At 64.6% G+C, this 57,671-nt stretch carries 47 protein-coding genes, 2 tRNA genes and 4 pseudogenes (1 of these 53 running past the window's edge); 29 read left to right on the forward strand and 24 right to left on the reverse strand.

Annotated features, from left to right (window positions below; all coding sequences use genetic code 11):
* Positions 1-2,050: 2,050 nt before the first annotated feature.
* The 6 genes and pseudogenes from IPK20_20115 to IPK20_20140 form a co-directional block, all read right to left on the reverse strand.
* A pseudogene (locus IPK20_20115) lies at positions 2,051-2,714 on the reverse strand (2-dehydro-3-deoxy-6-phosphogalactonate aldolase).
* 12 nt (positions 2,715-2,726) lie between these two features.
* Positions 2,727-3,611, reverse strand: coding sequence for a 2-dehydro-3-deoxygalactonokinase (locus IPK20_20120; GenBank protein ID MBK8018772.1), 885 nt, complete (start codon positions 3,609-3,611; stop codon positions 2,727-2,729).
* A 6-nt stretch (positions 3,612-3,617) separates the two neighbouring features.
* Positions 3,618-4,288, reverse strand: a pseudogene (locus tag IPK20_20125) (RraA family protein).
* Positions 4,289-4,350: 62 nt separating this feature from the next.
* Positions 4,351-5,226 (reverse strand): alpha/beta hydrolase, encoded by an 876-nt coding sequence (locus IPK20_20130; GenBank protein MBK8018773.1) that lies wholly within the window; start codon positions 5,224-5,226, stop codon positions 4,351-4,353.
* Positions 5,226-5,846, reverse strand: a complete 621-nt coding sequence (locus IPK20_20135) for a cytochrome c4 (protein MBK8018774.1) — start codon at positions 5,844-5,846, stop codon at positions 5,226-5,228. Before IPK20_20135 ends, IPK20_20130 begins: the two co-directional genes overlap by 1 nt.
* A 72-nt stretch (positions 5,847-5,918) precedes the next feature.
* Positions 5,919-7,638 (reverse strand): annotated as a pseudogene (locus tag IPK20_20140) (PQQ-binding-like beta-propeller repeat protein).
* 200 nt (positions 7,639-7,838) lie between these two features.
* On the opposite strand from IPK20_20140, the gene IPK20_20145 reads away from it, so the two are divergent.
* Positions 7,839-8,519, forward strand: coding sequence for an ankyrin repeat domain-containing protein (locus IPK20_20145; GenBank protein MBK8018775.1), 681 nt, complete (start codon positions 7,839-7,841; stop codon positions 8,517-8,519).
* Between the two features lie 111 nt (positions 8,520-8,630).
* Here IPK20_20145 and IPK20_20150 read toward each other — a convergent pair whose 3' ends face one another.
* Positions 8,631-9,527, reverse strand: a complete 897-nt coding sequence (locus IPK20_20150; protein MBK8018776.1) for a hypothetical protein — start codon at positions 9,525-9,527, stop codon at positions 8,631-8,633.
* A gap of 19 nt (positions 9,528-9,546) precedes the next feature.
* On the reverse strand, positions 9,547-10,119 hold the full coding sequence (locus IPK20_20155) for a LemA family protein (GenBank protein ID MBK8018777.1): 573 nt from the start codon (positions 10,117-10,119) through the stop codon (positions 9,547-9,549).
* 234 nt (positions 10,120-10,353) lie between these two features.
* Here IPK20_20155 and IPK20_20160 point away from each other — a divergent pair, with 234 nt between their 5' ends.
* From IPK20_20160 to IPK20_20195, 8 genes are all read left to right on the forward strand, one after another.
* Positions 10,354-11,607 carry an aspartate kinase gene (locus IPK20_20160; protein MBK8018778.1) on the forward strand — a complete coding sequence of 418 codons (1,254 nt, stop codon included), beginning with the start codon at positions 10,354-10,356 and terminating at the stop codon, positions 11,605-11,607.
* A 54-nt stretch (positions 11,608-11,661) separates the two neighbouring features.
* Positions 11,662-11,754: transfer RNA gene (locus IPK20_20165), tRNA-Ser, on the forward strand.
* A gap of 27 nt (positions 11,755-11,781) precedes the next feature.
* Positions 11,782-11,858: transfer RNA gene (locus IPK20_20170), tRNA-Arg, on the forward strand.
* Positions 11,859-12,547: 689 nt separating this feature from the next.
* Positions 12,548-13,504: a 4Fe-4S dicluster domain-containing protein gene (locus IPK20_20175; protein ID MBK8018779.1), complete on the forward strand. Its 957-nt coding sequence runs from the start codon at positions 12,548-12,550 to the stop codon at positions 13,502-13,504.
* 10 nt (positions 13,505-13,514) lie between these two features.
* Positions 13,515-14,738: a polysulfide reductase NrfD gene (gene nrfD, locus IPK20_20180; GenBank protein MBK8018780.1), complete on the forward strand. Its 1,224-nt coding sequence runs from the start codon at positions 13,515-13,517 to the stop codon at positions 14,736-14,738.
* Positions 14,739-14,748: 10 nt separating this feature from the next.
* A complete protein-coding gene (locus tag IPK20_20185; GenBank protein MBK8018781.1) occupies positions 14,749-15,576 on the forward strand; it encodes a hypothetical protein in 828 nt (275 codons plus the stop codon).
* Positions 15,576-16,004 (forward strand): hypothetical protein, encoded by a 429-nt coding sequence (locus tag IPK20_20190; GenBank protein MBK8018782.1) that lies wholly within the window; start codon positions 15,576-15,578, stop codon positions 16,002-16,004. The genes IPK20_20185 and IPK20_20190 overlap by 1 nt, the downstream gene beginning before the upstream one ends.
* Before the next feature lie 22 nt (positions 16,005-16,026).
* Complete coding sequence (locus tag IPK20_20195) at positions 16,027-16,398, forward strand: hypothetical protein (protein ID MBK8018783.1); 372 nt, start codon at positions 16,027-16,029, stop codon at positions 16,396-16,398.
* 233 nt (positions 16,399-16,631) lie between these two features.
* On the opposite strand, the gene IPK20_20200 is transcribed toward IPK20_20195, so the two are convergent.
* The 3 genes from IPK20_20200 to IPK20_20210 form a co-directional block, all read right to left on the reverse strand.
* Positions 16,632-17,207: a PEP-CTERM sorting domain-containing protein gene (locus tag IPK20_20200; GenBank protein ID MBK8018784.1), complete on the reverse strand. Its 576-nt coding sequence runs from the start codon at positions 17,205-17,207 to the stop codon at positions 16,632-16,634.
* Between the two features lie 9 nt (positions 17,208-17,216).
* The gene (locus IPK20_20205; protein ID MBK8018785.1) at positions 17,217-19,655 is read right to left on the reverse strand and encodes a DUF3466 family protein; all 2,439 of its coding nucleotides are present in this window, start codon (positions 19,653-19,655) and stop codon (positions 17,217-17,219) included.
* A gap of 305 nt (positions 19,656-19,960) precedes the next feature.
* Positions 19,961-21,493 carry an amidohydrolase family protein gene (locus IPK20_20210; GenBank protein MBK8018786.1) on the reverse strand — a complete coding sequence of 511 codons (1,533 nt, stop codon included), beginning with the start codon at positions 21,491-21,493 and terminating at the stop codon, positions 19,961-19,963.
* A gap of 67 nt (positions 21,494-21,560) precedes the next feature.
* Here IPK20_20210 and IPK20_20215 point away from each other — a divergent pair, with 67 nt between their 5' ends.
* A complete protein-coding gene (locus tag IPK20_20215) occupies positions 21,561-21,959 on the forward strand; it encodes a hypothetical protein (protein MBK8018787.1) in 399 nt (132 codons plus the stop codon).
* Positions 21,960-22,053: 94 nt separating this feature from the next.
* On the opposite strand, the gene IPK20_20220 is transcribed toward IPK20_20215, so the two are convergent.
* On the reverse strand, positions 22,054-22,533 hold the full coding sequence (locus IPK20_20220) for a c-type cytochrome (GenBank protein MBK8018788.1): 480 nt from the start codon (positions 22,531-22,533) through the stop codon (positions 22,054-22,056).
* Positions 22,530-23,468: a hypothetical protein gene (locus IPK20_20225; GenBank protein ID MBK8018789.1), complete on the reverse strand. Its 939-nt coding sequence runs from the start codon at positions 23,466-23,468 to the stop codon at positions 22,530-22,532. The genes IPK20_20220 and IPK20_20225 overlap by 4 nt, the downstream gene beginning before the upstream one ends.
* Positions 23,469-23,699: 231 nt before the next feature.
* Here IPK20_20225 and IPK20_20230 point away from each other — a divergent pair, with 231 nt between their 5' ends.
* Positions 23,700-24,179: a hypothetical protein gene (locus tag IPK20_20230; GenBank protein ID MBK8018790.1), complete on the forward strand. Its 480-nt coding sequence runs from the start codon at positions 23,700-23,702 to the stop codon at positions 24,177-24,179.
* A 96-nt stretch (positions 24,180-24,275) separates the two neighbouring features.
* Here IPK20_20230 and IPK20_20235 read toward each other — a convergent pair whose 3' ends face one another.
* Positions 24,276-25,853 (reverse strand): acyl-CoA synthetase, encoded by a 1,578-nt coding sequence (locus tag IPK20_20235; GenBank protein MBK8018791.1) that lies wholly within the window; start codon positions 25,851-25,853, stop codon positions 24,276-24,278.
* Positions 25,854-26,041: 188 nt separating this feature from the next.
* On the opposite strand from IPK20_20235, the gene IPK20_20240 reads away from it, so the two are divergent.
* The 5 genes from IPK20_20240 to IPK20_20260 all read left to right on the forward strand — a co-directional run bounded on the left by IPK20_20240 (position 26,042) and on the right by IPK20_20260 (position 32,466).
* The gene (locus IPK20_20240) at positions 26,042-26,956 is read left to right on the forward strand and encodes an amidohydrolase family protein (GenBank protein MBK8018792.1); all 915 of its coding nucleotides are present in this window, start codon (positions 26,042-26,044) and stop codon (positions 26,954-26,956) included.
* A 60-nt stretch (positions 26,957-27,016) separates the two neighbouring features.
* Positions 27,017-27,817: an SDR family oxidoreductase gene (locus tag IPK20_20245; GenBank protein MBK8018793.1), complete on the forward strand. Its 801-nt coding sequence runs from the start codon at positions 27,017-27,019 to the stop codon at positions 27,815-27,817.
* A 493-nt stretch (positions 27,818-28,310) separates the two neighbouring features.
* Positions 28,311-29,888: a TonB-dependent receptor gene (locus tag IPK20_20250; protein ID MBK8018794.1), complete on the forward strand. Its 1,578-nt coding sequence runs from the start codon at positions 28,311-28,313 to the stop codon at positions 29,886-29,888.
* Entirely contained in the window at positions 29,885-30,562 is a 678-nt protein-coding gene (locus IPK20_20255) for a YfiR family protein (GenBank protein MBK8018795.1), read from the forward strand. The genes IPK20_20250 and IPK20_20255 overlap by 4 nt, the downstream gene beginning before the upstream one ends.
* The gene (locus IPK20_20260; GenBank protein MBK8018796.1) at positions 30,553-32,466 is read left to right on the forward strand and encodes a response regulator; all 1,914 of its coding nucleotides are present in this window, start codon (positions 30,553-30,555) and stop codon (positions 32,464-32,466) included. The genes IPK20_20255 and IPK20_20260 overlap by 10 nt, the downstream gene beginning before the upstream one ends.
* A gap of 183 nt (positions 32,467-32,649) precedes the next feature.
* Here the strand turns inward: IPK20_20260 and IPK20_20265 are convergent, their stop codons facing one another.
* Positions 32,650-33,222: a DUF4142 domain-containing protein gene (locus tag IPK20_20265; GenBank protein MBK8018797.1), complete on the reverse strand. Its 573-nt coding sequence runs from the start codon at positions 33,220-33,222 to the stop codon at positions 32,650-32,652.
* Between the two features lie 138 nt (positions 33,223-33,360).
* On the opposite strand from IPK20_20265, the gene IPK20_20270 reads away from it, so the two are divergent.
* The 13 genes from IPK20_20270 to IPK20_20330 all read left to right on the forward strand — a co-directional run bounded on the left by IPK20_20270 (position 33,361) and on the right by IPK20_20330 (position 48,263).
* Complete coding sequence (locus IPK20_20270) at positions 33,361-34,776, forward strand: cytochrome B6 (protein MBK8018798.1); 1,416 nt, start codon at positions 33,361-33,363, stop codon at positions 34,774-34,776.
* A 106-nt stretch (positions 34,777-34,882) separates the two neighbouring features.
* Positions 34,883-35,614: an enoyl-CoA hydratase/isomerase family protein gene (locus IPK20_20275; protein MBK8018799.1), complete on the forward strand. Its 732-nt coding sequence runs from the start codon at positions 34,883-34,885 to the stop codon at positions 35,612-35,614.
* Positions 35,615-35,772: 158 nt separating this feature from the next.
* Entirely contained in the window at positions 35,773-36,645 is an 873-nt protein-coding gene (gene purU, locus IPK20_20280; protein MBK8018800.1) for a formyltetrahydrofolate deformylase, read from the forward strand.
* Between the two features lie 9 nt (positions 36,646-36,654).
* Positions 36,655-37,896, forward strand: coding sequence for an FAD-dependent oxidoreductase (locus IPK20_20285; GenBank protein MBK8018801.1), 1,242 nt, complete (start codon positions 36,655-36,657; stop codon positions 37,894-37,896).
* A gap of 21 nt (positions 37,897-37,917) precedes the next feature.
* A complete protein-coding gene (locus tag IPK20_20290) occupies positions 37,918-38,190 on the forward strand; it encodes a sarcosine oxidase subunit delta (GenBank protein MBK8018802.1) in 273 nt (90 codons plus the stop codon).
* Entirely contained in the window at positions 38,187-41,087 is a 2,901-nt protein-coding gene (locus IPK20_20295; protein MBK8018803.1) for a (2Fe-2S)-binding protein, read from the forward strand. The genes IPK20_20290 and IPK20_20295 overlap by 4 nt, the downstream gene beginning before the upstream one ends.
* Positions 41,088-41,094: 7 nt before the next feature.
* A complete protein-coding gene (locus tag IPK20_20300; protein MBK8018804.1) occupies positions 41,095-41,763 on the forward strand; it encodes a hypothetical protein in 669 nt (222 codons plus the stop codon).
* A gap of 39 nt (positions 41,764-41,802) precedes the next feature.
* The gene (glnT, locus tag IPK20_20305) at positions 41,803-43,137 is read left to right on the forward strand and encodes a type III glutamate--ammonia ligase (GenBank protein ID MBK8018805.1); all 1,335 of its coding nucleotides are present in this window, start codon (positions 41,803-41,805) and stop codon (positions 43,135-43,137) included.
* Positions 43,138-43,311: 174 nt separating this feature from the next.
* Positions 43,312-44,208: an amidophosphoribosyltransferase gene (locus tag IPK20_20310; protein MBK8018806.1), complete on the forward strand. Its 897-nt coding sequence runs from the start codon at positions 43,312-43,314 to the stop codon at positions 44,206-44,208.
* Entirely contained in the window at positions 44,208-44,918 is a 711-nt protein-coding gene (locus IPK20_20315; protein ID MBK8018807.1) for a protein glxC, read from the forward strand. The genes IPK20_20310 and IPK20_20315 overlap by 1 nt, the downstream gene beginning before the upstream one ends.
* Positions 44,919-45,188: 270 nt before the next feature.
* The gene (locus IPK20_20320; GenBank protein MBK8018808.1) at positions 45,189-46,577 is read left to right on the forward strand and encodes an FMN-binding glutamate synthase family protein; all 1,389 of its coding nucleotides are present in this window, start codon (positions 45,189-45,191) and stop codon (positions 46,575-46,577) included.
* Positions 46,578-46,595: 18 nt separating this feature from the next.
* Positions 46,596-47,531: a bifunctional methylenetetrahydrofolate dehydrogenase/methenyltetrahydrofolate cyclohydrolase FolD gene (gene folD / locus IPK20_20325; protein ID MBK8018809.1), complete on the forward strand. Its 936-nt coding sequence runs from the start codon at positions 46,596-46,598 to the stop codon at positions 47,529-47,531.
* 117 nt (positions 47,532-47,648) lie between these two features.
* Positions 47,649-48,263 carry a helix-turn-helix transcriptional regulator gene (locus IPK20_20330; protein MBK8018810.1) on the forward strand — a complete coding sequence of 205 codons (615 nt, stop codon included), beginning with the start codon at positions 47,649-47,651 and terminating at the stop codon, positions 48,261-48,263.
* Between the two features lie 30 nt (positions 48,264-48,293).
* On the opposite strand, the gene IPK20_20335 is transcribed toward IPK20_20330, so the two are convergent.
* The 9 genes and pseudogenes from IPK20_20335 to IPK20_20375 all read right to left on the reverse strand — a co-directional run.
* Positions 48,294-48,944, reverse strand: coding sequence for a sel1 repeat family protein (locus IPK20_20335; GenBank protein ID MBK8018811.1), 651 nt, complete (start codon positions 48,942-48,944; stop codon positions 48,294-48,296).
* A 27-nt stretch (positions 48,945-48,971) separates the two neighbouring features.
* Positions 48,972-50,063, reverse strand: coding sequence for a hypothetical protein (locus IPK20_20340; GenBank protein MBK8018812.1), 1,092 nt, complete (start codon positions 50,061-50,063; stop codon positions 48,972-48,974).
* Positions 50,064-50,169: 106 nt separating this feature from the next.
* Positions 50,170-52,581, reverse strand: coding sequence for a LamG domain-containing protein (locus IPK20_20345; GenBank protein ID MBK8018813.1), 2,412 nt, complete (start codon positions 52,579-52,581; stop codon positions 50,170-50,172).
* A gap of 49 nt (positions 52,582-52,630) precedes the next feature.
* Complete coding sequence (locus IPK20_20350) at positions 52,631-53,071, reverse strand: N,N-dimethylformamidase, small subunit (GenBank protein MBK8018814.1); 441 nt, start codon at positions 53,069-53,071, stop codon at positions 52,631-52,633.
* A 99-nt stretch (positions 53,072-53,170) separates the two neighbouring features.
* Positions 53,171-53,866, reverse strand: coding sequence for an urea ABC transporter ATP-binding subunit UrtE (gene urtE / locus IPK20_20355; protein MBK8018815.1), 696 nt, complete (start codon positions 53,864-53,866; stop codon positions 53,171-53,173).
* Complete coding sequence (locus IPK20_20360) at positions 53,859-54,608, reverse strand: ATP-binding cassette domain-containing protein (GenBank protein MBK8018816.1); 750 nt, start codon at positions 54,606-54,608, stop codon at positions 53,859-53,861. Before IPK20_20360 ends, urtE begins: the two co-directional genes overlap by 8 nt.
* Positions 54,608-55,681: pseudogene (urtC, locus tag IPK20_20365) on the reverse strand (urea ABC transporter permease subunit UrtC). The gene IPK20_20360 and the pseudogene urtC overlap by 1 nt, the downstream one beginning before the upstream one ends.
* A 60-nt stretch (positions 55,682-55,741) precedes the next feature.
* Positions 55,742-56,647 carry an urea ABC transporter permease subunit UrtB gene (gene urtB / locus IPK20_20370; GenBank protein MBK8018817.1) on the reverse strand — a complete coding sequence of 302 codons (906 nt, stop codon included), beginning with the start codon at positions 56,645-56,647 and terminating at the stop codon, positions 55,742-55,744.
* Between the two features lie 130 nt (positions 56,648-56,777).
* Positions 56,778-57,671 carry the 3' portion of a transporter substrate-binding domain-containing protein gene (locus tag IPK20_20375; GenBank protein MBK8018818.1) on the reverse strand. Its footprint extends 432 nt past the window's final position, so the window shows 894 of its 1,326 coding nt (coding positions 433-1,326); its start codon lies beyond the right edge, outside the window — the gene reads right to left on this strand; it ends in the stop codon at positions 56,778-56,780.

A 57,671-nucleotide genomic window follows, 5' to 3' on the forward strand; every position in this document is an offset into this window, starting at 1 on the left:
CCTGTCCGGGAAGTGGAAGGGACGCCATCGCGGCGGCCTCCTGGCGTCCAAGGGGCTGTGATCACGGCAAGGTCGGCAAGCGGGCGTGATGACATTCGCTTTCATCTCTATCAGGCCGGAGGACGTGGAGTGTTCGGCTCGCGGCCTCCCTCCGCGCGAAGGAAGAAGGGCGGACGATCGGGCGGCGGCGACGGTGGCGCGGAAATCGCTCGCGACTCCAGATCAACGCGCCGTGGATCGAGTTGATGCGGCAGACCGCCTTCCTTCATCGCCTTCACCTATCGCGCGGCAACGGATCCCGGGGACGGCGGCGAAGAGGCCGTGGAAAGCTGGCCAAGATGGCAGAAAATGGTGCTCCGTTCCTCAACGCTTCGGGCATGCGCTCAGCGGGGGCGATGAAGACGACTGAGCGGAAGCTGCTCCTGAGGAAAAGCCGGAAGATCTTCAGGTTCGTTGCTCGGAAGCTGATCCGGATGCCATGGAACGACGGCACGGGTCCCCGGTTCCTGGATGTCCGGCGCTGGATTCCGGTCGGCGATCTCCGACATAAGCTAGACCCAGCCGCAGTTCCGATCCCGCCAGTGGCGGTACCGGCGGGGCCGCTGGCGGAAGTCTTCGCGGAGATCGCCCTTCAACCGGTCGCAGTTCACCGGCAAGGAGATCACTTAAGTCCACGGACACCGGTGCTGCGCACCTCGCCGAAATGGGATGTCGTCCGCTTCGGGCGCGAGCAGAAGGGCAGGTCCTCGACCATCTTCATGAAAGACCCTTGCGCCCAACATCGGGTTGATCCCGGGCACCTACGCTCTACCGCGGTCAAGAACGCGGCGACCGAGGCACCGATGCCTTCGGGCGGAGCAGTCCGTGGCCCAGCCGTGGCGTCCGGCGTCGCGTGAAGGTCGGCAGCTATCCCAGGACGTCCTGCCGCCGAACGAAACCCGCCAAAGCGAGACAACAAGTCCTGACATCCAGGAAAAATAATCCTGCACGGCGCTGAAGGGGAACCACATCCCGGCGCGGCATCACGCGGATGAATACGCGGGAGAAGGTCGTGTAAAGCAACAGGAGAAGCTGAAGCGGATCAACGAAGCGTTCAAAGAGAAGGTGGCGCATTGGGTGCCCTGCTGCTGATCCCTGAAGAAGCACCGTTCGAAGAGGCCACGTGGCCGGGGTGCTGATCCTGCTGGCCTCTGCTGGCGTGCCTCTGGGTGCAGGCCGCCGAGAGCGGAGGCGAGGGCGGAGACGGCGGCCGCCTTTATGCGGCGCAGTGGCAGGCCGCCCACGACACGCTGCGGGCGGCCACTGACGACAACGGCGGCGACGGTGCGGCGCCTGGTGGTGGCGTCACCCTTGGAGCGCACTGACCGGGCGAAAAGGCTGGTGATCCAGGTGGCGGCGGAGATCTCCGGCAAGCTGGCGGATCAGCGGCCGCCCATCCGGCGTCGAAACCGCCGCCGGGGTCGATCCGCATGTTTGCAGCTCGAGCGGGCGTTCGCGGCGACTTGGGCTGGCGGGGAGAGGCGATGAACTGTAAAGCGATCCACCTGTTCGCTGGTCCGCCGGCCGGGTGCACGGCTACCCGCGAGGTCCCGCCGCTGAAGACAATCGCGTGGAGGTCCCGGTGTCCGGTGCCGCAAGCCGACATGGCCGGGGAAACCGACGTGGCCGACCGATAGCCTGGCGCTCGACGCGCCGCTGTGGGATCAGATGGTGGCGCTGCGGGCGGAGCGGAAACTGATGCGGGGGTACGTCGGGGAACTGGAGGCGGCGCTCAGGGTGCGAATGACGCCAGCGCAGCCTCTGCGCCAGGTTTCCTCTGAAACGGGCAACGCCTGAAGGCGATGCTCTCTGCATGGGCGGGATTCGATCTCCCGCTCCGGAAGGCGGGACACCCTCCTGCCTTCCCTTGAACCGGCACGAAGAGATGGTCCTGACGCCAGTGGCGGACCGGGTTTCCGTCTCGACGCGTCGGGACGATGGCGGACGGTTCTTCCACCCCGCAGGTTCCAGCGTCCCCGAGGGCCCGGTCCTGACCCTTGTCTTCCGTGCTTCAGGCGGCTGCGTGGTGACCGCGAGCCCCGTTGGGCCCGCGTCTGCTAAGCAGCCTGATCGTCGACACGAAGGTCGCAGCATTGGCCGCCACACGGTCGGCCGACATGCCCGCCTTGTAGAGGGCAGAGCCGAGACCGAATCCGTCGGCCCCCGACGACCAGTACTCCGCCATGTTCACGGGCGTGATGGAACCCACGGGGAGCACCGCAACCTCCTTGGGCAGCACCGCACGCATGGCCCTCAACACTGCCGGCGGACTGGCCTCCGCCGGAAAGAGTTTCAACCCCGACGCGCCTGCCCGCAAAGCTGAAAATGCCTCCGTGGGCGTGGAAAAGCCAGGGACAACACACAGTCCCGCCTTGGCGGCGGTTGCGATGATCTCCGTGTCGGTATGGGGCATGACGATCAGCCGTCCTCCGGCGTCTGCGACCTGCTCCACCTGCGCCGCTTGAAGAACCGTCCCCGCCCCGACCAGCATGCTGTCCCCGAAGCGTCCGGATAGCAGTGCGATGCTCGTCAGGGATCCGGCGAGTTGAGCGGCACCTCCACGATCCGGAATCCGAGTCGAATGGGACAGACGCGTTATCCACGACTTCCGCAGGCTGCACTCCGCGGAGGATAGCCACCAGGGACAGCGGTCCAGCCACGACTTCAGAGGAGATGTCATCGGAACCTCAGACGAGCCGACGCGATCGGGCGATTTGCCATTGGCCCGCCACGACGGCGTCGGGATCCAGAATCCGGGTCGACCGGCCGAGCACCTCGCAGGCGTAGGCATAACGATCCACCAGCACGCCTGCGCCAAGGAGGTTCACGACGGCGTTCCCCCGAGCCTGCCGCAGTTCGTGTCCCAGCAGAAGTCCCGACAGGAAATCGCGGAGCGCTCGGCGTCGAGATCGCCGCAAAGGCACTCTGCGCGCACGCCGAACAGGTGGTGCAGCAGTCCGCTTGCGTCGGCCGAACGGGTGCAATCCGTCCGCGAATGCCTGCCGGTCGTAAGGTGCCGAGGAATTCATGATGCGTCCCAGGATGCTGTGATCCTTCAATACGGCGAAGACCTCGCCTGTCATGAATGTCCGGAATCCGGTGATAGTGCCATGCTGAACTTCCACCCACTTGCTGTGGGTTCCGGGCAGACACAGCGTATGGCTTCCTGGTCCCAGGTCATGAAGGATGCCCAGAATCTGCGTTTCTTCGCCTCGCATGACGTCATGGATGCCATCGGCGTTCACCGTCACGACTCCCGGCACGATCCAGCCGTCGATGCCGGGCCGCACGTTCACCGGGACAAGTGCGCGGGCGATCTCCTCCGCACCGGCCGGGGCTGACGCGTAGGGGGCCTCCTTCCAGCCCTGGCGGCTGCCGATCATTCCGCTCAAGAGCAGGACACGTTCGCCCGAATCGAGCCAGTCGCGGACATGGTTCTCCAGGGTCTCGGCGAACCCGCCATCGGTCACCGTGAGGATTCCTGCGGATGCCGACCTGCGATCGACGATCTGCCCCGAGTCGTCCAGCCGGTATGCCCGGAATGAACTGGTTCCCCAGTCGACGGCGATCACGATGCTTCAGATGCGGCCGAATTCTTCGAGAAGCTGCTCGAACGTGCGGCCCTGCTTGATTCGCTGGCGGGTGGCTTCCTCGCGGTCGGCCTGATCCTTGGCTGCGGCAAGCACCGATTCGAGATCCGCCTTCGGCACCACCGTGATCCCGATCTCGTCGGCGATCACCATGTCGCCTGGGCAGACCACGATCCCGCCGCACTGGACGGGAACGTTCAGTTCGACGTCGTCCTTGCGGCCGGAAAACATGGTGTGAGTTCCACGGGCCGTGACGGCACGGGAGAACACCACGAAACCGAGATCGCGCAGTTCGTCGATGTCCCGGCACGCGCCGTCGATCACCGCTCCCTGCACGCCGCAAGTTCTGGAAAAGACTGCCCATGAGTCCGCCGAAGACCGAAGTCTCCGGTTTCACCGCCCGCATCCACAATCACCACATCGCCGGGTTTCGCGACATGCAGCGCCGCCAGAGGATCCTGCAGGTCGCCGGGAGACAGCCGGACAGTCAGTGCCGGCCCCACGGCCTTGCGAGAGAAGATGGGCTTGATACCGCTGTGCATGACGCCGCCGCGGCGCTGTACGTCGGCGAAGACGCAGGAGGCGCTGTAGCACTTGGCCACTTCGCGGTAGCTTTCCACGAGCTTGCCGTCGGGCCGATCGAAGTCGCGCAGGTTCATTCCGCAATCTCCCTGGGTGTTGGTTGAGAGACGCGGAATGTAGCCGGAACGGCACGGACCCGCTATACCGCGAGGAGGAAGGACTCCACGACCGACATCTGATCTTCCGACATGAACATGGGAGCGTGGCCCACGCCGGCAAACTCCGCCAGGCGTCCCCGGGCCGGGCCCTGCTTGATCATCGTCTGGGCCGTCTCGGCGCTGAGAAGGTCGGACTTCGCGCCGCGCGTGATGAGGACGTCGCACTGCACCTGTTTCCAGACCGGCCAGAGATCCACATCGCGGATTCCCGAACGGAAGGCTTCGGCGATCCCGGGATCGTAAGCGAGGGCAATGCGCCCACCCTCCGCGGACCGCGTTCCGAATCGGGCCAGATGACGCCACTGATCGTCTGTCAGCGGGCCGAAGGGTTCGTGGACACGCCGAAGGTAGGCCTCTGCTTCGGCAGCGTCGACAAAGTGCGGGTCGCGGCCCACATAGGCGGCGATCCGTTCGAGCGCTGCCTTGGGTATGAAGGGGCCCACGTCGTTGATCACCAGCCGGCGGATGGGAGCCTGAGGCATTGCAGCCAGGAGCATCCCGACAAGACCGCCCATGGACGTTCCTATCCAATCGACCCGTTCCGCGCCGCTGCGGGCGATGAGGGCCGCCATATCGCCCAGATAGAGCGGGTAGCCGTAATCCGCCTTGTGAGGCAGCCAGTCACTCTTGCCCCGACCGACGACATCGGGACAGATCACTCGGCACTTTCCCGAAAGGCGAGAGGCGAGGGCGTCGAAGTCCCGTCCATTGCGCGAGAGTCCGTGGACGCAGATGACCACGTGCGGATTGCCGGGGTCTCCCCATTCGGTATAGGCAGTGCGATGAAATCCGTGCGGACCGAGGCAGGCCAGATGCCCCTCCCGCACGGCAGGGTCGGTCACGGCGGAAGGCTGCATCAGTTCAGGTTGGCGATGTAGTGGGACAGCGCCTCGATGTCTGCTTCCGGAATGTTCTTGATGTAGGCGTTCATGTCTGCGTAGTTGTTGCGTTCCTTCGTCTTGAACGCCATGAGCTGCTTGTAGATGTAGGCCTGATGCTGGCCGGCCACGCGCGGAACCTCATTCTGCCCGGAAAATCCGCCCAGGTGGCACATGGGACAAAGCGCATCGTCGGCCACCTTCTTGCCTCGCGTCACCTTGTCGGCATCCGCCTTGAAGCCGTTCGGCTTCTGCTTCTTGGAGCTGAAATAGTTGGCGAGATCCCACATATCCTGCTTGCCCATCCCCGACGCGATGGCGGACATGATGGGGTTGAGGCGGCGCCCTTCCTTGTAGTCCTTGAGCTGCAGGTAGATGTACCGGGCGCTCTGTCCTGCAAGGATCGGGTTGTCGGGAATGGTCGAATTGCCGTCTTCGCCGTGGCAGGCGATGCAAGCGGCGACCTTGGTCGTCACGTCCTCCGCGACTGCGCTACCGGAAACGAATGCGGCCGAAGCCAGCACACTGCCGGCAGCCCAGCAGGCGATGCGCCGGGTGGCGCGGAATGTTCCAGTTCCTGCTTTCTGGATCGTCTTCATTCATCCTTCCTGTCATGAAAAAGGCCGCCCGAGGGCGGCCTTTCGTCAGACCCTGACGCCCGAGAGACGTTCTCAGGGCAGGGCGAACACGAACACGCTATTGCCGCGCTTGAAGTCGAGCTGGGTGTTTCCGCCCGCCGCCACGGCAATGTACTGCTTGCCTCCGACACGTGTAGGACACGGGCGGGGCATTCACACCGGCGCCGCAGTTGAACGACCACAGCTTCTTGCCGCTGCGGGCGTCATAGGCATTGAACATGCCATTGCCTTCACCCGTGAATACCAGGTTGCCGGCCGTGGCCAGCACGCCACCCATCAGGGGCTGGTCGGTGTCGGCTTTCCAGGCCACCTTGCCGGTGTCGAGGTTGACCGCGGACAGACGGCCCCACTGCTTCTCGCTCGGGATGACCTTGAAGGCACCGCCCAGCCAGAGCTTGCCGCCAGGTAGGGGATTCTTCCACGTGATAGGTCATCGGCTGATGCAGGTTGGCCGCATAGCACAGGCGCAGTTTGGGGTTGACGGCCAGGGGTTCCATTCCCACGCCGCCGTTGGCACCGGAAGCATCCGGCGCCCTCCGGGGTGGGCAGGACCCACATGTTTTCCTGCGGGATCATCGCCTCCGAGAACCGGATCAGCTCCAGTGTCGCGGCATCGTGGACATAGACGTGACCGGTCTTGCCGCCGTGAATGACGACCTTCTGGTTCTTGCCGTCCTTGCCCTTGGCTTCCGTGATGATCACGGGCGAAACCGCGTCCAGATCCCACACGTCGTGAGCGATGTACTGGAAGTGGGCCTTGTAGGCGCCGGAATCCAGATCCACGGCCACGATGGAATCCGTGTACAGGTTGTCGCCGGGCCGGATGTCGCCGTACAGGTCGGGCGAGGGGTTGCCCACCACGAAGTACACCGTGCGCGTGGAGGTATCGACCGCAGGGGTCATCCACACGCCGCCACCGAGGGTCTGGTAGAAGTCGCCGCCGTTCTTGGCCAGCAGTTCCTTTCCCCGGCGATGTTGCGGAGCATGTCGCGATTGGTGGCGTCGTGGGTGGCCCACTTGCCCTCGTGACCCTTCTCCGGAATGGTGTGGAACGTCCAGACGAGGTTGCCGGTCTTGGCGTCGTACGCCTTCACGAAACCGCGAATGCCGTATTCACCGCCATTGGTGCCGATCAGGACCTTTCCGTCGACGACGGTAGGCGCCATGGTCTCGCTGCAGCCGAGTTCAGGATCGGCGATTTCCGTTTCCACACGACCTTGCCCGTCTTGGCATCCAGCGCCACGAGCTTGGCGTCCAGGGTGCCCATGTAGAGCATGTCGCCGTACGCCGCCACGCCTTTGTTGTTCGGGCCGCAGCAGTAGGTCGTGATGGGACCCATCTTGTGCTTGTAGTGCCAGAACTCCTCGCCCGTGACGGCATCCACGGCATAGACGTGGTTGTAGGAGGTCGTGAGGAACATCACACCGTTGACCACGAGGGGCGCGGTTTCCATCGATTCCAGCACCGCCGTCTGGAAGACGAAGGCGGGCTTCAGCTTGGAGACGTTGCCGCTGTTGATCTGATCGGCGGGGTAGTAACGGGTCTGGGCGTAGCTCCCGTTCGGATGAAGCCAGTTCTGCTTGTCACCGGGGGAACCTGCGAGCATCTGCTGCGTGACCGACACCAGATTCTTGGACATCGGCTTGCCCGCCGTCGTGCTCTGTCCCTGGATTTCATCTGCCAGCGCTCCGGTCGTGATACCGGCGAGCAGCAGCGAGAGCGCGACCTGCTTCAGTGGGTTCGTCAACCTCATGCTTCCTCCTAACGTGGTTGCTTGAATGCAACATTCGTTGTCGAATTCGCCAGGACCAATTCAGAACATATGCAAGAAAGTTCCAGAAGTTTTCCTAGCGAAACCGAGGAATGTTAGAACAGTGCCTCGGGCATGTACAACAACTTGCGAACTCTCGTTCATCCACCATGGCCATTCCTATTTCCATCGTTCGCCGCTTCGTGAATTTCTTGCTGTTGTTTGGCATTTCCGCGATGTCATGTCTTGGGGCGCACGCCCAGAACATGGGGGATGCGGACTTCGACGCCAGTGCGTACAACCTCAACGCGCAGCTGCTCGCCGTTTCCAAGAAAGGCGATGCGGAGCGCGCGTCTGCGCTGCTGAGTCGCGGCGCGGCACCGAATGCGCGCAACCGCAACGGCGAGACGCCCCTCATGCTCTTCGCGCGGAAGGGCAACGGTCCCATGGTCCGGACCCTTCTGGAGAAGGGCGGAGACGTGAACCTCCCGGCACTGGACAAGACCACGCCATTGATGGCCGCGGCGTACGGGGGCTATGTGGAGGTCATGACGCTGTTGCTGGATGCGGGTGCCGATCCGCAGGCGCAGGACCAATTGCGCAAGTCCGCCATGATTTACGCGGCAGGGGCGGGGCGGGCTGCCGCCGTGGCTCTGCTCCTGGATCGGGGCGTCGAGCTGAATCGCCGGTACGAACACGACCTTACCGCGCTGATGTGGGCGGCCGGCTCGGGAGATGAGAAAACTGTCAGGGTTCTGCTGGATCGCGGCGCCGAACTCGACAGCCGGGACGATCGTGGCATGACCGCCGCACAGATCGCGCGCAAGCTGGGACACGAAAAGATCGCAGCGCTGATCGAGGGCAAGGCAGTGGAGGGCAGGTGACGGAGGCCGGTCGGCGCAGCACTTCTTGCCGTGCTGAGGCGATGGGCCGGCTCCGCCGGGCGGAGCGAGCCCGGCGCCGTACGGAGGTGTGGCATCCGGGCCGGGTCCGCGTCACATGAGCGAAAGGCCGGACAGTGTTGCGGCTGCCAACGTCATGACCGCGAAGTGACCGCAGGTCCAGAGCATGAGGTGGCGTGACAGAGCCTCTGGCGGTTTGCCGCTCAGCAGATAGGGACGCCCGTCCTGGGGCGTCTGCATGAGATGCAGCCCGGGCCGGGTGGCCCGCACCATCTGGGATCGCAGTACTTCCGAACGCGCTGCGGCGCGGGCAGTCTCCCACTCCTTCAGATCGATCTCGCCGTTTCGATCCTGGTCGAACCGGCGCAGAAGATCCGGCCTGTCCTTCTTCCACTGCGCGAGCAACTCGCTCACTTCCTCGCTCGTCGAAGCCTCGTGATCGCCGCCATGCAGCGTGCGGAACCCGCCCAGCGCATAGAGCAGGTCTCCCGGAGCGATCCACCATTCGGTCTTCCGGTAGGGCGAACTCGTCCATTGACGGCGATGCACAGCCACCACCGTCGCGCCGTCGGGATCGATCACGCAGTCGCCCGTGGCATCGCGCAACAGAAACGTGTCTTCACTCGATCCGCTGTCGATCGGCGTGTACTTGTTGTTGCGCGTACGTTCCTCCACCAGATAGCGGTACCACACGCAGCGCATGTTCCCGAGCTTGGAGTGGAGGTAACGGTCTTCGTGCGTCTGGGCGGTTCCGAGAAGTTCCACAAAGCCCTGGGGCGCCGATGCGATCCGTGAGGTGGGGATGTCGTTGACGTGCCGCAGCCGCTGATAGCTCTTGATCCATCCATAGGCAGCTGCCGCCGCTATGAATGCCGCGCTGGAGAGCCATACGACGTGCAACCTTGCATGCACGGCGACGATGACGGCGCCGACGTACAACGCCGCCAGCGTTTCGTCGAGCGTCGAGGCGCGCAACCCGCGCAACCACATGCCCGGGGTGCGCCGCCGTTCAGGCGAAGAGTGCCTTCACGTCCACATCGGCCTTTTCCTCGGTGGTGAAGCGCAGGAGAGACTTGGGTGGAAACGAGAAGAGGCTGACGAGCAGGTTGTCCGGGAACTGCTCGCGCCGGACGTTGTAGACGTTCACCGATTCGTTGTAGAACTCCCGCCGGTCCGCTATCTGGCTTTCCAGGCCGGAGATGCGAGCGAGCAGGTGCTGGAAGGTCTCGTTCGCCTTGAGGTCGGGGTACGCCTCCGCAACGGCGAAAATGGTGCCGAGCCCCGCGCGCAGCATGGATTCGGCCTGACCCAGGGCAGGGATGTCCTGTTTCTGCCTGGCGTCGTGTACTCTCGAACGCGCCGCGATCACCTTCTCGAGCGTGCTCTCTTCGAACTGCTTGTACTGCTTGCAGGTTTCCACGAGCTTGGGCAGCTCGTCGTGGCGCTGCTTCAGCACCACGTCGATGTTCGACCATGCCTTGCCGACGTTGTGCTTCAACTGCACCAGGGCGTTGTAGAGGAGAACGCCATACACCGCAGCCAGGGCAATGAGGGCGATCAGCACCAGCAGAAACACGCTCATGGGCAGAAGCCTCCGGAGGTGGGGCAAAATGGTGGTGCGACGTGCCACGACTACCGGCCCTAGGACCCGCCCGATCAGACCCGAAAAGTCGGTTGGCCGCGTGCACGTCGCATCCGCCGCGGGAAGCACATCCTATGCCGTCATTTTGTGAGGTTTTGGCCGCCGGAATCTCGCCTGGGTTCATGGGCTTCGGTAGAATGCGCGGCTTTTCTCGGTGAGGCCCCGGTTCCAGTCATGGCGTTGATTGTTCAAAAGTACCGCGGGACGTCCGTCGGATCCGTCGAGCGTATCCAGGCGGTGGCCCGGCGGGTTGCCAAATGGCGGCGCCATGGTCACGACGTGGTCTTGGTCGTGTCCGCCATGAGCGGCGAAACCAATCGTCTCATCGGCCTTGCGAAAGCGATCCAGGCCACCCCGGACCCGCGCGAACTCGATGTCGTGGCGGCCACGGGCGAACAGGTGACGATCGGCCTGGCGGCCATGGCGCTCATGGATCAGGGAATCAAGGCAAAGTCGTACACGGGCGCACAGGTTCGGGTGCTCACGGACAGTGCGTTCACCAAGGCCCGCATCCTGTCTATAGACGAAGAACGTCTTCGCGCCGATCTGGCCGCGGGCTACGTGCCGGTCGTGGCGGGATTTCAGGGTGTCGACGAACTGGGCAACATCACGACGCTGGGCCGGGGCGGTTCGGACACGACGGGTGTCGCGCTGGCCGCCGCGCTACGTGCCGACGAATGTCAGATCTACACCGACGTGGACGGTGTCTACACGACCGACCCCCGCATCGAACCCGGTGCGCGCCGCTTGAAGACGGTGACGTTCGAGGAAATGCTCGAGATGGCAAGTCTCGGGTCGAAGGTGCTGCAGATCCGCTCTGTCGAGTTCGCGGGCAAGTACAAGGTCAGATTGCGCGTGCTGTCGAGTCTTACCGATCCCGACATGCCGATCGGGGAAGAGGCACAGTCCGGCACGCTCATCACGTTCGAGGAAGACGAGAAGATGGAACAGGCAGTCATCTCCGGCATCGCGTTCGCGCGCGATGAAGCCAAGCTCACGGTCATGGGCGTTCCCGACAAGCCCGGCATCGCCTACGCGATCCTCGGTCCGGTGGGCGACGCGAACATCGATGTGGACATGATCATCCAGAATGCCAGCGTCGACGGGAACACCGATTTCTCATTCACCGTTCCCCGCGGCGACTATGTGCGCGCCATGAGCATTCTCGAGGGAGTGAAGCAGCACATCGGCGCGCGAGCGATCGTCGGCGACAACAAGATCTGCAAGGTGTCCATGGTGGGTGTCGGCATGCGTTCGCATGTGGCGATCGCCAGCAAGATGTTCCGGACGCTGGCCGAGGAGGGCATCAACATCCAGATGATTTCCACGTCCGAGATCAAGATCTCCGTGATCGTGGACGAGAAGTACATGGAACTTGCCGTGCGGGTGCTGCACAAGGCATTCGAACTGGATCAGGCAGTCGCCTGAGGCCGCGATAGCGTTTGACCCGAAGAGGCCGAGCGGTTATTCTCTCGCCCCTTCGGAGACGTGACCGAGAGGCCGAAGGTGCTCCCCTGCTAAGGGAGTATGCGGGCAAAACCTGCATCGTGGGTTCGAATCCCACCGTCTCCGCCAGTTGGTCATGCCGACAATAAGAACAATGCGCCCGTAGCTCAGTTGGATAGAGTACCTGGCTACGAACCAGGGGGTCGTGGGTTCGAATCCTGCCGGGCGCGCCAGAAATCAAGGGCTTGGATCGAAAGATCCAGGCCCTTCTTGTTTTTCGTTCAGTCCTTTGATCTTTCTCGTCCGTTCCGATTCCAGCCTGGCTTGAGTTAGCCGTCCCTACCCGAAGGGGGGCCTTCGATCGGCCGTACTGTCGAGTCCATCGGCGCTCGTCCTCTCCGAGAAGATTCGTTCAGCGATGCGCCTGCGTCCGCGGCAGTCGCGCGGTACGGACCGGGGGCGGGCGTCGGGCGGTCTCACCATTGTTCCGAGTAGAGCGGGGCGTTTCGCCCAGTGCCGCGAAGGCACTGCACTGAACCGGAGCTGCACCGGTGAATGTCTGTGTGAAGCGGGAAGATCACGCTCCCATCGTGCGGCTTGCCTGCGATGGGCGTCGCATGCGCGAGAGATCGTAGTGTGCAGGCACGCAATCGCATCGTGAACGTGGCTGCCTTGTTTCGCCTTCGTTGTGCCACCTCTCGATCAGGGCAATTGATTTGCGTCAACGGAGTCCGAGGCCCTTCGCAACAAACTTCTTCAACGACATTCGACCTCCTGGAGAATCGTTGTGGACTCCGAAGTGAAACTCACCATGCCGCCGGCAACCGAGGCGCAGACACCCTTCGACGTACCCCCAGCCTCCGCGGATCCCGCCAAGGCGGTGACCAAGACTTCGCGTCGCGACTTCCTGCGCGGCAGCGGCATGCTGGGCTTGTCGTCGCTCATGGGCACGGGCGCCCTGATGGCGCCCGAGGGGGATGCCAAGGCGGCCGTGGAATGGGCGGAGCATTTCCAGAAGAACTATCGTCTGATGACGGACGAGGAGAAAAGCGAGGCGCGCCTGCGCCTGGAGAAGCGCTACTCCGAGGAATACAGCAAGAAGGTGGCGGTGGACATCACGGGCCCGCAGCCGGGCATGCTAATGGGCTACGCACTGAACGTCCGCAAGTGCATCGGCTGCCGGCGGTGCGTGAAAGCCTGTGTCGCGGAGAACAACCAGTCGCGCGGCGAACGTCCCGGCGAACGGATCGAGTGGATCCAGGTGCTGCGCATGGAGAGGGGCGAGTTCTCCCAGGAGAAGATGGACCAGGGCTATCCGGAGGGCCTGGGCATCCAGGTGGGCGGCAACGCCTACAGCCCCGCGGGCCAGGTGCTCGAAGGCCAGTACCACTACAAGCCGGAGGCGGTGCCGGAGAAGGACGCCACGTACATGCCCATCGCCTGCATGCAGTGCGAGAAGCCCCCGTGCGTGAAGGTGTGTCCGGTGCGAACCACCTATCGGGAAGGCGATGGCCCGGTCGTCATCGACTACAACTGGTGCATCGGCTGCAAGATGTGCATGAACGCCTGTCCTTACTGGGCGCGCCGATTCAATCTCACCACCCCCGTTCTGCCCAAGGACGCGATGAATCCGGTCACGCACTACCTGGGCAACCGCCCCCGGATGCGCGGGGTGGTGGAGAAGTGCCACTGGTGTCTGCAGCGAACGCGGCACAACCGCTATCCGGCTTGCGTGGAGGTGTGCCCGGTCGGGGCGCGCAAGTTCGGAAACTTGCTGGATCCGGAGAGCGAAGTCAGCAAGGTGCTCGCACGCAAGAACGTGTTCCGGCTCAAGGCGGAACTGAACACGTATCCCAAGTTCTTCTACTTCTACGACTAGGAGGCGGACCGTGCTGACCCGTTTCGTTTCCGACTACGTGCGCTACGTGCTCAAGGGTGGCCCGAAGTTCTATGCCTGGATGGGCGTTCTTGCCCTGCTCATCGTCGGCATGCTGTACGTCTACTATCTCCAGAACACGGAGGGCCTGATCGTCACGGGGATGACCAGCCAGATCCACGACGGCCTGTACCTGGCGAACCTGGTGTTCCTGGTGGGGGTGGCGGCCGGGGCCGTGACCATCGTCTTCCCGGCCTACGTGTATCACCACGAGGGCATGCACAAGGTCACCGTCCTGGGGGAGATGCTCGCGATCTCCGCGGTGATCATGGTCATGATGTTCGTGTTCGCCCACATGGGCCGGCCGGATCGTCTCTGGCACATGATCCCCCCTCGGGGTATCTACAGCTTCTCATCGATGCTGGGATGGGACGTGATGGTGCTCAACGGGTACCTGTTCCTGAACGCCGTCGTGGGCTTCTGGTACCTGTACTCCAAGTACTCCGGCAAGCCGGTGAACAAGTCGATCTTCATGGCCCTGGTCTACGTCTCCATCGTCTGGGCGCTGTCGATCCACACGGTCACGGCTTTCCTTGTCGCCGTGAATCCGGCGCGCCCCATGTGGTTCCACAGCGTCATGCCGATCCGGTTCATCGCCACGGCTTTCGCCGCAGGCCCGGCACTGATCATCATCGCGTTCCTGATCATCCGGAAGAACACGAAGCTGTGGATCGAGGACAGCGCGATCAGGCTGCTCGCCACCATCGTCACCTTCTGCCTGGGCATTGCAATCTTCCTCACGCTCTCGGAGGTGGTGGTGGAGCTGTACGCGCGTACCGAGCACGCCAACGGTCTGTACTACCTCATGTTCGGTCTCCATGGCCTGACACGGCTCGTGCCCTGGTTCTGGACTGCCGTGGTGCTGATGGTCGCGTCCTTCGTGATGTTCCTGATGCCCTCGTTCCGCAACGACGTGAAGAGGCTTCCCATTCCCTGCGCGATGGCGTTCGCCGGCATCTGGATCGAGAAGGGGATGGGCCTGATCGTTCCCGGCTTCATTCCTTCGCCCATCGGTGAGGTGACGGAGTACTACCCCACGTTCGTCGAGTGGCTCATGACCGCCGGCATCTGGGCCTTCGGCTTCTTCATCCTGACCATCCTCCTCAAGGGAGCCATCGGGGTGCTGCTGGGAGACATCAAGTTCGGTGGCGGGGCCCGATCCGCCACGGTGCAATGAGGTGCCGATCATGAAACGCATAGCCGTTTCCGCCGCAGTGCTGACGTTGCTGGGAGCCCTGCTCATTTCCGTTGTCGCTCAGGACAAGCCGGCGGGCGAGGCATCCGCGCCGGCCGCTGCCGATGCGCCAGCAAACCCCCCGGCCGAGGTTGTCTGCTTCGAGAGCCGAAAGGGTGCCAGCGAGGTCACGCAAAAGGAGATTCGACCCGGCTGGCCCAACGTGAAATGCTCTCCGACCACCGGCGCCGCGCTTTGGTATGGCGACCCGTTCGATGGCACGGTACCCATGGGCAAGATGCCCGGGCTGGAAAAGGTGGCCGAAGGTCAGGCCGTGGTGAAGCCGCGCTCCGAGAAACTCATGTTCTATTCGCAGTGCGGCACGGCCTGTCACAACGGCGTGATGCCCAAGGGCTTTCCCAAGGACAACCGCCCGGTGCCCATTCCGACCATGGAAGCCATGGTGCCGGACGTGAAGAACCTTCAGCACGGGCGCGGCCGGATCTGGTGTCTGGACTGTCACCACAAGACCCAGCGAAACAAGCTGGTGGATCATTTCGGCGAACCGATCAGCATCGACCAGCCTCAGTTGCTCTGCGGCAAGTGCCACGGCGACAAGCTGCGCGACTGGCGCGATGGCATCCACGGCAAGCGGATCGGCGAGTTCACGAGCGAAGGCAAGAAGCGCTGGTTCGTGTGCACGGAGTGTCACAACCCTCACAACGTGCAGGATGGCGAACGCAATCGCGGCTTCATTCAGCTTCAGCCGGAAACGCCGCCACAGTTGCCTCGTGGCATGACCGATGCCGAGTTCGAGAAGTTGCACCCGATCGATCACTGATGGCGGACGAACTCGAAGCCTCCAAGCCCGGGCGTGGAGAGACCGCCTGGGTTCCTCCCGCGTTGACGCGGGAGGAACAGACTCGCCGCGTCGGCAAGACGCCGGTGTTTTTCGGACCGCCCCTGGCGATCCTGACCGACGGCCAGGCCAACACGATGGAGATCAGCGGCAAGTTGAACCGGACAGCGGAACGCTACCTCGAGATGTTGCGTTACCACGGCCTGGAGCTGAGCGAACCCGAGCGGCGATGCCTCGCGGACATCTGCGGCATCGGATTCATGTCACCGCTGGAAATCCGGGAGCTGCCTTTGGAGGTGGAGCTCACCCGCTTCGAGTGCGAAGGTCTGGACAAGGGAGCGCTGGCGGCCCGGCTGAGGGAGGCCAGCTTTGCCGATCTGGTGGCGGTGGTCGAGTCGCTGGGTTTCTGACAACGCCTCGAAAGGAGCCCACTTGCCTCAGTACATCGAATGGGATCCTGCATTCCGCAGCGGATACGAGATCCTCGATATCCAGCATGAAACATTGCTCAGGCAGTGCAACCGTCTGGCCGATCTTTGCTCGAGTCAGAAGGGTGGGACGGATGAAGCAGCCTTCGATGACGCGATGTCGCGGTTGAGGGCAATGGCCCGAGAGCACTTCGTTGCCGAAGCCTCCCTGCTCGGGGAAGAGCGCGATGGACACCGTGGGGACCATTGTCCCGAAGCGGAGGAGTTCGAGTACCTCATGGGAGAGGTTGCCACCGCCTCGAACTTCGATCGCCCGGAACTGCAGCGCTTTCTGGCAGTCTGGTGGCTGGGACACATTCGTGGGATGGCTGGCTGACGTTTCGCCGAGTCATTCTGGTCAGCTTGCGCCATGACGAACGGGTCCTGCAAGTCATCATGAGTCGCCGGACATGCGTGACGCGGACCGTTGCAGAAGAGGGAGGTGGTTCTTTCCCTGACGCCGGATCGCAGACCGACAGCCGATGTCCGAGGGGTCATCGCCCGATTCCGCGGCCTCGACGACGCAGCGCTGACGAGACTTGTCCGACGCCAGCGGGCATTCCGGGCTCCTCAGCGTTTCCGGGGTTCGCACATCATGAACAGCAGGCCCAGCCCCATCAGAAGCAGGAGACCGGATGCGGGTTCGGGTACCGCACTGATCGAGACATTCGTTCCCAGCGCGGTGGCGGGCAGATCCAGGCCCGCGGCATCCGCCAGCGCGTTGATGGTGATTGTCAGTGGGCTCGATCCAGGCGCCAGGGCGACGAACATCAATGTGGCCAGCCGGAATGCGTTGGTCTGGTGAGCGATCAGGTCCGAGGGAGAGTCGAGCGACAGTTCGAAGAGATTCACTACGCCCGGGCCCGGTGTGACGGACTGGACATCGCCGAGGCCGAAGGCGTCGAGTCCTGTGCTGAAGCCAGCGGACTGAAAGGAAAGGATGCCCGGATCGAAACCAATGTCGATATCGAATGATCCGAGTCCCGGAGGTTCGGCGGCGGTCAGGCCGGAAAGCTCCACGCTCACGGCCACTTGTGCGCCCACCGTGTTCGACGCCGCGGGACCGGCGAGCGTCAGCTGGACAGCATTGGCGTCTGTCGCAAGCAGAACCATTGCGAAAAGGAAGATGTGCAGGACGATTCTCATGACGATATCTCAGCGTGAGCAACGAGGCTTGGTGCAAAGTGTTGTCAGAAGGCGGGCATCAAGGGCATCTATCCTGCCATCGTGGTTCAGGTCGCGAGGGTCCGTTCCTGCGGCGGGCCGGTTGAGCGCCCTTTGCAACACCGCGACGTCATCGAGATCGACCTTGCCGTTGTGGTCCAGATCGGCCTGACGTTGCGCCATCCGGAAAAGTTGCTTCTTGAGCTGCGCGCTCGACTGTTCGCTGGGAAGGCCCGAAACATCCACCTGCATCGTCGGTACCCCTGACGCACTGCCGATGTTTCCCCCGCGGAAGTGAAGGTTCGTCCACTCCCCGTAGTTCGTGAGAGGCGACATTCGAGGCCGTGCGCGCGCGCAGTCTTCGTAATCATGATTGACGTTCGCCCGCACGGGAACGAGATCGATGCCATCGGAGGTGAGGGGCAGGGCGCTGCAGTTCCAGTCGATCGGGTTGTTCGCTCCCGATCGAACCAGCACAGCCTCGTCCGATCCCTCGCAGAAGTACATCACCAGAAGCGGATCGACGTCGGCGGCTCCACGAATTCCATGGCGTTCCTCGAGTGCCGCCTCGTCCAGTGTGGGATTCGCATGGCGGGAGTAGTCGATGAAAGGGGCGAAGGTATCGGGTGACACCTTTCGCCAAAGCGCGATCTGCCAGGAATAGTTCATCACGCTGAAGTGGTTCGGCTTGCCAGTGAATAGGAGAGTCCTGTCGGATGCGCTGGCGAGCAGCGGGCCGCCGTGATGCAGACCGAGGTTGTGGCCAAGTTCGTGCATGAAGGTGCCGGCCAGCGCGAAATCGTACAAGCCGCTGGCATCCTCGGGCTTCAGCCCAAGCGTCACCACGAAGTTCGATCCCGGAACGGGGCTCAGGCCGGATGAGGTGTCCTCATTCCCGCAGTCGGATCGCTTCTTCATGCCGTGACCGAGAAAGGCGTAGTGAAATACCTGCGCACGCTCCTGCGCCTTGCCATTGCCTCGGGCATTCGCGAAGTTGGCCTCCATGAACGGCGCCGTCACCTGAAAGACAGTTCCCTCATCCAGGGCCGCAAGCTGCGCCGTCTCGACGATGGAGGCGGACTTCGACATGGTGTCGCCGGCGGTGGACCACTTGTCCCCCGTGACGGGGTTCATGATGCAGTTCCAGCCGCAGTCGATGTGCAGCCGTATGTCCTGTGCTGCGAACGCATCGATGAGCAGCTTCTGCGCGGCCAGCGTAAGGTTATGGCTGAATCCGGACGCTTCGACCAGATAGTCGACATGCACGAAGATGTCCTTGTGCAGGGGGTCGGCACCCATCGCGGGGAGATTCAGGAACGCCGGTCCCGACGCGGTCTGAACGGTGATCCCGTTGCGCTCCCAGTCATCGCATAGTGCATCGCCGTCGGTGTCCTTGCAGGACAGCAAGACGGCGTGCGAGCAGTTTGGGAATCGTGGATGCGAGGCATTCGCCGCGATCTGACCCTTGTCGTTGATCGCGACGGCTTCAGTGAGCGTCCAGCCGGAGGACGCATCGATGCGGGTGTTGAGATCGACCATGCCGCTCGCGTCGTCCCAGAGAAAGGCTCGCCGCGCGCCACTGTTGAGCGTGTATTGACCCACCACCTGACCGGCATTGTTGATTGCGTTGGCCCGGCTCGAAGTGCCACCGAACGTTTCCAGATCCGTCAGTGTCGTGCCGTCGCTGACGTAGGCGTGGGACGGGCCGCCATTGACCGTATCGCTGTAGCCAACGATTCGACCCTTGTCATTGATGCCGAGGGCGAACGACTGACTGTTGCCGCGCGAAAAAGGGGTCTCTGCGCCGAGCACACCGAGGGAGTAAAGATCCCCGGACGACGCCTTGGTCGAAAAGCTTCCGCAAAAGTAACCGTTGGCCGTCTGCTTGTTGCAGAACCCCGATGCGCCACCGGCGATCTGCCCGGTGGCATTGACCGCCCGGCCGTAAGTCTCGTTGTCGTTGAAGAGGCTCGGAAATGCACCCACGTCGGTGAACGCGCCGCCGCCTGGAGCGGTCACGAACGCGTGAAAGGGCGCGTTCACGGGGTTCGTTCCGTAGGTGGGCTGAAACTGGCCCGCGATCTGCCCGGAGGCATTGATGGCCCAGGCGTAGATTCCGCCGGTGCCGGCGGGAGGTGTGATCCGTACGAGCGGGCCACCCGTACCGTTGGGAGAACTGACGAAGACACCATCGCCGTTACCCAGGTTGCCGACGATCGTGCCGTAGTCGTTGATGCCTCTCGCGCTGCTCACGGGATTGCCGAATACGGCGCCCGGGGTACCCAGATTTCGGATACCCGCTCCATTCGGACCGGTTGCGAAGGCATATGTCCTGAAGTTGGGGTCCGCGCTGTCCCCGACGACCTGCCCTCGATTGTTCAGGCCATGCGCGGTGCTCTCGCAGTTGCCCAGCACGCCGACATCGATCACGGTGTACTGCTGCGCCGGCGAGGAACCGCAAACACATGCGAGACACAACCCCGCGACGGGAACCGCAAGGCTCGAACGTGGATGGCGCATCGAGGAAGGGTTACGGTGGTGGCGACTGCCGGCAAATGTACCAGCATTCCAGGTGGCGGATGCGGATGCGTGGAACGGGATTCGAATCCGGTCACCGTGCGGCGGCGCATCGGCCGGAAGCCGGGCAGGCCGGGTTGTTCCATGGAACAAGGACCATGGTCAAGACAACGGGGGCTCGTGGCCCCCGTTGTTCACTCGCGAAACGGCTTGGTCGATCAGGCCGTCTCTGACTTCTTGCCGATGTAACCGTAGTACGTGTTGTTGCGCTCCACGCCTTCGCGGTTGTACTCGTCCTTCATCTGGGCCAGCTTGTCGTGGCTCATCTTGTCCATCACGTCCGCGGTGACTTGGTAGTTGTACAGGCGGGCGGAGTTCTCTCCGAAGATCATCCGCTTCACCTTGCTGTCGGCGTCGCCCAGGCGAATCTTCCAGCCCATCTTCTTCATCATGTCCTCGGGAATCTCGAGGCGGCGGAACGCTTCGATCTGCCATTGCGGCGATCCGTACCACACCGAGTCCGTGCCCCAGACGACGTGATCGGCACCCAGACCGTTCACGAGCGAGCCGACCACCGCGGCTGCCATGCGCGGATTCGTCACCGCACACGTCGCGAAGGTCGTCCCGAGTTCACCGTACACGTTGGTGAGGCCGTTCTGGTCGCGCATGCGGGCGAGATCGGTCACCCAGTCGATACGGCCGGTCTGCTCGAACTTGGCGAGATCGTGCGCAGGATCCTCGAGGAAGATCCGCAGCGCGCCGTGGTACATGATGAAGGCGAAGTCCGGATTGTCCTTGGCGGCCTTCGGCAGATCGTCCACGGTGGCGTGCTTCCAGACGCCCGGCCACGACTTCTCGTAGTCGCGCGGAAGCAGTCCCTTGTGGATACAGATGATGCGGTTGAGACCCGATTGGCGCGCACGCTCGTAGAACGGATAGACCAGCTTCTCGTCGTCGAGGCGCCATGCCGTGCCCTTCGCACTCGGCGAGAGAGGATCGCCGATCGTGTAGCCCTTCCACGAATCCGGCTGGTACTCGGCGATGGACTTCTCCACCTCGTCCATCCACCCTGGCGTGCCGGGCGTGAAGACGGAGTGCGACAGCAGACGGCGGCTGCCTGAAATGGTGTTCACCACCGAGCGGGCATCCCGCAGCTGATCGTTGTAGAGCAGGTACCACGACGGATCGTCGAAGGGCGCGCTGGACAGCAGGGCCACTTTCGTGTCGCTGTCCATGAAGATTTCCTTCAGGTAGTTCTCGAACTTGTAGCGGGCGAGCGTCATGGGGGTCTTCGCCATGGCGGGATTCCACCGCTCGACCGCATACTTGCCGAGCCCGAGAAGTCCTTCCTTGTCGAAGTCGTCGCGCACGAAGTGCGTCTGATCGTCGAAGATGAACTGGTTGGCAAGCTGCCGTGAACGCTCGTTGGCGAAATCGCGATCCTTCGCCTCGACCTCCGATACGTTGAATACCGGGCCGAACACCTGGTTCATCGCGAGAAACGCGGCGGCGAAACCGGAGGCGGACTTGAGGAAGCTGCGGCGATCCACGCCGTGGTACTTGGCGTACTTGTCGCTGTACTCGTTGATCAGGCCTTCGACCTGCCGCTGTTGCGCGGTCTGGGGTGGCGGGTTGTATTCGCCATTGGAAACGATCTGGGTGGGGATGGGCGAACGGAATGCTGCCTTGTCCGCCGGTAGAACTTCTTCCAGTTCCTTGTCCGACAACCATCCTGCCGGTCTTTCACTCATTTTCCTACCTCCCTTTATCGTGGTTTGGGACGGGTACTTTGAGCATCGTGGACCCAAGCATGGGCCCATGGCGAACCCGCGCCGCGATATTTCGCGAGCGAGAGGGGCGTGTCAAGGATTCCGCGAGGCGTTTTGCCAGTCAGGCATTGGGAAAACGCGTGGCAATGGCGATGACATTATTGGTGATCAAACGTTCGACATGGCAACCGACATGGCAACCGTGACAGAAGAAGCTCCATCGAAACTGGAGGGTCGCCTGCGCGATCGGGAGGATCGATGGTCAGTTGCAGTGCAGCGAACCAGGCCGCAAGAAACGCTGCGCATGTCCTTCTTGTTGCGCTGCGGGCAGAGGCGGCATCGCGGCGCCTGTCACCGTGAAATGCGGACGGGGATCTCGAACGTGCGGCTGCATCGGCTCGCTTTGCAGTTCTGCTGCGATGCGATGGTGTCGGCCCTGTCTTCGTGAAGAAGGACGCGAACAGGAGTCCGGATTCCGCCGCGGGGCGGCCTCACGCGGACCGTCGACCGGGAGGCCGCCGGCTCGTCGTGTTCGAAACCGGTCAGAGCGATTCCAGAAATTTCAGAAGTGCCTGCCGATCCTGTGACGGCATCGAACGGAACGTGTTGCGGGACTCCGTCGCCTCGCCCCCGTGCCACAGGATGGCCTCCGTGAAGTTCCGGGCGCGCCCGTCGTGCAGGTAGGCCGGGCTCCCGTTCACGGTTTCCGACAGGCCGATGCCCCACAGCGGCGGCGTGCGCCAATCGCGTCCGCCGGCTTCGAAATCGGGACGCCCGTCCGCCAGCCCTTCACCCATGTCGTGCAGGAGCAGATCGGTGTAGGGATGAAAAGTCTGTCCGGCGAGCGCCGGAAGCGGCGGGAACTCTTGAGCGGTCTTCATCTGCGGCGTGTGACAAGTGCTGCACCCTGCCTCGCCGAAGATCGTCTCGCCGCGCTGCACCAGCGGATCGCCGCTACTGCGTCTTGCCGGCACCGCCAGAGCGAGCGTCCAGAACTCCAGTTCGTCCCAGTCGGTCGTCACCAGTTCGGGGTCGTTGCCAGGCGTCTGCGCTGCACACAGTGTCTGCACATGCGGGCAGTTCTGGGCGCGGTAGAGGGGGAGGTGAGGCCCATGTCCCCCAGCGCAGCCACGGCGATCTGCTGCCGGATACTGGGCTGATTCGCTTTCCAGCCGAAACGCCCGATGGCCACGCGCGCGTTGACCGCATCCCACACCCGGTTCACCCGACCGTTCATACCGAGCGATCGCTGCATTTCCATGCGCTCCAGCAGCGCGGCATCCGGAACGGCCTGGAGCAGCCCCAATCCGAAGACCGGCTGGGCAAGTCGCAACGAAAACATGGCCTGGGGACCGAACTCGCCGAAGGCGAGATTCGTTGCGCGAAGAAGGGGGCGCCGAAGCGGCACCTGCTCGCCGTCGCCCAGCGTGACGACGTGTTCCTGCCAATCGACATGGAGTTCGGCTTCCGGGGGGACCGGAGCCGTGTGATAGGCAAAGTCCGGAAACGGGCCGCGCAGAGCCCCGTTCTGCAACTGATCGCCGTAGGCGGGATGCGCAACGGGCTCTCCATGCTCGCCGGTACCGGGAACCGAGATGCGCACGAGCATCGAAAGGAGCTGTTCGTCCGGGGACGCAGGAGGGCGGCCACGTCCGGCCCCGCCGTGGCATTCGCCGCAGCTCTTCGCGATGTAGGTGGGTCCCAGTCCCCATTCGAACTGAAGCGACGTGACCGATGCCCACTTCTTGTCGAAGTGGTGGCGTCCCCGGTTGAAAGCCTGCAGCGATTGCCGGGGGAGGCCGGCGATCGGCTGCAGGTACGCCTCCGCGTCGGAGCGGGAACTGACGAGGCTGTCGTTCGAATTGCGCTGGGGAGCCTCGCCGGCAGGTATGGCCGGAGACGAAGGCACCGACAACGCGAGGGCGAGAGCCAGGCAGGAAACGGGTCGGCGATGCACGGAGTCCGATCGGTGGGCAAGGGGGTTGCGAGTGGGCGGAGGCCATGACACGAAGGACGATCACCAAAGCCGCAAGATAAACCGTTGGAGCGTGGGCGTGCCACCGAATCACGGCGCGGTTGACATGGGTCAACGGTTGGGAACACGCTTTGACGGAGATTTCGCGCACCCGCGCGCAGCAGGGACGGTCCTTGTGCGCCGGAGGCAAACGCAGCCCAGGGAGGTTTCAGGATGAGACTCAGGCTCGCAGGCGCAGGTGTCTTGCTGATGCTGTCAGCCGCAGCTGCATTCGCGGCGGAAGACGTGGATCTCGCAGAAGGCGAGAAGCTCTACACGGCCCAGTGTCAGATCTGTCATGGAAAGGCTGCTGCAGTGGACGCGAGCGAGGCGCTGCTTCCCGCGCGGGGGCCCGGAATGGTGCTCGCTGCGGCGCAGCACGGACGCAGCGATGTCCCGGTGACGCTCGCCTTCGCGCCGCCCTTCGGTCCGCCGCTCAACGGCGTCTACGGAAGAAAGGCGGGGAGCGTTCCCGGATTCGACTACTCGAGCACCCTGCTCGCCACCCTCAAGGATCTCGTCTGGGACGACGCGTCCCTCAACGTCTGGATCACCAATCCGCAGGCATGGGTGCCCGGCGTCTACATGTTCTACAAGCAGCCCGACGCGGAGATCCGCCGGAAGATCATTGCCTACCTGAAGGCCAACCGATAGGGGCGTCGCGTCCAGGCACCCTGCGGGCATCCGGACGAGGTCAGGCGCGCGTCACGACGTGAGGGCCGAGGACGCCTGTTCGCGAACCAACCGTCGCTAGCCGTCCTTCAACGACTCCCGCAGTTCGCGCTTGAGGATCTTGCCGCTGGCGTTCTTGGGCAACGCGTCCACGAACACCACGCGCTTGGGGGCCTTGAAATGCGCAAGACGTTCGCGGCAATGGGCAATGAGGGTGTCTTCGTCGAGGGACTGTCCCGCCTTGCGCACGACGGCCGCCGTGACCATCTCGATCCAGGTCGGGTGCGGCGTTCCGAACACTGCCGCTTCGGCCACGGCCGGGTGCTGGTAGATCGTCTCTTCCACTTCGCGGCTCGCGACGTTCTCCCCGCCCGTCTTGATCATGTCCTTCTTGCGGTCGACCACCCGCAGATAGCCTTCCTCGTCCATCACGCCCAGATCGCCGCTGTGAAACCAGCCGTGGCGGAACGCCTCTGCGGTCTTCTGCGGATCGTTCCAGTATCCCAGCATCACGTGTGGCCCCCGGTGGACGATCTCGCCCACGGTGCCGGGCGGCACCGGATGGTCGTCGTCGTCCACGATCTGCGTTTCCACGTTGATGCATGCCTTGCCTGCCGAACCCAGCTTGCGCAACTGGTCCTCGGGCCTGAGCGCCGTGGCCACCGGCGACATCTCGGTCTGTCCGTAGAAGTTGAACAGGCGCAGGCCCGGCAGGCGTTCGGAGAGTTCCTTCACCACCTCCATGGGCATGATCGACGCGCCGTAGTACCCCTTGCGAAGGCAGGACAGGTCGCGCCTGTCGAAATCCGGGTGCCGCAGCAGGCCGATCCACACCGTGGGCGGGCAGAAGAGCTTCGTTGCACGGTTCCGTTCGATCGCGGCGAGCAGCGCGGCAGGATCGGCGCCAGGCAGAAGGATGTTCGTGGCGCCGAGATACAGGCCGGGCGAGAGAAAGCAGTGCAACTGGGCGCAGTGAAAGAGGGGAAGAGCGTGGACTTCGATGTCGTCGCCGCTCATCTCGCCGTCCACGATGCAGCTCACGTACTGGGAGATGTAGTTGCGCGAAGACAGTGTGGCGCCTTTCGGCCGCGATTCCGTCCCGCTGGTGTAGAGCAATTGCACCGGCTCGTCGTCGCCTATTGCCACGTCGGGAGGCGTCGCATCGGCATGGCGCTGCCAGCGGTCCGTGTCTTCCCAGCCTGAAGGCAGAGGGTCGCCATGGTCGGGAATGATGGCCTTCAGCCGCACCGTGGGCGGTATGAGCGCGAGAGCGGCTTCGCCCACGGGATGCAATCTGTCTTCCACGATCAACGCCACGGCCTCGCTGTGCTGGAGGATGTAGGCGACCTCCTGCGCGTTCAGCATGAAATTGACCGGCACGAGAATCGCACCGATGCGCGCCGCGGCGAAGTTGAGCAGCACGAACGTGTCGTTGTTGTGGGACAGCAGCGCGATGCGCTCGCCCTTGGCGATGCCGCGAGCTGCAAGGGCATTGGCGACGCGGTTGACGGTCTCGTCGAGCTGCGCGTACGTCCAGTGGCGATCGCCATACGCAAGCGCGATCTTGTCGGGCACGCGGCGGGAACTGCGCCAGAGCAGTTCGCCCAGCCCGTACCGGCGGGCGCGTTCCACGGTGGGGAGTGCAGCGGTGGTCATGTCCGGTGGATCGTTCAGGAGTCGGCTTGGGCTGGAAGCGTATCGCAAGTTCGGGGCGGGATCCCCGGTTTCCCGCTGACACGGAGAATCCTGGTCGCGGGTTCCGTGCGGAACCGGGGTTCGGGCGTGCTGTCGCGTGTCCCCGCTTGGCGGTAGAGTGCGCAGCCTCGGCAGAACCCGGATCCGCCATGAACCACAGTATTCGCGCTGGACGAGCGCCCCAGCCTTCCACTGCCGTGAACTTCGCGGTGCCGCAAGACGCCTGCGACTGCCACACGCACATTCATGGGGAACCCGCGGAGTATCCGTTCGATCCCGCGCGTGCGTACACACCGGAGACCGCCTTGCCGCACGAAATGGCGGCGCTGCACGCCGCGCTGCATGTGCGCAGGGTGGTGATCGTCACGCCCAGTGTCTACGGCACGGACAACTCTGCAACGCTGTACGGCATGAGGGCACGCGGTGGCGATGCGCGCGGGGTCGTGGTCATCAACGACGACACGGCGGACGGAGAACTGGACGCGATGCACGCGGCCGGCGTGCGAGGCCTGCGGCTCAACCTTTCCACCGCCGGCATCCACGATCCGGACGTCGCCAAGGTGGCACTCGGGCGCGCGTTGCGGCGCGCGGCGGCGCGGGGCTGGCACGTGCAGATCTTCACCCATCCGCCGACCATCGAGGCCGTGGCCGACATCGTCCGGCAGGCACCCGTACCCGTCGTCTTCGATCATTTCGGCGGGGCGGTCGCCTCCGCTGGCATCGGTCAACGCGGGTTCGCCGATCTCGTGGACCTGGTCCGGACCGGCCACGCCTACGTGAAGATCTCCGGTGCCTACCGGTCTTCCAGCCTCGCACCGGATTTTCCCGACATCGTGCCCTTTGCGCGTGCGCTCATCGAGGCCAACGCGGACAGGGTTCTGTGGGGTACCGACTGGCCCCATCCGAGCGGCGCCACGCCGGCGGGACGGAATCGCCTGGAGATCCCGCCCGCGCATCCCATCGACGACGGACGGCTCATGAACCAGCTTGCGATCTGGGCTCCGGACGAATCGCTCCGCGCGAGAATCCTCGTGCACAATCCCGCGCGTCTTTACGAGTTCTGAGGCTCGCATCATGACGGCCATGCGCTGCATCCGGACGGGCCGCGAACGGGAGGGGGCCGCGTGCTGAAACTGGAAGGGAGGACGGCCCTGGTGGCCGGGGCCGGTTCCGTCGGGCCGGGGTGGAGCAACGGGCGGGCAACGTCGGTACTCCTGGCGCGGCAGGGAGCCTCGATCCTTGCGCTGGACCGCGACGCGGCTTCGCTGGAAGAGACCGGGCGTCTCGTCGAGTCGGAAGGCGGACGCTGCGTGACGCACGTCTGCGACATGACGCGGGCAGCGGAGGTCGAGAAGGCGGTCGACCTCTGCCGGAGCACGTTCGGCACCATCGACATCCTGGTGAACAATGTCGGAGGATCGGCGCCCGGGGATCCGGTGACGATGACCGAAGAGGTGTGGGATGCCCAGATGGCGCACAACCTCAAGACGGCGTTCCTGGGCTGCAAGTTCGTGTTGCCGGTCATGGTCGGTCAGGGCCGGGGTGCCATCGTGAACCTGTCTTCCGTGGCGGGGTTGAGAATGGGCACCGAACGCGTCCATGTGGCCTATTCCGCGTCGAAGGCGGGCATCCTGGCGCTCACGAAGTCCGTGGCCCTGGCGCATGCGAAGCACGGCATCCGGTGCAATGCAGTCGTGCCGGGGCTCATGCACACGCCCCTCGTGGAGCAACGGCTTGCCAGGACCGTCGGGGGCGGAGATCTGGCCGCTCTCATCGAGCGGCGAAACGCCCTGGTGCCGATGGGGCGAATGGGCGATGCGTGGGATGTCGCGCACTGCATCCTGTTCCTCGTTTCCGACGAGGCGCGGTACATCACGGCGACGGAAATCGTCGTCGATGGCGGCCTGACGTCCGCGGGTATGTAAAGCAATGCAGGTCTGAGCAGTCGGCCGCCGATCATCCGCAATCGGCATCGGAACGTTGTTTATACTGTCCGAAGACGGCGTCATAGAACGCCGCAGCCAGCCGGGGCCATCAGATTGCGAGTACCGGCATGCGCCTGCAGGAGAAGACGAGGAGGATTTCGCGCGTCGTTGCGGCAACGCGTCTTGCGCTCGGCGCCATCCTCTGTGCCGGCATCACGTCGCCGGGACTGGCCGAACCATCGGTTCCGGATCTGGCGGATCTGACACTGGAACAGCTCGGCAACGTCGTCGTCACATCGGTGTCGCGGCGCGAAGAGCGGCTCATCGAAGCCCCGGCCTCCATCTTCGTCATCAATGCGGACGACATCCGCCGGTCCGCAGCCCAGACATTGCCCGAGGCGCTTCGTCTCGCGCCAAATCTGAATGTCGCTCGCACGTCGGCTGCAGGCTATGTCGTGAGCGCGAGAGGTTCTCGTCCGGTCTCGGCAACAAGATGCTGGTGCTGCAGGACGGGAGGATTCTGTACTCCCCGCTGTACTCGGGCGTGTTCTGGGACGCGCAGGACGTGGTCCTGGAGGACGTGGAACGCATCGAGGTCATCAGCGGTCCCGGCACCACGCTGTGGGGTGCGAATGCGGTGAACGGCGTGATCAACATCATCACCCGTTCTGCCGCCCAGACACAGGGAGCGATGGTTTCGCTCGGCGCGGGCGACCGTTCACGCATCAACACGCTCCGGTACGGTACGGAGCTGGGCGAACACGGCAGCCTGCGTTTCTATGGACGATTGACGGAACATGAGGGAACGAGCCGTCAGGACGGGACGGCGCTCGTCGACGCGGCAGAGCGGGCGCAGGCGGGATTCCGCGGCGACTGGACGGTCCGGCAGGACGCGATCATGGTGCAGGGCGATGCCTACCGCGCGCGGATCGACCAGACCACCGGGGGCTTTCGCGATCTCGAAGGAGCCAACCTCATCGGACGCTGGACCCGCTCGTTCCAGGACGGGTCCAGCTTGCGGGTGCAGGGGTACTACGACCGTGTCGAGCGCGACCAGCCGGGGGCTGTGCGGGAGAAGCTCGACATCGCCGATGCGGAGATTCATCACGCGTTGAGGCCCCATGGCGCTCACCGCGTCCTGTGGGGCGGGGGATATCGCAACGCCGATTCGAAGACCGAGGAGATCCCTTTCGCCCCGGCATTTCTTCCGCGATCCCGTACCCTGCAGTCGTGGCATCTGTTCGCGCACGACGAGATCGCGCTGACGCCGACGGTGGATCTCACCCTGGGACTCAAGGTGGAGCACAACAGCTACACGGGTGCGGAAGTGCTGCCGAATGCGCGGCTCGCCTGGCGGCTGTCCTGGGAACGGATGGTGTGGCTCGCTGCAACGCGTGCCGTGCGGGCGCCATCGCGCGTGGATCGCGAGTTCCACTCGATGGGCATCAGTCCCACCACGGTAAGAGGCGGTCCGGAATTCCAATCGGAGATTGCCGAGGTGCTGGAGATCGGTTACCGCGCCCAGGCGTCGCCGGGTTTCTCCTATTCCCTCACGGTCTTCCATCACTGGTACGACCGGCTGCGCAGCTTCGAGCCGCTGCCGGCCGGGGGTGGACTGGAAATCCGGAACAGAATGGAGGGCACGGCTCACGGCGCGGAGGCGTGGGGCACCTATCGGGTGAGCGACAATTTCCGCCTTTCCGCCGGGGCGGTGTTCCAGCGCATGCAACTGCGGCTGGAACCCGGCAGCTTGAGCGCAGGCGGAGTCGCCGTGCAAGGCAACGATCTCGACCACTGGATCACGATGCGCGCGTCGTGGGATCTTTCCAGCCGCCACGAACTGGACGTCGCAGTGCGTCACGTGGGCGACCTGCCTGACCCGGCCGTGCCGGCCTACACCGCCGTGGATGCGCGACTGGGCTGGCGGGTCACCCGGCCGCTGGAGCTGTCCGTCAGCGTGAAGAATGCATTCGATCACAGCCATCCCGAGTTCGGTCCGTTCCCGAGCCGGCCCGAGTTCGCCCGCACGATCTTCTTCAAGGCACTGTGGCGCCCGGGAGCGACACGATGAACGGGAGAGTGCTTGGCGTGCGTGCGGTCCTGATCGCGCTTGTCTGGGCAGTCAGCCTCTGCGCGCACGGGCAAGTGGCGACGGCCGCAGCAGTGAAGGCGGCCTACATCTATCGCTTTCTCGAATACGTGACCTGGCCCGCCGAATCGTTCCGTTCGGCCGAGGATCCCGTGCTGATCGGCACCATGGAATACGACGATGTCGCTGCGGAACTCGTTCGCGTCGCCCGGACGCGGCGCATCAACAACCGGCGGATCGAGGTGGTGCTGGTGCGCGAGGAAGCCGGAGTGCATGCCCTTTACGTGGCACGCACCGACACGACACGCGGGCAGAGGCTCATCGACAATGCCAGGGAACGCCCGGTACTGGTGATCACGGACGGGCCGGACGGTCTGGACCGGGGCGGCACGATCAACTTCGTGCCCTCGGGCGACCGCCTGCAGTTCGAGATCTCCCTGGAAGCGGCCACCCGTGCGGGGCTCACCGTCAGTTCCAGGCTGCTGACGGTGGCGGTCCGGATTCGCAAGTCGGATGCGAGCGGATCGCGCTACGCGGGCCGGGGATCTCATCTCCTGCATCGGGCCCTCGGGTTCCTCGGCGATACCCTGCTGGGCCGTGACGGCGCATTCCATCTGGCCGGCGCACCCTCGCACGAGACCTTCGCGTGGCGATGATGGAGCGGGTGGCCCGGTCGGTACGGGCGAAGCTGCTGCTTCTGCTGGGCGCGGTGACCGCCATCGCATTGGTCATCTCGGCGATCGCGCTGCTCACCTACGAGGCAAGAACCTACCAGAATCGCTGGGCCCAGGACCTCTCGGCCCAGGCCGACATCCTGGGCATCTCCAGCTCGGCGGCCATCGCCTTCGAGGACGCCCGTGTCGCCCGGGAAAATCTGCTCCTGCTGCGAAGCCGGCCGGCCATCCTGGCGGCGGCACTGTACGACGAGCACGGCAGGCTCTTCGCGAGTTTCGTCCGCGATGCCGATCAGCCGCATCCCCCTGCCGTTGCGGACAAGTCCGGCATGGTCGTCGATGGAGAGCTGATCACGCTCGTGAAGCCCATCGTCGACGGGTCCTCCTTCGTGGGTTCCGTGTATCTGCGAGCGACGTACGGGCTGGCGGACCGTATCCGCAGTTACGCGGCCATCCTGTTCGCGGTCTTCGTCCTGAGCCTCTTCGCGGCCGTGGCGATCGGCATCTGGCTCCAGCGCAAGATCACCGAACCCATCGTGGCCGTGGCGGAGACGGCGCACCAGGTCATCAACACGCGGGACTTCTCGCTGCGGGTGCAGAAGACCACGTCGGACGAGATCGGCTATCTGGTCGATGCTTTCAACACCATGCTTGCGGAGATCGGGGCGCGATCCGAGGCGCTGATCACGGCGGACCGCATGAAGGACCAGTTCCTGGCCACGCTCGCGCACGAGTTGCGAAATCCGCTCGCCCCCATGAGCAATGCGCTTCATCTCATGCGCGTGGCGCCGGACCGGCCGGAGATCATGGAATCGGCCAAGGACATGCTGGAGCGGCAGTTGCGGCAGATCGTCCGGCTCGTGGACGATCTGCTCGACGTTTCCCGGATCACCACGGGCAAGCTGACGCTGCGCAAGGAGATCGTCAGCCTGCAGAGCGTGCTGGCCAACGCGATCGAGATCGCACGTCCGCTCGTGGATTCCCGTGGTCATTCGCTGCGCGTGGATCTGCCGAGAGCCGAGATCCTGCTCGATGCCGATTCGGCCCGGCTCGCGCAGGTGTTCTCCAATCTGCTCAACAACGCGGCCAAGTACACGGATGAGGGCGGGGCGATCGACGTGCGTGCCGTGGCGGACAATGGGTCGGTCACGGTCGATGTGGTCGACAACGGCGTCGGCATCGCACCGGAACTGCTGCCCGAAGTGTTCAAGATGTTCACGCAGCTCGATTCTTCCATCGAGCGGCGCGTCCAATCCGGCCTCGGTGTCGGTCTCGCGTTGTCCCGCCGGCTCATCGAGATGCACGGCGGGGACATAGAGGCTGTGAGCGAAGGGCGGGGACGAGGATGCTGCTTCCGGGTCCGCCTGCCGATGGTTCTGGCCTATCAGCCGGCCGAGGTTTCCACAGGAGAGGCCCCGGCGGATGCGGGGCCTCAGGGGCTGCGTGTGCTGATCGTCGACGACAACGTCGATTTCGCCAACAGCCTCGCCGTCATCCTGCGCGAGATGCGTCACGATGTCGTGGTGGCGCACGACGGGCCCGCGGGAGTGGATCGCGCGCGGGAAATGCTTCCGGACATCGCGTTCGTCGACATCGGCCTGCCCACGATGAACGGATACGATGTCGCACGGCTTCTGAGAGCCCAGCCGCCGCGCGCCGGGATGCTTCTCGTGGCCGTCACAGGGTGGGGCCAGGAGGGCGATCGCGCCCAGGCCATGGCCGCGGGATTCGACCTGCATCTGGTCAAGCCGCTGGACGTGCTGCAACTTCCGGAGGTGCTGCGAATGTACCGGAACAAGTTTGCCCCGGACGTCGCAACCCCACCGCCGCCGACCCGGCGCGGGCCGGATTCGCCCGCGCCGCTGGGTCCCCGTCTCAATGGATGACGGGTTCGCGGGGAGCGTACGAGCGGGGCTCCCGAAGACGCCCCGTCGCCGTGGACCATGGCGACAGAACTGCGGATTGCGGTTGCGGTCGGGTGTGGCTTCGGCATGAGTATTGACGGAGGGGCTCCAGGCGACCCGTATTCACGGGCCCTCGAGCGGAATTCCCTGGCGCCGCACGGTACGTCATTGCTTCGCGGAGAGCCGCCGAGCCCACTGCGCGTGGAGCGTCACTGTCCGTAAGGTTTTCCGGGAGAAGTCGCGGATTTCCGGATTGCCGGACGACGCTCCCCTCTCGAGCAGCGCGAGGGTCCTGTCGTGATCCGCCACCCCGGCGTTCCGGACATACTGGAGATCGAACTCCCTGCCCGAGGCGCGTGACAGTGCGGCGAGTTGGGCACGATGTGCTTCGTCCGTCTCATCCGGCGCCGCCACACCCAGGCGTGCCGCCAGAGCCCGCAGTTCCTTCAGAGTGGCCGAATGGTCATCGACCATGGTGCGGGCGAACGAGCGGATCGCCTTGCTGGGCGACTTCCTGCCGGCGAGTTGCCCGGCTTCGACCTCCGCCAGATTCCCCTGGACCAGAGCCAGGAGGAGTTCCCGGTCTTCGGTCGCGACGGCGCCGGGTGCCCTCGGTGCGCTGCCCGATGGCGTGGCCTGGACCGACGAGCCGTTCGTGGCACCCGCGCTGTCGGCGGGTTGGGCGGGGACGGCCGCACACGAGACGATCACGAACAGGACTGCGCGCGGTGCCTTCATGGCCGGCTCCCTGGGAATCGACGGGCCGGGTCAGCGGCAATTCGGGGTCCTGCCATTCCCGGCGGTCACGGCGGCCGGCCAGCAGTCCAGGCGTCCAGATTGCCCACTCGCGGGTTCCACAACCCCGCGGAGGGCGCCATGAATCGCACCCGAATCGTCAGTCAGCTTGCAGGCGCCATGGCGCTGGGAACGAGTGTGTTTCTATGGGCAGCCCCCGGGGCTGAATTCGCGACCGACGACGAAGGGATCGTGGGGACCTACCGCAAGACGGTTCCGGACATCGACTTCCGTACCTCGAAGGCGCGCGACGAGGCGAACAAGCCCAAGGTGCATGCGCGGCAACGGGCTTTGCTGGAGGAACGCTACGATCTGTCGGACCGGCCGACGGGCATCCGGATGTCGGGGGGCAAGCGCGCCATTCAGGGAGGCACAAGGGTCAGACTGCCACAGGGACTCTCGTGGGAAAGGTTGAGCCAGATGCCTCCGGAGGAGATCCGGCAGCGCGATCTCTTCCCGGGGGGGTTCCGGCCGCTGCCCCATGTGAAGCACGAGACCGGCGGCATGGTGTTTCCTCAGTTCGAGATCGACGAGATCGACCGGCAGGAGCGGCGCACGCTCCTGCGCTTCGATGCGGAGTTCGATCTGCCAGACCATCTGCTTCCGGAGTTCCCGCCGCCGATCTTCCTGCAGATGCGTCCGGAACTGGGCGATGTCTCCAAGGGGCAGCTTGTCACGACGCGCAACTTCTTCCAGCTGTTCAACGGCATCATCACGCCGGTCCAGATGGAAGGACTGCGGCTGCTGCTCACGCCGTTTCCGCAGGAGGAGTTCAATCAAACCGATGACCGGAAGGTCGCGGATCCCCAATTCGGGGTGGCCTGTCTGGACTGCCATGCCAACTTCAATACCAACGGTGCATTCCACCTGAACCCCGACACGCGTCCGCAGGCGCGCCGCTTCAGGATCGACACGACGAGCCTGCGCGGGCTTTTCAATCAGCAGATCCACGGCTCCAAGCGGTCCCTGCGTTCCGTCGAGGATTTCACAGAGTTCGAACAACGCACGGCGTACTTCAACGGCGACCACGTCTCTGCCGACAAGAAGGGCTCGCATCAGCCGAACCGCACCAATCAGGTATCCCTCATGGCCCAGATGCAGAACATGATCGACTTTCCGCCGGCACCCAAGCTCGACGCCTTCGGAAGGCTGGATCCGCGCAAGGCCACACGGGCGGAACTGGAAGGCGAGCGGATCTTTCATGGCAAGGGAACCTGCAGCCAGTGCCATTCCGGGCCGGCCTTCATGGATCATCAGATGCACGATCTCCATCTGGAGCGCTTCTATGTCGCCGAGGTGATCAACGGGCAGGACAACGGGGCCGAGGGGCCGATCAAGACCTTCACGCTGCGCGGCATCAAGGACACGCCGCCCTATCTGCACGACGGCCGGTTGCTCACGCTGGAGGACACCGTGGAGTTCTTCAATCTGGTGCTGGGGTTGCGCCTCGAAGCCGGGGAGAAGGGCGCGCTGGTGGCATACCTCAGGGCGCTTTGATCCTGCACACCGGCGCGCGCGGCAGCGCCGGACTGCCCTGTCGCGCGCCAGGGTTCGCCATGGACGACTACAATCGGGCACTCCGTCCCGCAGGACTCGCTTGTCCATGCCTTCCCCCGCGCACGTCCGGCAACTCGTCCTGTCACGTCCGCAGGTCCGCAACGCGCTGGACCTTGAGACCACCGAACGTCTGATCGCGTCGCTCGCCCAGGCGGCGAGCGATCCGGCGGTAAGGGCCATTCTGTTGCGTGGCGAAGGTCCGGGCTTCTGCGCGGGCAGCGACGTCAAGGAAATGGCCCGCCTGTCTCCTGCGGAGCGGCTCCATGTGGCGGAGCGCAAGGCGGCCCTCATGCGGGCCTTGCGCGATCTGGACAAGCCTGTCGTGTGCGGTGTCCATGGTTTCGCGCTGGGAGGTGGTTTCATGCTGGCCATCGGATGCGATGCCGTGGTCACGGCGGCCGACGCAGTGTGGCGTCTACCGGAAGTGGAACTGGGCTTCTTCCCGCCCTGGGGAATCGAAGCGCTGGCAGGGCGGGTCGGCATGGCCCGCGCGCGCTGGCTCGTCTGGGGGGTGGGCGCACTCGACGGCAGCGAGGCCGGCGCTCTGGGCCTCGCCGAAATCGTCGTCCCGGCGGGGGAGGTCGAAGAACGTTCCCTCCAGCTTGCGCAGCGTCTTGCCTCTCTGCCTGCGCAGTCCGCAAGTTCCACCAAGCGGTTTTTTCGCGAACACTTTCCGGTCCCCGGCGACCTCGATGTCAGAGCCCGCGCCGTCTATGGTGAGGATTGTCTGGGGCCAGAGGCAGGCTCCACGTTCGGACGGTTCCGCTCCCGGGACTGAATCGGCCTGCGTCCGGACATCCGGGCGAACAGCTCTGTTCCAATCCGCCGAAAGTTTCCTGTGAGTCAAGGTTGTTGACTCACAGATACCAATGGTGCATCCTGCGAAAAAATATTGCTTGGGATGCACTTCCTTCACCGATGTGCTTCCAGGGCCGAATGAGTCAAATGTCTGCTTCCACTCGCCGTTACACCCTTACCCTGTCCTGTGCGGGACGCCTCGGAATCGTCGCCGCCATCAGCGGGCTCGTCGCCCGCCACCAAGGCTGGATCACGGAGGCGAACCACTACGTCGATCCGCAGTCCGGGCGGCTCTTCATGAGAATCGAGATCGTGGCGTCGTCGCTTTCGGTCGATCTCCCGGAGTTTCGTTCCCTGATGCTTCCCATTGCCGACGAATACGGCATGAAATGGCGCGTGAACGACAGCGCGGAGCGAAAGCGGGTCGTGATCCTCGTGTCGAAGCAGGCGCACTGCCTGTACGACCTGCTGTCGCGCTGGCAGTCGAAGGATCTCAACATCGACATTCCGTGCGTCATCTCCAACCACGAGAGTTACCGGGACCTCGTCCAATGGCACGGAATACCGTTCCATCACGTTCCGGTCACCCCGGACAACAAGGCCGAGGCCTACGGCAAGGTGGAGCAGCTCTATCGGGAAGCGGGAGGCGAAGTCATGGTGCTCGCCCGCTACATGCAGATCCTGTCGCCGGAAATGTGCGAACGTCTGTCCGGCCAGATCATCAACATCCACCACAGCTTCCTGCCCAGCTTCATCGGCGGCAAGCCCTATCACCAGGCGCACGAGCGTGGCGTCAAGCTCATCGGCGCCACCTGCCACTACGTGACCACGGATCTCGACGAGGGTCCGATCATCGAGCAGGACGTGATCCGCATCGACCACGCGGACGCGCCGGAAGACCTCGTGCAATACGGCCAGGACATCGAGAAGACCGTGCTGGCCCGGGGCCTGCGATATCACCTCGAGGACCGCGTCTTCCTGAATGGCCGCAAGACCGTCGTCTTCCGCTGATCTTCCCCCATGGCCTACCAACTCCTCCGATTCGCCCTGAGCCGTGAGCATCCCGAGCCGCGCATGTTCCGGCGGCCCGATCGGCTGAAGAGCAGTTACGACGTGGTGATCATCGGCGGCGGCGGCCACGGGCTGTCGAGCGCCTACTATCTGGCGCGGGACCACGGCATCCGCAACGTCGCGGTCCTGGAGCGGGGCTACATCGGGGGCGGCAACACCGGCCGCAACACGACGATCATCCGGTCCAACTACCTCACGCCCGAAGGCGTGGCGTTCTACGACGAATCCGTGCGGCTGTGGCAGGACCTGTCCGCGGACTTCGATCTCAACCTCTTCTATGCCAACAGGGGCCACTTCACGCTGGCCCACACTGATTCCGCCGTGCGCACCATGCGCTGGCGCGCCGAGGTCAACAAGCACCTGGGCGTCGACAGCGAACTGGTGGGGCCGGACGCGGTCAAGGCGGCCAGCCCGCAGATCGATATCACCTGCGGCGGTCATGCGCCCATCCTGGGGGCGCTGTATCACGCGCCCGGTTCCATCGCCCGGCACGATGCCGTGGCCTGGGGTTACGGACGCGGCGCCGATCGGCGCGGGGTGGAGATCCACCAGAAGACCGAAGTCACCGCCATCGACGTGCAGGGTGGCAAGGTGAGGGGCGTCCATACGAACCAGGGCTACATCGCCACGAACAAGGTGCTTTGCGCGGTAGCGGGATTCACGCCGAGGGTGACGCACATGGTGGGTCTCACCACGCCCATCTACGTGCACCCGTTGCAGGCGATGGTGAGCGAGCCGATGAAGCCATGGCTCGATCCGATCCTGGTGTCCGGCAGCCTGCACATCTACGTGAGCCAGTCCGCCCGCGGCGAACTGGTGATGGGCGCGTCGCTCGACCCCTACGAGGTCCAGTCGACACGCTCGACCCTGGACTTCGTGGAGGGGTTGTCGGCGCACATGCTGGACATGTTCCCCTTCCTGTCGAACGTCCGCGTGAACAGGCAGTGGGCCGGCATGGCGGACATGACGCCCGATTTCGCGCCCATCCTCGGCAAGACACCGGTCGAGGGGTTCTATCTCGATGCGGGTTGGGGCACCTGTGGATTCAAGGCCACGCCCGTGTGCGGCAAGACCATGTCCTACACCGTCGCCAACGACCGCAATCATCCGCTCATCGAGGGTTTCAACCTCTCGCGCTTCGAGACCTATCAGCTCACGGGAGAGAAGGGGGCTGCAAGTGTTGGTCATTGATTCTGGCCGCAGGAGAGGGTCATGAAACTGCTCACCTGTCCGGTGAACGGACCCAGGCCCGTTTCCGAGTTCGTCTACGGCGGCGAAGTGCGTCCCATGCCGGCTTCAGACTGCAGCGACCCCGAGTGGGCCCGCTATGTCTTTCACCGTAGCGGCATTCCCGGCATCAAGATCGAGTGGTGGTATCACACCGCCAGCGGCACGTGGTTCCACGCGGAGCGCGATGTCGTCGCCGACCGGGTGATCCGCACCTGGCTCCCCGGTGAAGGCTCCATGGAGGTGGGCGGAGCATGACCGACCGTCTGCCACCTCTGCCTGGCGAGTGGATCGACCGCCAGCGCCCGATCGATTTCCGCTTCGAGGGCCGCGCGTACCGCGGCTTCGAAGGCGACGTTCCCAGCAGCGCACTCTGGGCCGCCGGGGTGCGCGTGCTCGGCCGCAGCTTCAAGTACCACCGGCCCCGTGGCGTGCTGAGCATGGCCCAGCACGACGTGAACACGCTGATGCAGGCGGGACAGCGTCTGAATCTTCGGGCCGATGTCGAAGCGCTGGAAGCCGGCATGGATCTGCAGGCAGTCAACACGTCCGGAGGCGTGGACGGGGACAGGCTGCGGATCCTCGACCGGCTTGGGGCTTTCCTTCCCGTCGGCTTCTACTACAAGGCTTTCCACAAGCCGGCGCGGTTCGCGGATGCCTGGGAGAAGGTGTTCCGCCGGTTGACCGGGCTGGGCCGCCTGGACTTCGCCACGCCGCACATCCGCACGCCCAAGCGTTACGACTTCGCGGACGTCCTTGTCATCGGCGGCGGCCCCTCGGGACTCCAGGCTGCGCTGGCGGCGGGCCGTGCGGGGGCGAAGGTCGTGCTGGTGGACGAGAACGCCAGGCTGGGCGGCAGTCTCGGTTATCAGCGGGGGGGTACCGCGGGAGGTTCAAACACGCTCGACCGGCTGCTCAGGGAGCTGGCGGATCTGCCGAACGTGAGCCTGCGCCCGGGAACGCTCGCGGCGGGCTGGTACACCGACCACTGGGTGCCTCTGATCGACAGGGCGCGCATGACCAAGATGCGCGCCCGTGCCGTGATCGTCGCTCAGGGTGCATTCGAGCAACCGGCGGTCTTCCGCAACAACGATCTGCCGGGCGTCATGCTCGCCTCGGCAGCGCAGCGCCTCATCTACCGGTACGCCGTGAAGCCTGCGCATCGCGCCATCGTGTTTACGGCCAATGCCGAAGGCTACGAGGCGGCGCTCGACATGAACGCGCATGGTGTGGCCGTGGCGGCGGTGGTCGATCTTCGCGCGGCCGGGCAAGGCGGATCGCTGCAGGACAGGGTGGAACGGGCGCGCATTCCGGTGCTGGCGGGCCACGCCGTGTTCGAGGCGCGGGGCGGCGATGACCGCCTGACGGAGGTCGTGGTGTGTCCGATCGACGCGCAGGGCCGGGTCGACACGGCGTCGCCCAAGCGCATCGCCTGCGACGGTCTCATGATGAGCACGGGATGGGCACCTGCCGCGGCGCTTCTGTACCAGTCCGGATGCCGCATGATCTACGACGAGAGCGTCGCGCAGTTCGTGCCCGAGGCGTTGGCACCGGGCATGTACGCCGCGGGAAGGGCCAACGGTGTTCACGGTCTGGAAGCCCGCCTGGCCGATGGCGAGCGCGCGGGGCGCGAGGCGGCACGCGGCCTTGGCCTGGAGGTGCCGGAAGCGGCGCCGGTGATGAGAGGTCCGGCAGGGGCTTCCCATGCCTGGCCCATCATCGAACACCCCGCCGGAAAGAACTTCCTCGATTTCGACGAAGACTTGCAGGTGAGGGATTTCCTCAACGCCGCGCAGGAGGGCTTCGACAACATCGAACTGCTGAAGCGCTACACGACCGTGGGCATGGGGCCGTCCCAGGGCAAGCATTCGAACATGAATGCGATCCGCATTCTCGCGCGGGTGCTGGGAGCCAGCCCGGGAGACGTGGGCAGCACGACCGCGCGGCCGTTCTTTCACCCGGTGCCGATGTCGCACCTCGCCGGCCGGGGATTCGACCCGCGGCGGCAGACGCCCATGCATGACCGGCACGAAGCGCTGGGTGCGCAGTGGATGCCCGCGGGGCTGTGGCTGCGGCCCGAGTACTACGCGGCGGACGGGGCCACCAAGCAGGCCCAGGTGCAGGCCGAGGTGCACGCCGTGCGCAACGGGGTGGGACTCATCGACGTCGGAACGCTGGGGAAGATCGAGCTTTTCGGACCGGATGCCGCCGAGTTTCTGGAACGCGTCTATACCGGGCGTTTCGCGAACCTGAAGGTGGGCATGACCCGCTACTGCGCCATGCTCGACGAGTCGGGTGTCGTCATCGACGATGGCGTGGTCGCGCGGATCGCCGAAGAGCACTGGTACTTCACGACCACGACCACCGGGGCGGCGGTCGTCTATCGCGAGCTGCAGCGGTGGAACGCACAGTGGAACCTGCGGGTGGGTCTCGTCAATGCGACGGGGGCACACGCGGCCGTGAATCTCGCCGGCCCGAAGTCCCGCCAGATGCTGCGGCAACTGACGGACATCGACCTGGACAGCGCAGCATTTCCCTATCTCGGTGTCCGCCGGGGAGCGGTGGCCGGCATTCCGGCGCGGCTGATGCGCGTGGGCTTCGTCGGCGAACTCGGCTACGAGATCCACGTGCCCGCCGAGTACGGCGCGGCGCTGTGGGATGCGCTCATGGAAGCGGGCAAGCCGTTCGGGCTCAAGCCCTTCGGTGTCGAAGCTCAGCGGGTGCTGCGGCTGGAGAAGGGCCACATCATCATCGGCCAGGACACCGATGGCCTCACCACCCCCGACGAGGTCGGGCTGGGCTGGGCGCTCAAGCTCGACAAGCCGTTCTTCGTGGGTCAACGCAGCGTGCAGATCGTGCGCGCGCGCGGACTCCGGCAGCAATTGGTGGGATTCGAACTGGAACAGGGCGCGGCAACGGTGCCGAAGGAGTGCCACCTCGTCATACGGGACGGCGCAATCGCAGGCCGGGTGACGAGCATCGTGGAAAGCCGAAGCGTGGGCCGCACCGTGGGTCTGGCCTTCGTTGCCCCGGGCATGACCGACACCGGCACGCGCTTCACCATCCGTGCCGAGGGGGGCGTGATGGTGAACGCCACCGTCGTGCCTATCCCCTTCTACGACCCTGCCGGCGAGCGGCAGAAGAGCCCGGATTGATCCCGAGATGAATGCTCCTCGATCGAGTGCATTGCACGTGTCTCTCAAGGCGAGAGGGGCACGCTTCGATACGCTGCTCGACATGCCGGCTGCCGTTCAGGTGGCGGACACTGACGCCGAACGGGCGGCCGTCCTGGGCATCGCGGACGTCTCGTGTCTTCGCCGCATCGGACTCAAGGGTCCGCGGGCGGGTGAGTGGCTGAGCCAGCGGGGCGTTGCCGTTCCCGCAGACCCGAATTCGTGGGTGCCGGTGGAGGGAGGGCTTGTCGCCCGGCTGGCACGCACCGAGTTTCTGGTGGAGGACGGTCCGGGCGCGTCGACGGTCACGCGGATCGCGGGCGAGCTGGAATCGGGTCTGGAAGGTGTGTATCCCGTGTGGCGGCAGGATTGCGCGCTTCTGCTGGCGGGAGAGCGTGTCATGGATCTCCTGCGCGAGACGTGCAATGTGGATTTCGCCTCGTCCGCGCATGCCGGCGAGGCCGTGACGCTCACGCAGATGGTGGGCGTTTCCGTCACCGTCCTGCGGCAGCAGGTGGGCAGCCGTGCGTGCCATCGCGTGTGGTGCGACTACAGCGCAGGGGTCTACCTCTGGGAGACGCTCACGGGCATTGCAGAGGAAATGGGCGGGGGTGCCGTGGGCATCGCCGCGGCGTGGCCGGCGCTCGTGGCTGGCTGAGACGAACGAAGGTCACCCGTATCAGGAGAGGGAAGGGCAATGACACCGGAACAGGCGAGCAAATTCTTCGACGAGCACAAGATCAAGTACATCCTGGCGCAATTCGTCGACATCCACGGCTCCGCGAAAGCCAAGGCGGTGCCGGTCGAGCACCTCAAGATGGTGCTGGGCGACGGCGCAGGATTCGCCGGCTTCGCGCTCTGGGGGTTCGGCATGGGTCCCCAGGGACCGGACTACATGGCCGTGGGCGATCTGGACAGCCTGCAGCCCATTCCCTGGATGCCTGGCTATGCCCGCATGTGCACGTGGGGGCACGTCAACGGCAAGCCCTATTCGTACGATTGCCGGACCGCGCTCAAGGTGCAGCTCGACAAGCTTGCCCAGAAAGGCATGACGCTCTACACCGGCATCGAACCGGAATTCATGCTCCTGAAGCGCGGCCCCGATGGTCGCGTGGTGCCCGCCGACGACACCGACACGCTCGAGAAGCCCTGTTACGACTACAAGGGCCTGGCACGCCAGTCGGAGTTCCTCGACCGTCTGGTGCAGAGCACTCGGGCGGTGGGAATCGACGTCTATCAGATCGACCACGAGGACGCGAACGGGCAGTTCGAGGTGAACTTCACCTACGGTGATGCCATGAGCTCGGCCGACCGGGTGATCTTCCTCAAGATGGCAGCGTCGGAGATCGCGCACCAGATGGGACTCATCGCGACCTTCATGCCCAAGCCTTTCTCCAACCGGACCGGCACCGGCGCGCACTTCCATCTGTCCATCGGCAACTTGCAGAAGAGCAATCTGTTCCACGACGATTCGGATCCGCGCGGGCTGGGCCTGTCGAAGATGGGGTACCAGTTCCTGGCCGGTCTGCTCAAGCATGCGCGCGGCCTGACGGCCCTTTGCGCTCCGACGGTCAACTCCTACAAGCGCCTGGTGGTGGGGCGCGCCCTGTCGGGCGCAACGTGGGCGCCGGCGTACATCACCTACGGCAACAACAACCGGACCTGCATGGTGCGGGTCCCCTATGGACGCCTCGAAATGCGTCTGCCCGATGGTGCGGTCAATCCGTATCTCGCCACGATCGCCATTCTCGCGGCGGGTCTCGACGGCATCGAACATGGCCTCGACCCGGGCGAACCGAACAACACCAATCTCTACGAGTGGAGCCCCGAGCAGCTCCGGGAAGCGGGCATCGGCGTGCTGCCTCAGAACCTGAACGAGTCGCTCGATGCGCTGGAGGCGGACACCGTCCTCACGGACGCGATCGGCAGCGATCTCGCGCAGGAATTCCTCAGGCTGAAGCGGATGGAGTGGGTGGAGTACCAGCGCCACGTCTCGGCGTGGGAAGTGGACCGGTACCTGGAATTCTTCTAGACCCGGGTTCCGGCGAAGCGCTCTTTCCGCGGCATCGCGCGTAGCGGGCGGACAAAGCGGCGGATGGGTTGGGCAGTGAAGGAAGCGTCGGCCGCCGGTGGCGGAGACCGATGACTCGATGCGCCGCGGCGGGGTGGGCAGGGCCGCGGAAGTGAAGCAAGGAGGTGACGGACGATGTGTGGAATCGTTGGATTGTTGATCAAGAACCCAGCGCTGCGCGGGCAGCTCGGCGCGTGGATGGTGCCCATGCTGGGCGAGATGGCCGCACGCGGTCCCGAATCGGCGGGCATGGCCGTGTTCACCCAGGCGCTTCCTTCCGGCCAGCGGAAGTACAGCCTGCATGCGCCGGCGTGGGATTACGACTGGGGCGCGTTCGAAGGCGAGTTCGTCAAGCGTTTCGGACCGGAAGCGGAACTGGGCGTGTGTGGCAATCACGCCATCCTCACCTGCGATGAGCCGCTCGACAAGGTGAAGCCCTGGGTCAAGGCGAGCCATCCGGCACTGCATCTCCTGTCGGCGGGGAAGACGATGGACATCTACAAGGACATCGGCCATCCCTCCACGGTGGCGGAACGCTACGGATTCTCGGCCCTGACGGGTACGCACCTCGTGGGACACACCCGCATGGCCACGGAGTCCGCCGTGACGCCTGACCGGGCGCATCCCTTCACGGCGGGCGAAGACTTCTGCCTGGTCCACAACGGGACCATCTCCAACCCCTTCATGATCCGCCGCCGGCTCGAGCACCACGGCATCGTGTTCGACACCGACAACGACACCGAGGCCGCGTGCCGCTATCTCGAGTGGCGGATGCAGGAGGGCGACGATCTCGAAACAGCGCTCACGCGCGGGTTCGAGGAACTGGACGGCTTCTATACCTTCCTCATCGGGACCGGGGACAAGCTGGCGCTCGTGCGCGATGCGTTCGCCTGCAAGCCCGCGGTGGTCGCCGAGACCGACGACTACGTTGCCATCGCCTCCGAATTCCGCGCGCTGGCACATCTTCCCGGTGTGGACAACGCCAGGCTGTTCGAACCCATGCCCGAGGAGCTGTACGTATGGAAAGTGTGATGCAGCATCAGCCGGTGGGAACCGAGGTGAAGGAGTTCGACCTCGAGCGGCAGAGCGTGCGGGACCTCAACCAGTTCCTGCATCACGGCCTGGAAGGAAGCGCGATCCGCAGCATCGAGATCGCCAATCCGGGCGGCAGGCACGCGATTGCCGCAGGTGTGAATCATCCGGTGGACATCGAGGTGCGCGGGCACGGCGGCTATTACCTGGCAGGCATGAACAAGCACGCGAACGTCACCGTGTACGGCAATGTGGGCTGGGGCGTCGCCGAGAACATGATGTCCGGTTCCGTGCGGGTGAAGGGTTTCGCCTCGGAGTCTGCGGGTGCGAGCGGACACGGCGGAACGCTGATCATCGAGGGCGATGCGAGCTTGCGATGCGGCATCTCGATGAAGGGGATCGACATCGTGGTCGGCGGCGATATCGGGAACTACTCGGCCTTCATGGCGCAGGCAGGCCACCTGCTCGTGTGCGGCGACGCGGGGCACGCGCTCGGCGATTCCATCTACGAGGCGGTGATCTACGTGCGCGGGCGGATCAAATCGCTGGGCGCCGATGCGCGCGAGGAGGCGATGACGGACGCCGACTACGCGAAAGTGGCGCAACTCCTGGGCAAGGCAGGTTTCGACCACAACCCCCGCGAGTTCAAGCGGGTCGCCTCGGCACGGCAGCTCTATCACTGGAATGCGGATGCCAATCAGGAGTACTAGACCCGATCCGAGAGGCGCGAAGCGCACGAATCTCCCCTCTCCTTCAGGCCGGGGCCCCGGAAGCGAGGGGGGGGGGGGGGAGGGACGGAGGGCGGTGTCCGGGGCGAAGCCCTCGAATCGCCCTCCTTCAGCCGGGGTGGAGTAGAGGGGCGGGGGTGAAGGTGGGTGTCGGGTGCACGGTCACCGGGATCATTTCTGATCGGGGAGCGCTTTGCGCACGATTGGACCAGGCAATCAAGGCAGGCGTGGCCTGCCGCAACGGAAGACGGAATGGACATGAACAAACCGGTTGACGAGCATCCGATGGTGGAACACCCACGGCACGTGTCGCTCGAGGAGAGCTGGGGCTACGACCGCAAGATCCTCGACTACATCCAGAACGCGGCTGCGCACGGGCTCTACGAGATCCGCGGCCTGGGCGCCAAGCGGTCCGTGCCGCACTTCGACGATCTGGTGTTCCTGGCCGGGTCTGCATCGCGCTATCCGCTGGAGGGCTACCGCGAGAAGTGCCACACGAAGACCGTGCTCGGGACCCGCTTCGCGAAGAAGCCGATCGAACTGGAGATTCCCATCACGTTCGCCGGCATGAGCTTCGGCTCGCTTTCGGCGCGCGTGAAGGAAGCGCTGGGCCGTGCCGCCACGGAATTGGGGACGTCGACCACCACAGGCGATGGCGGCATGACCTCGGAGGAACGCCAGTCGTCGAAGACGCTGGTCTACCAGTGTCTGCCGTCGCGCTACGGATTCAATCCCGATGACCTTCGGCGGGCGGACGCCATCGAGGTGGTGATCGGGCAGGGGGCCAAGCCGGGCGGCGGCGGGATGCTGCTGGGCCAGAAGATCAATCCGCGCGTGGCGTCCATGCGCACGCTGCCGGAAGGCATCGATCAGCGCTCCGCGTGCCGGCATCCGGACTGGACGGGGCCGGACGATCTCGCCATCAAGATCGAGGAACTGCGCGAGATCACCGACTGGGAAAAGCCGATCTACGTGAAGGTGGGGGCCACGCGGACCTACAACGACGTGAAGCTGGCCGTGCACTCGGGGGCGGATGTCATCGTGGTGGACGGCATGCAGGGCGGCACTGCGGCGACGCAGACGGTCTTCATCGAACACGTGGGCATTCCGACATTGGCGGCACTGCGCCAGGCCGTGGAGGCGCTCGAAGAGATGGACATGCGCGGCAAGGTGCAGCTCATCATTTCCGGCGGCATCCGGACCGGTGCCGACGTCGCGAAGGCGCTGGCGATGGGAGCTGACGCGGTGTCCATCGGCCAGGGCACGCTCATGGCCCTGGGGTGCAACAACGACACGTATTTCCAGAACGGCCACCACTGGGACGCATCGGCCGACTACGCCGCGCTCAACACGAAGGCCGGCTTCTGCCATCACTGCCACACGGGCAAGTGCCCCGTGGGCATCACCACGCAGGACGAGAAGCTGGAGCTTCGTCTCGAACCTGAAGTCGGCGCGCGGCACCTCAAGAACTACTTCAAGACCATGAACATGGAGCTGACGACGGTCGCGCGGGCCTGCGGCAAGTCGAACGTCCATCACCTCGAGCGCGAAGATCTGGTGGCTCTCACCATCGAGGCGGCTGCGATGGCCAAGGTTCCGCTGGCCGGCACTCAGTGGATCCCCGGCGTCAACGGATTCTGACGCCACGGATCGAGCGCCATGGCCGCCAGCATCATCGACGGACGGCTGCTCGCGCGCAAGCTGCGTGGTGAGCTCGGTGCGCGGGCGCAGCGGCTGATCCGCCAAGGCACCCCGCCGGGGTTGGCCGTGGTGCTGGTTGGCGACAATGCCGCGTCGCGCGTCTACGTGAACAACAAGGTCAAGGCGTGCGCGGAATGCGGGGTGCGATCCTTCCGGCACGAGCTGCCTGCGGATGTTTCGGAAGAGGAGGTCGTCGCGCTCGTCGAACGGCTCAATGCAGACCGCCACGTCCACGGCATTCTGGTCCAGCTTCCCTTGCCACGCGGCATCGATCTGCGGCGGGTTCTGGAGACCATTGCGGTGGACAAGGACGTGGACGGATTCCACCTGTACAACGTGGGTGGCCTCGTCGTCGGTGGGACGGTGTTTCCTCCCTGCACTCCCTACGGCGTGCAACTTCTGCTCGACGCGAGCGGCATCGAGGTGGAAGGCCGCAACGTGGTCGTCGTCGGCGCGAGCAACATCGTCGGCAAGCCGATGGCGCTGATGCTCCTGCAACGTGATGCGACCGTGACGGTCTGCCACGCGAAGACGCGCGACCTGGGACAGCACACCATTCTCGCGGACATACTGATCGTCGCGGCAGGTCAACCCGGGCTCATCGTGCCCCAGATGGTGAAACAGGGTGCGGTGGTCGTGGACGTGGGCATCAATCGCCTGCCGGATGGAAGGATCGTGGGGGACGTGGATTTCGAAGGTGTCGCCGCCAAGGCCTCATGGATCACGCCCGTGCCCGGCGGGGTCGGTCCCATGACCGTGACCATGCTGATCGCCAACACGATCAAGTCGGCGGAACTCGCCGCGGATGGGCAGCCGCAGCGATTGGCAGGAAAGGCAGATGCGCTGCGGCACGCCGCGGAGCCCGAGGATTCGATCGCCGTGGACGGTGGCTGATCCGGAGGAGCCCGCCGGGTGTCTCGTCGACGGCGAAGCCGGTGCAGGAAGAAGACGAAGGGGCGCCGGGCGGGTGACCGCATCCGTTCCGGTCCCGGTGCCGTGAAGAGGTAGCAGATGCCAGAGGATCCGAACAAGCCGCACGATCCGAACCGGTTGCTGGACAGGCATCTGGGCAATGTCGCCCGGGAACACCGTCAGCGCAATCACCTCACCATCGGCGAAGTGGCGGCGCAGATGGGCATCAGTTCGGGAATGCTGTCGAAGATCGAGAACGGACAGGCGTCCATGAGCCTGGAGACGCTCGGCCAGCTCGCCCGTGCGCTGGGCATCCCGGTCGGCAATCTCTTCCGCGACTACAACGTGCCGCAGGGAGGAGCGCGGCTGGTGAAGCGCGGCGAGGGGATGGAGATCGTCCGCGGCGGAACCAAGCGAGGCTACGTCTACAACCTGCTCGCCTACGACCAGGGGCCCCGCCGGCGATTCGAACCGTTCCTGGTGACCATGAACGACGACACGGAGATCTTTCCGTCGTTCGAACACCCCGGAACGGAATTCATCCACGTGCTGCGCGGCAAGCTCGACTATCGTTGCGGCCAGCGGATCTATTCCCTCGCACCGGGCGACTCGCTCACTTTCCGGGGCGAGGTCCCCCACGGGCCGGAACGGCTCGTGGAAGTCCCGGCCCAGATCCTGTCCATCATCGTGTACGGGGCGGAGGACATGCTCTGATCCGGCGCCCCCGGGGCGCCGCTGCCGCCGTCAGGTCGCGGGCAGTGCTTCTCTGCGCGCTGACTGAAACTGTGCGAGCTTGGCCTGTGCGGCCTGCTTTTCCTCGATGGACATCTGCTCCACGATAGGTTCGAGCGAGGCAAGCGCGTGGCCGGCGCCTTGCTGCGAGGCCAGCGTCAGCCAGACGAACGCCTCCACACGGTCCTTCTGCACGCCATCGTTGCCGCACAGAAGATAGCCGAGCCTCGCCTGGGAAGGAGTGTGGCCGAGTTCCGCGGCGCGCCGGTACCAGACCAGGGCCTCTGCCGGGTCCGCCTCGGCGCCGCGTCCCTTGGCAAGCAGGACCGCGAGGTTGAACATGGCATGGGCGTCTCCCTGTTCGGCCGCACGGCGCAGCCACGAGATGGCGGCACGATCGTCGCGATCCACCCCGCGGCCCAGTCCGTACATGGCACCCACGTTGTTCTGGGCCAGGCGGTTTCCCGCCTCGGCGGATCGCAGATACCAGCGAAAGGCCTCGTTCGCATCCGGCGTCACGCCCTGGCCGTTCTCGTAGAGACTTCCGATCCAGGCCTGTGCCTCGGCGTCTCCGGACTGCGCCAGAGGCATCCACAGATCCAGTGCGGCCTGGAATTCTCCGGCCTGATACTTCATGAAAGCGTGTTCCCGGTTCATCGGCATGGTCCTTGTGGCGGATTCCCGGACCCTTCAGAAGGGCCCGGAGTTGACCCCGGCATTGGATTCCCGGCCGGGCATGGTGAAGATCGGCTGCTCGACGTACCGGTGCCGTGCGACGAGCTTGGGGACGTACCAGCGGTGGAAGCGCCACTGCCAGGGATCGTCCTCGCGGGCCGGGGCGGACAAGGCATCCACCGCGTGCTTGTGCAGGAGTTCGGCGGTGGAGATCGATGCCGCGAGGCGCGACCTGCAGATGGCGATCCGGGAGGTGTCGTCGTCGAGCAGGGGCGACGTGACCCCGGCCCTGCGCACCTGGAAGAAGTCCGCGTGGACCATCGTTCTTTCCATGCCCACCGGTTGAGCGTGCGCCACGATCAGCATGTCGCCGATGGACCGCACCGAGATATTCGGAAAGCCGCCGACATGCGTTTCGTTCCCGCTGTCCAGGGGCGTGAGCCGTGCCTCGGCACGCGTGAACAGTTTCCAGTTGAACCTGCCTTCGGCGGTCGCGTGCTGCAGGTGGAGAAGACCGGTCTCCTGATAGCTCTCGAGTGCCGTGCCCAGATCCTCGAGTTGGTCTTCCAGCGGATCCGCATCCGATCGGAGGCATACGAAGGCAAGCGGCCCCACCTGCTTCACCGGGACCGGAACGAGTTTGGCCGGATTGATCCCGGCGAACATGTACATCTCCGGCACATCGCTGCCGTCGGCATTCGCGGGGACGACGTCCCGGTCCTTCGAGAACCCGCAGGACGTGTAGAAGCAGTCGGTCTTGTTGCCTGTCTGACACTGACGCGGCACGAAGCGGCAACCGCCGTGCTGGGCGAAATTGAACCAGGCGCGCAACGAGCCACGGGCGTCGCGCCGGAGATGGATGCCGTGGTTGCCCACCGTGAACGGGAGCAGATCGCCTGGATTGCCGATGCGTACCGGGGCGCCGACTGGAACCCACGAACGTGTCCAGATCTGCTCGTCCTCCAGCAAGGAGAAGGCGTGAGACCGGTACGCGAATGCGGGCAGCGAGGTGGCTTCGCCGAACGGAGCGAGAGCCAGGTGATACAGGGCGGCATCGGTGAGATCCTGGCCGCCGTCGGCATAGCCGAGCGTGGGTTGCCAATGCATGAACAGTCCTCCATGGACCGGGCGCCGGTCACAGGGCGCCTCGAAATGCGGACGGACGCCGAGAAGGGCGGGCGACCCCGGAAGACCGGGGCCGCCCTGGACTTCCTCAGATGCCGCGAGCCGTGCTCACCTTGTTTCCGGGACGGTCGTAGTCGGCGCGTCCGCGCGGGATGCAGGCATCCTTGGGCGGAGGCGGCAACGGGCCGTCCTTCATGAAACGGTCGAGCACGTTCTTCACCAGACGGGAGATGTTGTTCTTCGCCGGGTCGCCGTTGTTCCAGGGCAGGGAGCCGCAGAACGCGATGGAACTGAAGGCGAAGCATCCGCCGCCGTTGGGCGTCTCGTGGTACGCGATGTCCGAGCGCACCCGGGGGTGCTGCGTTCCGTCGAGGCCCTGCTGGTTGAAGCCGTAGTCTTCCATCACCAGCAGGTAGCCCTCCGTGTGCCGACCGGCGGAGGTGGCGACCACGAGCGTGTGAGGCGGAGAACCGAGCATGGTGTCGACGATGTCCAGCTCCGTTCCCGCCGCGCCGCCGCCGACCAGGCCGAAGTTGCCGAGTTTCTCGTCCTGTCCGATGCCGTCGAAGGCCCACGCCACGCGGGGGTCGTTGCTCTCCGGCGTGCGGGTGTAGTAGGTGGAGATGTCGAAGCCTTCGGACGACATGCCCGTGCCTGCCACCGTGTGAAGGTAACGGCCGCGGTACCGCCACATTCCGCCCAGCTCACCGGTCGACTGGTGGTAGTACTCGCCAGGATCGGCACGCCAGGTGCGGATGCCGGACTCGCAACGTCGCATCTCGGTGACGATGCCGCGGCCCAGATGATCGTAGGCCGGGTGATACGAATGGACCCAGTACCAGCCGTCCGCGCCCATGTACATGAGGCGTCCGCCCTGCTGCGTGTAGTTGTGGAGGGCATCCAGTTGAGGTCCGGAATTGTGCTCGGGGTGCGAACCCGTGATGACCACGTTGTAGCCCTTGAGGCGCGCCAGCCCGTCGTAGTTGACGTCCTCGTCCGTGATCACGTCGTAGTTGTAGCCATTCACCTCCAGCCAGTAGATGAGGTGCAGGTCCGCCGGGTACTGCCATGGGGCCTGCATGAGGAAGTGATCGTACTTGGGACGGATGCTGAGTATGGGCCGCAGGCGCGAGGAGAGGCACAGTCCGCTGCCGTCGGTGTGGGTGTCGTAGATCGAGCCGCCGTACTCGCGATGCTCCGACAGGAACATGTTCTGGTGCTGCATGATCGGCACGCGATAGACCAGTAGCTCGGCGCCGCCGGCATTGTTGGCCAGGTGCTCGTTCGCGTAGGCCATGTAGCTGATCGTGGGGATCATCACGGCGATCTTGGCCGTCTCCTGACCGACCCGGGGCACGACGAAGAAGGGGATGTAGTCCTCATCCCCGTCCGCGGTCGTGAGCTTGACCGCGTAGCACGCGCTCTTGAGGTCGGCCGGCACCTGCCACTCGAAGTCCACGTCCCAGCGGGCGTCGTCGATATCGTCATCGTGGAAGTGGATGGCCCCGTACTCGCCCGGGGCGTGCTTCCAGTCGAAGTTGTGACCGGACCAGTTGCAGCCCGTCATGGCGCGCGTGGGGCAGTTCACCAGCTTCGCGTGATTGAGGTAGGGCCCCTTGTCGGTCGCCATGATGGTGTTGATGCCGACGCCGAAATCCCAGGATCCCACCAGGCATTCCGAAAGCTTCGGCGTGGGACCGCTGCCGCGGCGTTCGTCCATGCCCGTCTGTCCGCCCAGCTTCATCGTCTCGATTTCCAGCCGGGTCAATGCGCGGTCGCACACACGGGGACTGTCGATCTTGCCGTTGTAGTGCCCGGCGATGACCATCCCCTTGGGAACGGAAGAGGCGGCCAACGGGCCGCCTGCTGCACTGCCCGTGTAGCCGGCGATGACCAGCGGAATTCCGCTGTGCTTGACCGGACCGGAGACCTTGGTGGTGACCGGAGTGATCTCGGGATCCAGGGCGTACGAGATCTGGGGTTCGTGATAGAGGACGGCCTCGCCGGTGTCGGCATTGAACGTCGCCGCGATGAAATGCCACGCGTGGTCACGCAGCGGAGAAGGGCCGGCGATCCTGACGTCGTTGATGCGCAGTTCCGGGCAGCCGTCCTCGTTGATGAAGAGGCCGTAGCCACCCTCGGCGGGGGACCATTTCGTGACCAGACCCTGGGCACCGTGCTTCCAGTACTTGGGGTGCGTCTTGGGCGTCGTGGGCCAGACCCAGCACTGGACCGTGAAGCTCTTCACGCGCAGCGACGGGTTGTCGAGAACATAGCCGTAGCTGCCGCTGTGGATGACCTGCTTCTTGCCGGGATACTCGCCATTGACCGACACGCTGATCGGCTTCTCGATGAAACCGGGACCGCGAGGATTGGTGTCGCCATTGATCATCTTCACGATCTCGGCGCGGTACTTGGAAGGTCCGTCGCAATTGACGTAGAACTTGATCTTGTCGCCGGGGTGGACGCTGAACTTGTCCGCGTACCCTGTGAGTCTCATCATGTTGTTCTCCTGGATGGGATGTGAGTGGTTGTCATCGTGAAGGGGGTCAGGTGGCCGTCCAGTTGTCGTCGCGCCGCTTCCAGCCCTCGTTGAAGTGCTCGGGCATGCCGTCGTGCTCGGCCATCTCGTCCAGGCGCATCAGGAAGATGGCGTGCTGCACTTCCTGCTCGTCGTCGAAGACCCGGTTGTCCACGAACTCCGGCGGCACGCCGCGCACACCGGCCAGGCGTCCGATGCGCCACTCCTTCTCGACCTTGGTGCAGATCACCACCAGCTTGTTCTTGGCCGGTTGCGCGCGCATGCGCAGCAGCACGCGGTTCAGCAGGAAATCTTCGTGGATGCCGCCGGAAATGTCGGTCGTGTCGCCTGGCGTGGCGCACTTCAGGATGGAGCAGCCGGCCACCCCCTTCATCGAGCGGATGCACTCCTCGTGCTCCTTCACCAGCCGGTCGTATTCCGGCGTTCCCTTCTTCGGAATGGAAATCATCTGAACCTCCTCGTTACGTGGTTGAGCAACAGCGAAAAATGCGGCAGAAGGCGCGGCGCATGGGAATTGGGGCGCTTGCCCGGATCGGGACGGGGGCGTTCATATCGTCAGGTGCTTGTGGATCATCTCGTCGGTGAGGTCGCCGATGGCGCCTTCCACGGCGATCGCGCCCTTGTCCATGACGGCGAACCGGTTCGCCGCGCGCTGCGCGAACTCCACGTTCTGTTCGATCAGGATCACGGTGAGCCCGAGCGACCGGTTGAGACGGATGACGAGGTCCTGGATCTGCTCGACGATGTTCGGCTGGATGCCTTCGGTCGGTTCATCGAGGATGAGCAGCTTGGGATCCGTCGCGAGCGCGCGGGCGATGGCGAGTTGCTGCGCCTGACCGCCCGACAGTGTTCCCGCGCGCTTGTCCAGGTTCTCCGCGAGATAGGGAAAGAGATCCAGGACGTTCGCCGGTATGCCGCGTCCGCCATCCGAACGGGCGAACGTGCCGAGAAGGATGTTCTCGCGCACGGTGAACTTCGGCAGGATTCCCCGGCCCTGGGGGATGTAACCGACGCCGTGAGCCGCGCGCTTGTGCGAGGGCCACTGGGCGATGTCGACGCCCTCGATGCGGATGCTTCCCGATATGCGGGTGGTGAGACCCAGAAGCGTGCGGGCCAGGGTGGTCTTGCCCACACCGTTGCGGCCGATCACGGCGAGCAGGTCTCCCTTCGCGAGGGCGAGGCTCAAGTCCTGGATGATCGGTGTCTTGCCGTAGTACGACGTCACGTGGGACAGCTCAAGCATGGCCGAGACCTCCCTGTCCGAGATAGACGCGCTTCACATCCTCGTTCTGCTCGATCTCGCGAATCGTTCCCTCGGCGAGGAACCGCCCCATGTGCATCACCGTCACGCGATCGGCGATCTGGCGGACGAACTCCATGTCGTGCTCCACCACCAGCAGCGTGTGCGTTCCCTTGAGCTCGTTGAAGATCTCGCCGGTCTTGTGCGTCTCCTGCGTGGTCATGCCGGCCGTCGGCTCGTCCATGAGCAGGATGCGGGCGTTCTGGGTGAGCACCATGCCGATCTCCAGCCATTGGGTCTCGCCGTGAGACAGTTCTTCCGCGCGCACCCGCAGACGTCCCGAGAGGTTCACGAGCTGGGCCACCTCTTCGATCCGCGTGCGCGTTTCCGCGTCGCGGTACACGAACATGTTGCGGATGGGGCTGAGGTGCCGCGTGAACGCCGCTTCCAGGTTCTGACGGACGGTGAGGCCCTTGAATACGGCGGGCACCTGGAACTTCCGTGCAAGCCCTGCCCGCACACGCAAGTGCTCGGGCCAGTCACTGATCACGGTCCCATCCAGTGCGATGACACCGCCGGTGAGCTGCTGGCGGCCGGTGATGAGGTCGATGGTGGTCGTCTTGCCGGCGCCGTTGGGGCCGAGCAGACAGCGCAGCTCACCGCGGTGCACTTTCAGGTCGAAGCCATCCACGACCTTGAGCTGGTCGTAGGCCTTGGTCACGCCTTGGAGTTCGAGCAGCGCCATCAGCGGCCTCCCGCAGACCGGCTGTGGCGCCCGACACGCTCCAGCACCAGCTCCAGCAGCCCCGCCAGACCCGATGGCAGGAAGCGGACGATCAGGATGAACAGGCCGCCCAGAACCAGCAGGAAGCCGTACAGAAGTTCATCGCCCAGGTAGCTCTGGATGCCGTTCACGAAGAACGCGCCGATGATCGCCCCCAGCAGCGACATGCGGCCGCCCACGGCCGCCCATATCACCATGGAGACACTGAAAGTCACCTCGAGCGAGGTGGGGGAGACGTACTGGACGATCATGACCCACAGCACACCGGCCAGCGCTGCGACGAATCAGGAAAGCGTGAAAACCGTCACCTGGTATCCGGACACGCTGTACCCGAGAAACCGTGCGCGCTCGGGGTCCTCGCGCACTGCCTGGACGATGAGACCGAACTTGCTCTGGAGCAGCAGCTTGAGCCCGAGCGTGGTCACGGCAAGGACGGCCAGTGCGACCCAGAACGCCTCGTTGCTGTAGGGATCGATGACGTGCTCGCCCAGCTTGAGCGGGCTCGGGGGCGAGATGCCGTTGAAGCCGGCCGTGTAGGGCTGCATGTCGAAAGCCATGGAGTACCACGCCGACAACATGGCAAGCGTCACGATGGCGACGAAGACGCCGGCCACCCGCGCCTGGAACATCAAGGCGCCGAAGATCAGGAAGAACACCGTGGGCACCAGGATTGCGAGGGCGATCCCCGTGGGCGTGTGCCAGAAAGGCTCCCACAGCATGGGCAGCTCGGACAGCTCGTTCGTGAGCATGAAGCTCGGAATCGGCGCGCTTTCCGGATCCTGCGACTGCATCTGCATGGTCATGCCCATGCCGTAGGCGGCGAGCCCGAAGGCGATGCCCTGGCCTAGGCTCAGGATGCCCCCGAATCCCCACACCAGGCTCACCGACAGCGCCAGCATGCCCAGCACGAGAAAGCGTGCCAGCAGGTTCACGGTGAAGGTGTCTTCCAGCATGAGCGGCACCGCCGCGAGCAGGAGGAAGAACGCCAGATAGGTGGCCCATTGGGCCCTGGTGTCATGGAAGAGGTTGCCCATTCATCGAGGCTCCATCGTGGTGTTGTGCGTGCGTTTCACGGAATTGCGGATGCGATGCGGTCAGCGCCTGGCGAGCGATTCGGCGAACAGCCCCTGCGGGCGGAAGCGAAGGAAGATCACCACCAGCAGGAAGAGCCAGAACTTGGCGAAGGTGCCGTTGGTGAAGTACGCGAACACGGAATAGATCTCGCCCAGACCGGTGGCGCTCACGAGGCTTCCCATCAAGGAACCCACTCCGCCCACGACCACCACCAGGAAAGCCTCGACGATGTAGCCGGCACCCATGTCCGGAAACACGTTCTTGATGGCGCCGAACATGGATCCAGCCAGGCCCGCCAGGCCCGCGCCGTACGCGAACGTCACGGTGAACACCGTTCCGGAATCGATGCCGTGAGCCGCGGCCATTTCCTTGTTCTGCATGACCGCGCGCACCATGAGGCCCATGCGTGTCCGCTGCATGAGCCACCAGGTCACCGCGAACGTGGCGATGGTCACGATGAAGATGAAGACGCGGAACCAGGACAGTTCGAAGACCCAGACCCGCAGAGAAGCGTTGAGCCAGTCGGGGCTGCTGACGTTCTTGGGTTCAGGACCCATGATGAGCCGCACGCCCTGGATGAGCACCAGGGACAGGCCCCAGGTGGCGAGCAGCGTGTCGAGCGGCCGCCGGTACAGGTAGCGTATGAGACCGCGCTCGATGCCCGCTCCGATCAGTCCGACGACGAGAAAGCAGCAGGGCACGCACAGGAGGAACGGCACGCCGACGAATGTTTCCAGGACGTAGGCGGTGTAGGCGCCCAGCATCACGAACTCGCCGTGCGCCATGTTGATGACGCCCATGGTGCCGTAGACGATGGCCAGACCCAGCGCGGCGATCAGCCATATGCTCGCCATGCTCAGTCCGATGAGCAGGGCGTTCATGAACGGCTCGAACGCAAAGGCCGTCCAGAAGTGATTCACACTCATAGAGGTGCTCCATCGGCGTGGCGGGTCCGCGCGAGCGGACCGCGCCCGGAGGGTGGTTGCAGGAAAAAGGGGGTACTGCCGGCGACCGGCCGTTTGCGGTCGGACGGAGCCGGCAGTACCGAACGGTGTCCTACAGCACGCTCTTCAGCACCTTGCCGTCCTTGGTGTGGAGGCCGTCGAACTTGCACACGCCGCGTTCCGGATAAATGATGAAAGGATCCGGTGCGATGTGCTCCTTGGCGGCCTGGACGATCTTGAACTGGCCGCTGGCCTGGCACTGACCGATCTTCGGCTTGAGATGGAGGTGGCAGGTCTCGTCGAACCACACGAGACCCTCGGGCGAGATGTCGTCCTCGATGCGGATGCCGGGCGTCACGTCCCGGATCATGCGCGGTGTGACGGCCTCGACGCTTCCGGCCTTCTCCACCGCCTTCTCGAACGCAGCCTTGAACGCATACACGGAGAGGTAGGTCTCTTCCATGTTGTAGTGCGTGACGCCGCCCTTGCCGTACTTGCTGCCGAGGTACTCCTCGACGAACTTCTTGTTGGTGGGGGTGTCGAGGGCTTCGAAGTACGGGGCCGACAGGAAGTGGCCCGCGCCGAATTCCGCACCCATCGCGCGGATCTCGATCTCGCCTGTGGTGAGCGACGCGATGGGCATCTTGTCCACCTTGAAGCCTTCCTGCTTGAACTGCTTGTGGAGCGCGATGTCGGAATCGCCCACGACGGTGGAGAAGATGAAGTCGGGCTTGGTCTGACGGATCTTGTTGAAGATCGAGGTGAAGTCCGAACCGCCCAGTTCGACGTACTCCTCGCCGAGCAGTTCACCGCCGGCGCGCTCCAGCCACACCTTGGCGTTCTTGTTGGATTCCTTGGGCCAGATGTAGTTGGAACCCACGAAATAGGTCTTCTTGCCGAAGTTCTTCACCATGAACGGGATCAGATCCTGGCTGTGCTGGTTTGCGAGCGGACCGGTGTTCACGATGTTCTGCGTGCATTCCCGGCCTTCGTAGCAGGTGGGGTA

Source organism: Betaproteobacteria bacterium, from assembly GCA_016713305.1.
GTDB lineage: Bacteria > Pseudomonadota > Gammaproteobacteria > Burkholderiales.

Excerpts from the sequence above, each read along its gene's own strand:
- IPK20_20130 (MBK8018773.1), bottom strand. The coding sequence starts at position 5,226 with ATGCAGCCTTCCGCCGTGACCGACCCTGCCGTGCGGGAGGGGCATCTG.
- IPK20_20135 (MBK8018774.1), bottom strand. The coding sequence starts at position 5,846 with ATGAAGACGATCCAGAAAGCAGGAACTGGAACATTCCGCGCCACCCGG.
- IPK20_20150 (MBK8018776.1), bottom strand. The coding sequence starts at position 9,527 with ATGTGGTTGCGCGGGTTGCGCGCCTCGACGCTCGACGAAACGCTGGCG.
- IPK20_20155 (MBK8018777.1), bottom strand. The coding sequence starts at position 10,119 with ATGAGCGTGTTTCTGCTGGTGCTGATCGCCCTCATTGCCCTGGCTGCG.
- IPK20_20160 (MBK8018778.1), top strand. The coding sequence starts at position 10,354 with ATGGCGTTGATTGTTCAAAAGTACCGCGGGACGTCCGTCGGATCCGTC.
- IPK20_20175 (MBK8018779.1), top strand. The coding sequence starts at position 12,548 with ATGCTGGGCTTGTCGTCGCTCATGGGCACGGGCGCCCTGATGGCGCCC.
- IPK20_20185 (MBK8018781.1), top strand. The coding sequence starts at position 14,749 with ATGAAACGCATAGCCGTTTCCGCCGCAGTGCTGACGTTGCTGGGAGCC.
- IPK20_20190 (MBK8018782.1), top strand. The coding sequence starts at position 15,576 with ATGGCGGACGAACTCGAAGCCTCCAAGCCCGGGCGTGGAGAGACCGCC.
- IPK20_20200 (MBK8018784.1), bottom strand. The coding sequence starts at position 17,207 with ATGAGAATCGTCCTGCACATCTTCCTTTTCGCAATGGTTCTGCTTGCG.
- IPK20_20210 (MBK8018786.1), bottom strand. The coding sequence starts at position 21,493 with ATGAGTGAAAGACCGGCAGGATGGTTGTCGGACAAGGAACTGGAAGAA.
- IPK20_20215 (MBK8018787.1), top strand. The coding sequence starts at position 21,561 with ATGGCGAACCCGCGCCGCGATATTTCGCGAGCGAGAGGGGCGTGTCAA.
- IPK20_20230 (MBK8018790.1), top strand. The coding sequence starts at position 23,700 with ATGAGACTCAGGCTCGCAGGCGCAGGTGTCTTGCTGATGCTGTCAGCC.
- IPK20_20235 (MBK8018791.1), bottom strand. The coding sequence starts at position 25,853 with ATGACCACCGCTGCACTCCCCACCGTGGAACGCGCCCGCCGGTACGGG.
- IPK20_20240 (MBK8018792.1), top strand. The coding sequence starts at position 26,042 with ATGAACCACAGTATTCGCGCTGGACGAGCGCCCCAGCCTTCCACTGCC.
- IPK20_20250 (MBK8018794.1), top strand. The coding sequence starts at position 28,311 with ATGCTGGTGCTGCAGGACGGGAGGATTCTGTACTCCCCGCTGTACTCG.
- IPK20_20255 (MBK8018795.1), top strand. The coding sequence starts at position 29,885 with ATGAACGGGAGAGTGCTTGGCGTGCGTGCGGTCCTGATCGCGCTTGTC.
- IPK20_20265 (MBK8018797.1), bottom strand. The coding sequence starts at position 33,222 with ATGAAGGCACCGCGCGCAGTCCTGTTCGTGATCGTCTCGTGTGCGGCC.
- IPK20_20270 (MBK8018798.1), top strand. The coding sequence starts at position 33,361 with ATGAATCGCACCCGAATCGTCAGTCAGCTTGCAGGCGCCATGGCGCTG.
- IPK20_20275 (MBK8018799.1), top strand. The coding sequence starts at position 34,883 with ATGCCTTCCCCCGCGCACGTCCGGCAACTCGTCCTGTCACGTCCGCAG.
- purU (MBK8018800.1), top strand. The coding sequence starts at position 35,773 with ATGAGTCAAATGTCTGCTTCCACTCGCCGTTACACCCTTACCCTGTCC.
- IPK20_20285 (MBK8018801.1), top strand. The coding sequence starts at position 36,655 with ATGGCCTACCAACTCCTCCGATTCGCCCTGAGCCGTGAGCATCCCGAG.
- IPK20_20290 (MBK8018802.1), top strand. The coding sequence starts at position 37,918 with ATGAAACTGCTCACCTGTCCGGTGAACGGACCCAGGCCCGTTTCCGAG.
- IPK20_20295 (MBK8018803.1), top strand. The coding sequence starts at position 38,187 with ATGACCGACCGTCTGCCACCTCTGCCTGGCGAGTGGATCGACCGCCAG.
- IPK20_20300 (MBK8018804.1), top strand. The coding sequence starts at position 41,095 with ATGAATGCTCCTCGATCGAGTGCATTGCACGTGTCTCTCAAGGCGAGA.
- glnT (MBK8018805.1), top strand. The coding sequence starts at position 41,803 with ATGACACCGGAACAGGCGAGCAAATTCTTCGACGAGCACAAGATCAAG.
- IPK20_20310 (MBK8018806.1), top strand. The coding sequence starts at position 43,312 with ATGTGTGGAATCGTTGGATTGTTGATCAAGAACCCAGCGCTGCGCGGG.
- IPK20_20315 (MBK8018807.1), top strand. The coding sequence starts at position 44,208 with ATGCAGCATCAGCCGGTGGGAACCGAGGTGAAGGAGTTCGACCTCGAG.
- IPK20_20320 (MBK8018808.1), top strand. The coding sequence starts at position 45,189 with ATGGACATGAACAAACCGGTTGACGAGCATCCGATGGTGGAACACCCA.
- folD (MBK8018809.1), top strand. The coding sequence starts at position 46,596 with ATGGCCGCCAGCATCATCGACGGACGGCTGCTCGCGCGCAAGCTGCGT.
- IPK20_20330 (MBK8018810.1), top strand. The coding sequence starts at position 47,649 with ATGCCAGAGGATCCGAACAAGCCGCACGATCCGAACCGGTTGCTGGAC.
- IPK20_20335 (MBK8018811.1), bottom strand. The coding sequence starts at position 48,944 with ATGCCGATGAACCGGGAACACGCTTTCATGAAGTATCAGGCCGGAGAA.
- IPK20_20340 (MBK8018812.1), bottom strand. The coding sequence starts at position 50,063 with ATGCATTGGCAACCCACGCTCGGCTATGCCGACGGCGGCCAGGATCTC.
- IPK20_20345 (MBK8018813.1), bottom strand. The coding sequence starts at position 52,581 with ATGAGACTCACAGGGTACGCGGACAAGTTCAGCGTCCACCCCGGCGAC.
- IPK20_20350 (MBK8018814.1), bottom strand. The coding sequence starts at position 53,071 with ATGATTTCCATTCCGAAGAAGGGAACGCCGGAATACGACCGGCTGGTG.
- urtE (MBK8018815.1), bottom strand. The coding sequence starts at position 53,866 with ATGCTTGAGCTGTCCCACGTGACGTCGTACTACGGCAAGACACCGATC.
- IPK20_20360 (MBK8018816.1), bottom strand. The coding sequence starts at position 54,608 with ATGGCGCTGCTCGAACTCCAAGGCGTGACCAAGGCCTACGACCAGCTC.
- urtB (MBK8018817.1), bottom strand. The coding sequence starts at position 56,647 with ATGAGTGTGAATCACTTCTGGACGGCCTTTGCGTTCGAGCCGTTCATG.